This window comes from uncultured Aliiroseovarius sp. (assembly GCF_947497285.1).
Lineage (GTDB): Bacteria > Pseudomonadota > Alphaproteobacteria > Rhodobacterales > Rhodobacteraceae > Aliiroseovarius.
In genome coordinates this window covers 168,914-225,366 of sequence record NZ_CANMFT010000002.1, presented here as the reverse complement: position 1 = coordinate 225,366, position 56,453 = coordinate 168,914, and the positions used below count along the sequence as shown (strand labels likewise).

At 60.1% G+C, this 56,453-nt stretch carries 58 protein-coding genes (1 of these 58 cut by a window edge); 26 read left to right on the top strand and 32 right to left on the bottom strand.

Going from position 1 to position 56,453, the window contains the following annotated elements:
- Window positions 1-60: 60 nt before the first annotated feature.
- On the bottom strand, window positions 61-489 hold the full coding sequence (locus Q0864_RS04570; RefSeq protein WP_248363348.1) for a heme-binding protein: 429 nt from the start codon (window positions 487-489) through the stop codon (window positions 61-63).
- A 23-nt stretch (window positions 490-512) separates the two neighbouring features.
- A complete protein-coding gene (locus Q0864_RS04565) occupies window positions 513-2,636 on the bottom strand; it encodes a malate synthase G (RefSeq protein ID WP_298566567.1) in 2,124 nt (707 codons plus the stop codon).
- A 199-nt stretch (window positions 2,637-2,835) separates the two neighbouring features.
- Between Q0864_RS04565 and pepN the strand changes: the two genes are divergently transcribed.
- Window positions 2,836-5,388 carry an aminopeptidase N gene (pepN, locus tag Q0864_RS04560; protein WP_298566566.1) on the top strand — a complete coding sequence of 851 codons (2,553 nt, stop codon included), beginning with the start codon at window positions 2,836-2,838 and terminating at the stop codon, window positions 5,386-5,388.
- Window positions 5,389-5,453: 65 nt separating this feature from the next.
- Here the strand turns inward: pepN and Q0864_RS04555 are convergent, their stop codons facing one another.
- Window positions 5,454-6,050, bottom strand: a complete 597-nt coding sequence (locus Q0864_RS04555) for a transglycosylase SLT domain-containing protein (RefSeq protein ID WP_298566564.1) — start codon at window positions 6,048-6,050, stop codon at window positions 5,454-5,456.
- 334 nt (window positions 6,051-6,384) lie between these two features.
- Between Q0864_RS04555 and gatB the strand changes: the two genes are divergently transcribed.
- Entirely contained in the window at window positions 6,385-7,899 is a 1,515-nt protein-coding gene (gene gatB / locus Q0864_RS04550) for an Asp-tRNA(Asn)/Glu-tRNA(Gln) amidotransferase subunit GatB (protein WP_298566563.1), read from the top strand.
- A gap of 132 nt (window positions 7,900-8,031) precedes the next feature.
- Complete coding sequence (locus Q0864_RS04545) at window positions 8,032-8,427, top strand: DUF4177 domain-containing protein (RefSeq protein WP_298566562.1); 396 nt, start codon at window positions 8,032-8,034, stop codon at window positions 8,425-8,427.
- Window positions 8,428-8,440: 13 nt separating this feature from the next.
- Here the strand turns inward: Q0864_RS04545 and Q0864_RS04540 are convergent, their stop codons facing one another.
- Window positions 8,441-8,698 carry a BolA family protein gene (locus Q0864_RS04540; RefSeq protein ID WP_298566561.1) on the bottom strand — a complete coding sequence of 86 codons (258 nt, stop codon included), beginning with the start codon at window positions 8,696-8,698 and terminating at the stop codon, window positions 8,441-8,443.
- A 74-nt stretch (window positions 8,699-8,772) separates the two neighbouring features.
- Here Q0864_RS04540 and Q0864_RS04535 point away from each other — a divergent pair, with 74 nt between their 5' ends.
- From Q0864_RS04535 to Q0864_RS04515, 5 genes are all read left to right on the top strand, one after another.
- The gene (locus Q0864_RS04535) at window positions 8,773-9,402 is read left to right on the top strand and encodes a DnaJ domain-containing protein (RefSeq protein WP_298566559.1); all 630 of its coding nucleotides are present in this window, start codon (window positions 8,773-8,775) and stop codon (window positions 9,400-9,402) included.
- Between the two features lie 216 nt (window positions 9,403-9,618).
- On the top strand, window positions 9,619-10,605 hold the full coding sequence (gene cobS / locus Q0864_RS04530; RefSeq protein WP_298566558.1) for a cobaltochelatase subunit CobS: 987 nt from the start codon (window positions 9,619-9,621) through the stop codon (window positions 10,603-10,605).
- A gap of 133 nt (window positions 10,606-10,738) precedes the next feature.
- Window positions 10,739-12,613 (top strand): cobaltochelatase subunit CobT, encoded by a 1,875-nt coding sequence (gene cobT, locus Q0864_RS04525; protein WP_298566557.1) that lies wholly within the window; start codon window positions 10,739-10,741, stop codon window positions 12,611-12,613.
- A 97-nt stretch (window positions 12,614-12,710) separates the two neighbouring features.
- On the top strand, window positions 12,711-14,510 hold the full coding sequence (locus Q0864_RS04520; protein ID WP_298566555.1) for an aminopeptidase P family protein: 1,800 nt from the start codon (window positions 12,711-12,713) through the stop codon (window positions 14,508-14,510).
- 66 nt (window positions 14,511-14,576) lie between these two features.
- The gene (locus tag Q0864_RS04515) at window positions 14,577-14,918 is read left to right on the top strand and encodes a DUF427 domain-containing protein (protein ID WP_298566554.1); all 342 of its coding nucleotides are present in this window, start codon (window positions 14,577-14,579) and stop codon (window positions 14,916-14,918) included.
- Between the two features lie 4 nt (window positions 14,919-14,922).
- Here the strand turns inward: Q0864_RS04515 and Q0864_RS04510 are convergent, their stop codons facing one another.
- Window positions 14,923-16,062 carry an anhydro-N-acetylmuramic acid kinase gene (locus Q0864_RS04510; RefSeq protein ID WP_298566788.1) on the bottom strand — a complete coding sequence of 380 codons (1,140 nt, stop codon included), beginning with the start codon at window positions 16,060-16,062 and terminating at the stop codon, window positions 14,923-14,925.
- A 79-nt stretch (window positions 16,063-16,141) separates the two neighbouring features.
- Between Q0864_RS04510 and tyrS the strand changes: the two genes are divergently transcribed.
- From tyrS to trpE, 4 genes are all read left to right on the top strand, one after another.
- Window positions 16,142-17,395 carry a tyrosine--tRNA ligase gene (gene tyrS / locus Q0864_RS04505; RefSeq protein WP_298566552.1) on the top strand — a complete coding sequence of 418 codons (1,254 nt, stop codon included), beginning with the start codon at window positions 16,142-16,144 and terminating at the stop codon, window positions 17,393-17,395.
- A 119-nt stretch (window positions 17,396-17,514) separates the two neighbouring features.
- On the top strand, window positions 17,515-18,696 hold the full coding sequence (locus Q0864_RS04500; protein WP_298566550.1) for an aminotransferase: 1,182 nt from the start codon (window positions 17,515-17,517) through the stop codon (window positions 18,694-18,696).
- 99 nt (window positions 18,697-18,795) lie between these two features.
- On the top strand, window positions 18,796-20,637 hold the full coding sequence (locus Q0864_RS04495; RefSeq protein WP_298566548.1) for a SurA N-terminal domain-containing protein: 1,842 nt from the start codon (window positions 18,796-18,798) through the stop codon (window positions 20,635-20,637).
- Between the two features lie 35 nt (window positions 20,638-20,672).
- The gene (gene trpE / locus Q0864_RS04490) at window positions 20,673-22,181 is read left to right on the top strand and encodes an anthranilate synthase component I (protein ID WP_298566546.1); all 1,509 of its coding nucleotides are present in this window, start codon (window positions 20,673-20,675) and stop codon (window positions 22,179-22,181) included.
- Between the two features lie 69 nt (window positions 22,182-22,250).
- On the opposite strand, the gene Q0864_RS04485 is transcribed toward trpE, so the two are convergent.
- The 3 genes from Q0864_RS04485 to Q0864_RS04475 all read right to left on the bottom strand — a co-directional run bounded on the left by Q0864_RS04485 (window position 22,251) and on the right by Q0864_RS04475 (window position 24,451).
- Window positions 22,251-23,225, bottom strand: a complete 975-nt coding sequence (locus tag Q0864_RS04485) for a DUF3179 domain-containing protein (RefSeq protein WP_298566545.1) — start codon at window positions 23,223-23,225, stop codon at window positions 22,251-22,253.
- Window positions 23,226-23,322: 97 nt separating this feature from the next.
- Window positions 23,323-23,958 carry a peptidylprolyl isomerase gene (locus tag Q0864_RS04480; protein ID WP_298566543.1) on the bottom strand — a complete coding sequence of 212 codons (636 nt, stop codon included), beginning with the start codon at window positions 23,956-23,958 and terminating at the stop codon, window positions 23,323-23,325.
- On the bottom strand, window positions 23,951-24,451 hold the full coding sequence (locus Q0864_RS04475) for a peptidylprolyl isomerase (protein ID WP_298566541.1): 501 nt from the start codon (window positions 24,449-24,451) through the stop codon (window positions 23,951-23,953). Before Q0864_RS04475 ends, Q0864_RS04480 begins: the two co-directional genes overlap by 8 nt.
- Window positions 24,452-24,613: 162 nt before the next feature.
- On the opposite strand from Q0864_RS04475, the gene Q0864_RS04470 reads away from it, so the two are divergent.
- The 10 genes from Q0864_RS04470 (at window position 24,614) to Q0864_RS04425 (ending at window position 33,608) form a co-directional block, all read left to right on the top strand.
- Window positions 24,614-25,804, top strand: a complete 1,191-nt coding sequence (locus Q0864_RS04470) for a phosphoglycerate kinase (RefSeq protein WP_298566539.1) — start codon at window positions 24,614-24,616, stop codon at window positions 25,802-25,804.
- A gap of 174 nt (window positions 25,805-25,978) precedes the next feature.
- On the top strand, window positions 25,979-26,104 hold the full coding sequence (locus tag Q0864_RS04465) for a hypothetical protein (RefSeq protein WP_298566537.1): 126 nt from the start codon (window positions 25,979-25,981) through the stop codon (window positions 26,102-26,104).
- On the top strand, window positions 26,101-26,271 hold the full coding sequence (locus tag Q0864_RS04460) for a hemin uptake protein HemP (protein ID WP_248363384.1): 171 nt from the start codon (window positions 26,101-26,103) through the stop codon (window positions 26,269-26,271). The genes Q0864_RS04465 and Q0864_RS04460 overlap by 4 nt, the downstream gene beginning before the upstream one ends.
- Before the next feature lie 224 nt (window positions 26,272-26,495).
- Window positions 26,496-27,389, top strand: a complete 894-nt coding sequence (locus tag Q0864_RS04455) for a fructose bisphosphate aldolase (protein ID WP_298566535.1) — start codon at window positions 26,496-26,498, stop codon at window positions 27,387-27,389.
- Between the two features lie 198 nt (window positions 27,390-27,587).
- Window positions 27,588-28,820, top strand: coding sequence for a Hint domain-containing protein (locus tag Q0864_RS04450; protein WP_298566533.1), 1,233 nt, complete (start codon window positions 27,588-27,590; stop codon window positions 28,818-28,820).
- A gap of 200 nt (window positions 28,821-29,020) precedes the next feature.
- Window positions 29,021-29,323, top strand: coding sequence for a septum formation initiator family protein (locus tag Q0864_RS04445; protein WP_298566531.1), 303 nt, complete (start codon window positions 29,021-29,023; stop codon window positions 29,321-29,323).
- A gap of 170 nt (window positions 29,324-29,493) precedes the next feature.
- Window positions 29,494-30,483, top strand: coding sequence for a pyruvate dehydrogenase (acetyl-transferring) E1 component subunit alpha (gene pdhA, locus Q0864_RS04440; RefSeq protein ID WP_298566529.1), 990 nt, complete (start codon window positions 29,494-29,496; stop codon window positions 30,481-30,483).
- Window positions 30,484-30,506: 23 nt separating this feature from the next.
- Window positions 30,507-31,871: a pyruvate dehydrogenase complex E1 component subunit beta gene (locus tag Q0864_RS04435; RefSeq protein WP_298566527.1), complete on the top strand. Its 1,365-nt coding sequence runs from the start codon at window positions 30,507-30,509 to the stop codon at window positions 31,869-31,871.
- 12 nt (window positions 31,872-31,883) lie between these two features.
- Complete coding sequence (locus tag Q0864_RS04430) at window positions 31,884-33,173, top strand: pyruvate dehydrogenase complex dihydrolipoamide acetyltransferase (RefSeq protein WP_298566525.1); 1,290 nt, start codon at window positions 31,884-31,886, stop codon at window positions 33,171-33,173.
- Window positions 33,174-33,272: 99 nt separating this feature from the next.
- A complete protein-coding gene (locus Q0864_RS04425) occupies window positions 33,273-33,608 on the top strand; it encodes a carboxymuconolactone decarboxylase family protein (RefSeq protein WP_298566523.1) in 336 nt (111 codons plus the stop codon).
- 256 nt (window positions 33,609-33,864) lie between these two features.
- On the opposite strand, the gene cysE is transcribed toward Q0864_RS04425, so the two are convergent.
- The gene (cysE, locus tag Q0864_RS04420; RefSeq protein WP_298566522.1) at window positions 33,865-34,668 is read right to left on the bottom strand and encodes a serine O-acetyltransferase; all 804 of its coding nucleotides are present in this window, start codon (window positions 34,666-34,668) and stop codon (window positions 33,865-33,867) included.
- Between the two features lie 85 nt (window positions 34,669-34,753).
- On the opposite strand from cysE, the gene Q0864_RS04415 reads away from it, so the two are divergent.
- Entirely contained in the window at window positions 34,754-35,092 is a 339-nt protein-coding gene (locus Q0864_RS04415; RefSeq protein WP_298566521.1) for a TraR/DksA C4-type zinc finger protein, read from the top strand.
- Here the strand turns inward: Q0864_RS04415 and Q0864_RS04410 are convergent.
- The 23 genes from Q0864_RS04410 to Q0864_RS04300 form a co-directional block, all read right to left on the bottom strand.
- Window positions 35,073-35,384: a hypothetical protein gene (locus Q0864_RS04410; protein WP_298566520.1), complete on the bottom strand. Its 312-nt coding sequence runs from the start codon at window positions 35,382-35,384 to the stop codon at window positions 35,073-35,075. The two genes, Q0864_RS04415 and Q0864_RS04410, sit on opposite strands and share 20 nt — an antisense overlap.
- A 2-nt stretch (window positions 35,385-35,386) precedes the next feature.
- Entirely contained in the window at window positions 35,387-39,304 is a 3,918-nt protein-coding gene (locus Q0864_RS04405; RefSeq protein ID WP_298566518.1) for a glycoside hydrolase/phage tail family protein, read from the bottom strand.
- Window positions 39,304-39,750 (bottom strand): NlpC/P60 family protein, encoded by a 447-nt coding sequence (locus tag Q0864_RS04400; protein ID WP_298566516.1) that lies wholly within the window; start codon window positions 39,748-39,750, stop codon window positions 39,304-39,306. Before Q0864_RS04400 ends, Q0864_RS04405 begins: the two co-directional genes overlap by 1 nt.
- 1 nt (window position 39,751) lies before the next feature.
- A complete protein-coding gene (locus Q0864_RS04395) occupies window positions 39,752-40,711 on the bottom strand; it encodes a DUF2163 domain-containing protein (protein ID WP_298566514.1) in 960 nt (319 codons plus the stop codon).
- Entirely contained in the window at window positions 40,711-41,343 is a 633-nt protein-coding gene (locus Q0864_RS04390) for a DUF2460 domain-containing protein (RefSeq protein ID WP_298566512.1), read from the bottom strand. The genes Q0864_RS04395 and Q0864_RS04390 overlap by 1 nt, the downstream gene beginning before the upstream one ends.
- Window positions 41,344-41,377: 34 nt before the next feature.
- Complete coding sequence (locus tag Q0864_RS04385; RefSeq protein ID WP_298566511.1) at window positions 41,378-42,043, bottom strand: phage tail tape measure protein; 666 nt, start codon at window positions 42,041-42,043, stop codon at window positions 41,378-41,380.
- Window positions 42,043-42,261, bottom strand: a complete 219-nt coding sequence (locus tag Q0864_RS04380; RefSeq protein ID WP_298566510.1) for a phage tail assembly chaperone — start codon at window positions 42,259-42,261, stop codon at window positions 42,043-42,045. The genes Q0864_RS04385 and Q0864_RS04380 overlap by 1 nt, the downstream gene beginning before the upstream one ends.
- A complete protein-coding gene (locus Q0864_RS04375; RefSeq protein ID WP_298566508.1) occupies window positions 42,258-42,602 on the bottom strand; it encodes a gene transfer agent family protein in 345 nt (114 codons plus the stop codon). Before Q0864_RS04375 ends, Q0864_RS04380 begins: the two co-directional genes overlap by 4 nt.
- 2 nt (window positions 42,603-42,604) lie before the next feature.
- Window positions 42,605-43,018, bottom strand: a complete 414-nt coding sequence (locus Q0864_RS04370) for a phage major tail protein, TP901-1 family (protein ID WP_298566506.1) — start codon at window positions 43,016-43,018, stop codon at window positions 42,605-42,607.
- Between the two features lie 28 nt (window positions 43,019-43,046).
- Window positions 43,047-43,457: a DUF3168 domain-containing protein gene (locus Q0864_RS04365; RefSeq protein ID WP_298566504.1), complete on the bottom strand. Its 411-nt coding sequence runs from the start codon at window positions 43,455-43,457 to the stop codon at window positions 43,047-43,049.
- Window positions 43,454-43,792, bottom strand: a complete 339-nt coding sequence (locus Q0864_RS04360; protein ID WP_298566503.1) for a head-tail adaptor protein — start codon at window positions 43,790-43,792, stop codon at window positions 43,454-43,456. The genes Q0864_RS04365 and Q0864_RS04360 overlap by 4 nt, the downstream gene beginning before the upstream one ends.
- Complete coding sequence (locus Q0864_RS04355) at window positions 43,789-44,400, bottom strand: head-tail connector protein (RefSeq protein WP_298566501.1); 612 nt, start codon at window positions 44,398-44,400, stop codon at window positions 43,789-43,791. Before Q0864_RS04355 ends, Q0864_RS04360 begins: the two co-directional genes overlap by 4 nt.
- A 169-nt stretch (window positions 44,401-44,569) precedes the next feature.
- Complete coding sequence (locus Q0864_RS04350) at window positions 44,570-45,682, bottom strand: phage major capsid protein (RefSeq protein WP_248363833.1); 1,113 nt, start codon at window positions 45,680-45,682, stop codon at window positions 44,570-44,572.
- 151 nt (window positions 45,683-45,833) lie between these two features.
- Window positions 45,834-46,403, bottom strand: coding sequence for an HK97 family phage prohead protease (locus Q0864_RS04345; RefSeq protein ID WP_248363430.1), 570 nt, complete (start codon window positions 46,401-46,403; stop codon window positions 45,834-45,836).
- A 16-nt stretch (window positions 46,404-46,419) separates the two neighbouring features.
- Window positions 46,420-47,613, bottom strand: a complete 1,194-nt coding sequence (locus Q0864_RS04340) for a phage portal protein (protein WP_248363432.1) — start codon at window positions 47,611-47,613, stop codon at window positions 46,420-46,422.
- A 196-nt stretch (window positions 47,614-47,809) separates the two neighbouring features.
- Entirely contained in the window at window positions 47,810-49,159 is a 1,350-nt protein-coding gene (locus Q0864_RS04335) for a terminase family protein (RefSeq protein WP_298566498.1), read from the bottom strand.
- Window positions 49,086-49,436, bottom strand: coding sequence for a permease (locus Q0864_RS04330; RefSeq protein ID WP_298566496.1), 351 nt, complete (start codon window positions 49,434-49,436; stop codon window positions 49,086-49,088). The genes Q0864_RS04335 and Q0864_RS04330 overlap by 74 nt, the downstream gene beginning before the upstream one ends.
- A gap of 182 nt (window positions 49,437-49,618) precedes the next feature.
- Entirely contained in the window at window positions 49,619-50,779 is a 1,161-nt protein-coding gene (gene mltG / locus Q0864_RS04325) for an endolytic transglycosylase MltG (protein WP_298566494.1), read from the bottom strand.
- Window positions 50,779-52,041: a beta-ketoacyl-ACP synthase II gene (fabF, locus tag Q0864_RS04320; protein WP_298566492.1), complete on the bottom strand. Its 1,263-nt coding sequence runs from the start codon at window positions 52,039-52,041 to the stop codon at window positions 50,779-50,781. Before fabF ends, mltG begins: the two co-directional genes overlap by 1 nt.
- A gap of 211 nt (window positions 52,042-52,252) precedes the next feature.
- Entirely contained in the window at window positions 52,253-52,486 is a 234-nt protein-coding gene (locus Q0864_RS04315; RefSeq protein WP_248363444.1) for an acyl carrier protein, read from the bottom strand.
- Between the two features lie 213 nt (window positions 52,487-52,699).
- Complete coding sequence (gene fabG / locus Q0864_RS04310; RefSeq protein WP_298566487.1) at window positions 52,700-53,437, bottom strand: 3-oxoacyl-[acyl-carrier-protein] reductase; 738 nt, start codon at window positions 53,435-53,437, stop codon at window positions 52,700-52,702.
- 31 nt (window positions 53,438-53,468) lie between these two features.
- Window positions 53,469-54,410, bottom strand: coding sequence for an ACP S-malonyltransferase (gene fabD / locus Q0864_RS04305; RefSeq protein ID WP_298566485.1), 942 nt, complete (start codon window positions 54,408-54,410; stop codon window positions 53,469-53,471).
- Window positions 54,411-54,560: 150 nt separating this feature from the next.
- Window positions 54,561-55,211 (bottom strand): hypothetical protein, encoded by a 651-nt coding sequence (locus Q0864_RS04300; RefSeq protein WP_298566483.1) that lies wholly within the window; start codon window positions 55,209-55,211, stop codon window positions 54,561-54,563.
- A 338-nt stretch (window positions 55,212-55,549) separates the two neighbouring features.
- Here Q0864_RS04300 and rpsF point away from each other — a divergent pair, with 338 nt between their 5' ends.
- The 3 genes in view from rpsF to rplI are tightly spaced (at most 19 nt apart) and all read left to right on the top strand, a layout consistent with a single transcriptional unit that may run on beyond the window.
- Window positions 55,550-55,906: a 30S ribosomal protein S6 gene (rpsF, locus tag Q0864_RS04295; RefSeq protein WP_298566481.1), complete on the top strand. Its 357-nt coding sequence runs from the start codon at window positions 55,550-55,552 to the stop codon at window positions 55,904-55,906.
- A 19-nt stretch (window positions 55,907-55,925) separates the two neighbouring features.
- On the top strand, window positions 55,926-56,153 hold the full coding sequence (gene rpsR / locus Q0864_RS04290; protein ID WP_068246410.1) for a 30S ribosomal protein S18: 228 nt from the start codon (window positions 55,926-55,928) through the stop codon (window positions 56,151-56,153).
- 12 nt (window positions 56,154-56,165) lie between these two features.
- Window positions 56,166-56,453 carry the beginning of a 50S ribosomal protein L9 gene (rplI, locus tag Q0864_RS04285; RefSeq protein WP_298566475.1) on the top strand. It continues 342 nt past the right edge of the window, so 288 of the gene's 630 nt are visible here — the first part of the coding sequence; its start codon is at window positions 56,166-56,168; its stop codon lies off the right edge, out of view.

Here is a 56,453-nt window from a genome sequence, read left to right as displayed (position 1 = left end):
AGCGTTCGATTGCAAGAGGATAGAGGATGTCCGTCCGCGCGGCAATGCGGTGTGCGCACCCTACCCTTCAGGCACAAGCCCCACTGCGCGAATGCCAGCTTCGCCTGCCGCAAGGTCGTTTTCCGACGTGTCGCCAGAGACGCCAAGCCCCCCCACAACATCGCCCTTCTCATTGCGCACAAGGAACCCGCCAGGCACCGGCACGAGCTTGCCGCCATAGGCCACATTGGCGGCTGCGATGAAATAGGCCTGTGCTTCGGCGCGATCACGCTGCGCGGTCCCACCAATGCCCAGCATCACCGATCCATAAGCCTTGCCGCGTGCCAAATCGAACCGACCAGCGGGTGCTCCGTCAGAGCGCTCAAAGGCAATCAGGTGCCCGCCCGCATCAACGACCGCAACGGACAGGGGCTTCATTTTTGCCTTCGCAGCGTGGTTCAGCGTTTCGCGGATCATGACGCGCGCGGCGTCCAGTGAAATCTTTTCCATTTCTCTTCTCCTCCTCGGTTCGCTTAACCCGCACACTGCGCCTTTTTGGCCAGTCGATGCGCATGAAGCATGGGTTCAGTATAGCCGGACGGTTGTTCGCGACCATTGAACACCAGTTCACAGGCCGCTTTGTAGGCTTCGCCGTCAAACCCCGGCGCCATCGGTTCATAAGCCGGGTCGTCCGCGTTCTGAGCATCCACCTTCACGGCCATGGCGCGCATGGCGTCCATCACCTCGTCTTTGGACACGACGCCGTGGTGCAGCCAGTTGGCCAGCGCCTGGCTGGAAATCCGGCAGGTCGCGCGGTCCTCCATCAGCCCCACATCGTGGATGTCCGGCACTTTTGAACAGCCGACACCCGCATCGACCCAGCGGACCACGTAGCCAAGGATGCCTTGGGCGTTGTTTTCCACGTCGTCGCGGATCTCGGCGTCTGACCAGTTGGCGCCGTGCGCGACCGGAATGGTCAGAAGATCATCCAGCGAGCCCCGCGGCCCCTTGGCTGCAATCTCGTCCTGACGGGACAGCACATCGACGCGGTGGTAGTGGGTGGCGTGCAGGGTCGCGGCGGTCGGGCTTGGCACCCAAGCCGTGTTTGCGCCCGCTTCGGGATGGGCGATTTTTTCGGCCAGCATGTCTGCCATCCGGTCTGGAATTGCCCACATGCCCTTGCCGATCTGGGCGCGGCCACGCAGACCGCAGGCCAAACCGATATCGACGTTGCGATCCTCATAGGCGCTGATCCAGGCGGCGTCTTTCATATCGCCCTTGCGCACCATCGGCCCGGCTTCCATCGAGGTATGAATCTCGTCGCCCGTGCGATCAAGGAAGCCCGTGTTGATGAAGGCTACGCGGTGCTTGGCGGCGCGGATACATTCCTTGAGGTTCGCGCTGGTGCGCCGTTCCTCGTCCATGATGCCCAGCTTGACGGTGTATTGCGGCAGGCCCAGCATGGCTTCCACGCGGGTGAAAATCTCGTCGGCAAAAGCAACCTCTTCGGGCCCGTGCATCTTTGGTTTCACCACATAGATCGACCCTTTGACCGAGTTGCCATCCTCGCGCATCAGGTCGTGCATACCGATCAGGGTCGTGACCACGGCGTCCATGATGCCTTCGGGCACTTCGTGTCCGTCTTTGTCCAAAATAGCAGGGTTGGTCATCAGGTGGCCGACATTGCGCACCAGCATCAAGACGCGGCCCTTATGGGTCATCGGCGTGCCATCGGGCGCGGTATAGTGAATGTCACCCGACAGTTTGCGGGTGATGGTCTTGTCGCCCTTCGTGACCTCTTCGGTCAGCGAGCGGTCCATCAGGCCCAGCCAGTTGGAGTAGGCCAGCACCTTGTCCTCGGCGTCCACGGCGGCCACGCTGTCTTCGCAATCCATGATCGCGGACATGGCGCTTTCCAGACGGATATCCGAGATGCCCGCGCGGTCCTGTTTGCCCACGGGCGTCTGGGCATCAAAGCGAAGTTCGATCATCAAGCCGTTGTTTTTTAGATAAATTCGCCCTTCAGCAAAACCCGCAAATTGAGCCGGATCAGCCAGTTTGGGTGTCAAGGCGCCATCAGTAACCGATACGGTTTCGACATCCGCCCAGCTGCCGTCCGCCAGCGGCACCGCTTCATCCAGAAAGGCGCGTCCCCACGCGATCGCGCGCGCGCCGTGTTCCGGGTCATAGCCGCCGGGCTTGGGCGTGGCACCAAGCGCATCGGTGCCATACAGCGCATCATACAGGCTGCCCCACCGCGCATTGGCGGCGTTCAGAGCAAAACGAGCGTTCATGATCGGAACCACCAGTTGCGGCCCCGGAACGTCCGCAATCTCGGGGTCCACATTCGCGGTTTCGATCTGGAAATCGGGGCCTTCGGGGACCAGATAGCCAATGTCGTTCAGAAAGGCGCGATAGGCCACGGCGTCATGCGGCTGACCTGCCCGCGCCTTGTGCCAGTCATCAATCTTGCGTTGAAGGTCGTCACGTTTGGCCAAAAGCGCGCGGTTCTTGGGGCCGAGTTCGTGGACGATATCCGCAAACCCACGCCAGAAATCGTCGTATTTCAACGCGGTTCTGGCCAGGGCCCGCGTTTCCAGAAACCGTGCCAGTTCCCGGTGAACTGACAGGCCTTTGCGCTCGATATAGTCACTCATGGTAATCCCTTTGGCCGGCTCGACTTTTATTTGGCGCTAGAGTTTCCTATGCGAAACCAAACCGCAACCCCAATTTCGATGCAAAACCCTTTGGAAAAACCGAATAATCACATCTGATGTCCCAGTAACTTGATGCCAGGCGCGCGCGGGTCTAAGCAGGAGCCACCCGCCAGAGGGTGTGACCGTGAAAGGATCTGACATGACCGACACCAGCCCGCAGCCCATTTTCCTTGCCGATTACACGCCGCCCAACTGGTTGATCGAAGAGGTTTCGCTGACCTTCGTGCTGCATCCGACGGCAACGCGCGTGCGGTCCTCTATTCGGTTCACGCCGAACCCAGACGCCAAATCGAGTGATTTTTTCCTGCACGGAGAGCATCTTACGTTGATCCGTGCGGCGATCGACGGGTCAGACGTGTCGCCAGAACTGGTCGATGGCGGGCTGGAAGCAGACGTGCCCGATCACGCCTTCACATGGGAGGCAGAGGTCGAGATCAGCCCCGAAACCAACACCGCGTTGGAAGGGCTTTATATGTCCAATGGCATGTATTGCACTCAATGCGAGGCCGAAGGTTTTCGCCGGATCACCTTCTATCCCGACCGCCCCGACGTGATGGCCCCATTCAAGGTGCGCATCGAAGGGGACATGCCGGTGCTTCTGTCCAACGGCAACCCCACCGGGTCAGGCGACGGTTGGGCCGAATGGCATGACCCGTGGCCCAAGCCCGCCTATCTGTTCGCTTTGGTGGCCGGTGAGCTGATCGCCCGCGAAGACAGTTTCACCACCATGTCGGGCAAAGAGGTGGACCTGAAACTGTGGGTGCGCCCCGGCGACGAAGGAAAAACGGCGTTTGGGATGGAGGCGCTGAAGGCCTCGATGAAATGGGACGAAGAGGTTTACGGGCGTGAGTATGATCTGGACATTTTCCAGATCGTCGCGGTGTCCGATTTCAACATGGGGGCGATGGAAAACAAGGGGTTGAACATCTTCAACACGTCCGCCGTGCTGGCCAGCCCCGAAACATCCACGGACGCGAATTTTGAACGGATCGAGGCGATCATCGCGCATGAGTATTTCCACAACTGGACGGGCAACCGGATCACCTGCCGCGACTGGTTCCAACTGTCGCTGAAAGAGGGTTTGACCGTGTTCCGCGACCAGCAATTCTCGGGCGATATGCGGTCCAAAGCGGTGTGCCGGATCAACGATGTGTCTGCCCTGCGCGGTCGCCAGTTCCGCGAAGACAACGGCCCATTGGCGCACCAGGTGCAGCCTGACAGCTTCGTCGAGATCAACAATTTCTACACCGCGACCATCTATGAAAAAGGCGCCGAGCTGATCGGGATGATGAAAACGCTGGTCGGCGAAGAGGAATATTGTAAGGCGTTGGACCTCTATTTCACCCGCCATGATGGCGAGGCTGCGACCATCGAAGATTGGGTGCGCGTGTTCGAAGACAGCACAGGCCGCGATCTGACCCAGTTCCGCCGCTGGTACAAACAGGCCGGGACACCCCGAGTGAAGGTGGCGGATGACTTCAAGGATGGCACCTATACGCTTCATTTTGAACAAGAAACACCGCCCACACCGGGGCAGGACGAAAAGTTGCCGCAGCATATCCCAATCGCCGTTGGCTTGATTGGCCCCAACGGGGACGAGGTGGTCGGCACGCAAGTTCTGGAGATGACCGAGGCCAAGCAGAGTTTTTCGTTCGACGGTCTGGGTGCAAAACCTACGCCGTCGATCCTACGCCACTTCTCGGCGCCAGTGATCTTGCAGCGTGATAGCACGCCGCAGGAGCGTGCCTTCCTGCTGGCCCATGACACCGACCCGTTCAACAAGTGGGAAGCCGGGCGCACGCTGGCCAAAGAGGTGCTTGTGGCGCTGATTACCGGCGAAGACGGGCCATTGGACGCATATCTTGACGCGATTGCGGTGATGTTGCGCGACGACAGCCTTGACCCGGCCTTCCGCGCGCTGACGCTGGGGCTGCCAAGTCAGGATGATCTGGCGCAGACGTTGTTTGATGCCGGTGTCACACCTGACCCGCAGAAGATTTACAACGCGCAGCAAACGCTGTGGCAGGCCATGGCGGAGCATGTGCATAACCTCCTGCCCCGCATGATGGCCGAAATGGACGTGACCGAGCCGTATGCGCCGAACGCAGAACAAGCCGGCAAGCGTGCCCTTGGCCTTGGCCTGTTGAACCTGCTGAACCGTCTGGACGGCGGGGCCGCGGCGCAGGCGCTTTATGACCGGGCGGACAACATGAGCTTGCTGCTGGGGGCGTTGGGGTATCTGCTGCAAGTCCAGAAGGGCGAAGCGGCGCTTGCTGATTTCCGCAGCCGCTTTGAAAATGACGAACTGGTCATGGACAAATGGTTCGCGATGCAAGTCGCCCATGCGACGCCTGAGACAGCGGCGGATGTGACAGAGCGGCTGACCAAGGACCCCGCGTTCAACTGGAAGAACCCCAACCGCTTCCGCGCCTTGTTCGGCGCACTGGTCACGAACCACGCGGGGTTCCACCATGCGTCGGGGAAAGCCTATGCGCTGACGGCAGACTGGTTGATCAGGCTTGATCCGGTGAACCCGCAGACCACAGCACGGATGACAACCGCGTTTGAGACCTGGCGGCGCTATGATGCCGATCGTCAAGGCATAATGACCTCGGTACTAAAGCGCATTCTTGCGACCGAGGGGCTAAGCCGCGACAGTCAGGAAATGGTCGGGCGAATGCTGGGCGACTGATGATCGCACAAACAAAGGGCGGGTCCAGATGGCCCGCCCTTTTTCTGTCTGAATGTAACTGCTGATCAGCTGACCGCGCAGTAGCTCTGATCCTTGATCCATTCCCGCATCCCATTGCGTTTACGCTCGGAATGGAACGGGCCCCAATCGGCTGCAACGCCGCGCATGCCCTTCGATACGACATTGTCGCGCGGCACGGTGACCGCCATGATGCGCACGGCGCAGCTCAGGTTCAGTTCGCCCTTTTTCAGGGCCGCGCCGGATTGCGCCTCGCAGCCATAGCCGCGCGCAGTGGCTGGCAGGATTTGCACAAGCCCATACCACTTGCCACCCCCGCCCACGACGGTCGGGCGCCATGTGCTTTCATAATAGGACAGCGTGGACAAAAGCCCGGTCCAGAACGCGTTGCGCCCAACTTGGTCCTGGCTCTCATAGCCGGGGCACCATGTGTCGATGTCGGCAGGCACGGTTTGCGACAAGACAGCCCCGTGGGTTTCCAGCGCCTTCATGGTCGCGTCTGTCCAAGCCGAGGCTTGCGGCTTTTCATCCCACTTCATCGTCAACATCGGCGTGCGCACCCCGCGCGTGCCGAAAATGTCGTTTGCTTGTGCGGCTGGTGCCATTATCAGCGCGGCCAACAAGCCCAATATCATTCGTTTCATGGAGCCCCCACTCAGGTCCGTTCACGTCTCATTCGTCTCAGCGCAGGTGCATAACGGGGGGCACTTGCATTAAGCAACCGCCCCATTGCGGCAGCGCAGCAATTGGCAGATTTTCGCTGATATGCCATGTTTGCAAGGCGGGTATGCATCGCCGCTTTCTACTTTAGCCTGATTTTTCCGCCTCCCGCCGCACCGCAGCATAGCCATAGGTTGAATTCACCCTCCACCGCCATGCCGTCCTGAACATCGTGTGCGCTGCACGCTTGCGCCTCTTGCCCCTGTGCTTTCCCTGTCTTAGAACGCGACAGGATTGTGAAACACGGGAAACGCGCACATGCTGGATCACCTCGCCTATGAAACCCCCGCACCGAAAGTCATCGCCGGGGCCAAGGACGATTGGGAACTGGTTATCGGGATGGAAATCCACGCGCAGGTCAGCTCGAACGCCAAGCTGTTTTCGGGCGCATCGACCACGTTTGGGGCCGAACCCAATTCGAACGTCGCCTTCGTGGATGCCGCCATGCCCGGCATGTTGCCCGTCATCAACGAATACTGCGTCGAACAAGCCGTGCGCACCGGGTTGGGTTTGAAGGCCGAGATCAACTTGTTTTCCGCCTTTGACCGCAAGAACTATTTCTACCCGGACCTGCCGCAGGGCTATCAGATCAGCCAGCTTTATCACCCCATCGTGGGCGAAGGCGAAGTGATCGTGGATATGGGCCCCGGCGTGGCCCGCAAGGTTCGCATCGAACGCATCCACCTTGAACAGGATGCAGGGAAGTCGGTGCACGACATGGACCCCAACATGTCCTTCGTGGACCTGAACCGGACCGGTGTCGCGCTGATGGAGATCGTCAGCCGCCCCGACATTCGCGGCCCGGAAGAAGCCGCCGCCTTTGTCACCAAGCTGCGCCAGATCCTGCGCTATCTGGGCACTTGTGACGGCAACATGCAAAGCGGCAGCATGCGCGCGGACGTCAACGTCTCGGTCTGTCGTCCGGGTCAGTATGAAAAATACATGGAGACGCAGGATTTCGGCCATCTTGGCACGCGGTGCGAGATCAAGAACATGAACTCGATGCGCTTCATACAAGCCGCGATTGATTATGAGGCCCGCCGGCAGATCGCCATTTTGGAAGACGGGGGCGAGATCACGCAGGAAACGCGCCTGTATGACGCCGACAAGAACGAAACCCGGTCGATGCGGTCCAAGGAAGAAGCGCATGACTATCGCTATTTCCCCTGCCCCGACTTGCTGCCGTTGGAGATTGAACAGAGCTGGGTCGATGATATCGCCAAAACCCTGCCCGAACTGCCGGACGAGAAAAAGGCGCGTTTCGTGACCGAATTCGGCCTGTCCGAATATGACGCGGGCGTTCTGACCGCTGGCGTGCGCAACGCCGCGTTTTTCGAAGCCGTCGCCGAAGGCCGTGACGGCAAGCTGGCGGCGAACTGGGTCATTAACGAGCTGTTCGGACGCCTGAAGAAGGAAGATCACTCGATCTCGGAAAGCCCCGTTAGCCCGGCGCAACTAGGTGGGATCATCGAACTGATCAGCAAGGGCGACATTTCGGGTAAGATCGCGAAAGACCTGTTCGAAATTATCTATACCGAAGGCGGCGACCCGGCCAAGATCGTAGAAGATCGCGGCATGAAGCAGGTGACGGATACAGGCGCGATCGAGGCCGCGGTGGACGCGGTCATCGCCGCCAACCCCGCCCAGGTTGAAAAGGCCAAGGAAAACCCGAAACTGGTTGGGTTCTTCGTCGGGCAGGTCATGAAAGCCACCGGCGGCAAGGCCAATCCGAAAGCGGTGAACGAGATTGTGAGCGCAAAGCTGGGACTCTAGAAAACTGACCATCCGAGGGGAAACACGCCCCTCAGGCGGCCCTCAGGCGGATTTCCGCAAGCCAATCAATCTTCTTGGACAGGACGTGCGTCGATCGTTTAGGCTGCGCCAGTCGTTTTAAGGAAACAATCCATGACGCTATACGAATATGAGGTGGTCCCGGCCCCTCGCAAGGGGAAGAAAGCCAAGGGCATCAAGGGCTCAGATGGACGCTTTGCCCACGCAATGACCGAGCTTTTGAACGATATGGCCACCGAAGGCTGGGAATACCAACGCACCGACACCCTGCCCAGCGAAGAACGTTCAGGCTTTACCGGACGCACCACGGTCTATCAAAACCTGTTGGTGTTCCGCCGCCCTTTGGCGGATGTCGAAGACGTGGCAGCAGTCGCGTCGCCAAAAATCGACAGCATTCCGACCGTTGAAGAGCCTGCGCAAGAGCGCCAGAACGCCCCGCGACTGCCATCGGCCGAGGACGCAAACGCCGTCGGCGATCACGCGCCGGCGGTGGACCGTCAAAAAGCGTGACGCGGTCCAGTCGTCACGCCGCGATGTCCAATGCCAGCGCATGTATTTGCCCCACCAGCGCCGTCCCCAGTGCAGCATGCACGGCGCGGTGCCGTGCGACACGCGACATCTTGCCGAAGACAGGCGCCCGGATCACGACGCGGAAATGACTTTCTCCGCCGTCCTGATACCCGGCATGCCCCCTGTGGCTTTCACTTTCGTCAATCACTTCAAGGTGTTGCGGCGAAAAGGCCGCCTGAAGCTTTTCATGTATTTGCGCGGCTCGGGTCATTTCTTCGCCATTCCCTCTTCTATACCTAGGAAAATGCAGTAAACTCTCTGGTCCGAGTCGAAAAGGGTATTCCCATGTCCAGAAATGATCCATTTGGTTTTGATATTTCAGTCTCTGCGGCCAAAAAGAAGAACCCACGCGGCAAGCGCGGCATGTCCGGCGAGTTCGAGACCTCGACCCGTGTGTGCGAACATGGTGGCTGTCAGGAGGCTGGCAAATACCGCGCGCCGCGGTCGCCTGATCACTTGGATGAATTCAAGTGGTTTTGCAAAGATCACGTGCGCGAATATAACCTGAAGTGGAACTTCTTCGACGGATCAAGCGAGGACGAGATCCACGAACAGTTTGACAAGGACCGTGTGTGGGAACGCGAAACAAAACCGTTCGGGGCCAACAAGGATGAACAACGCGCCTGGGCGCGATTGGGCGTGGATGACCCCCATCAGGTGCTGGGCGAAAACGCCACACGCAACCCCGGCAAGTCAATCACCGGCACACGGAAACTGCCCCCGACCGAACGGCGCGCGATCGACATTCTGGAAGCCAAGGATCATTGGAACAAAGCCGAGATCCGCAAGGCCTATAAGAAGCTGATCAAGGTGCTGCACCCCGACATGAACGGCGGCGACCGGTCACAGGAAGAGCAGCTGCAAGAGGTTGTCTGGGCATGGGATCAAATCAAGGAAAGCCGCAGCTTTAGATAAGCTTGGGGTATTTTTCACGGAAATGGGCGGTCTTTGGGCCGCCTTTTTCAATGCGACTGCACACATGTCTTTGCGCGGGGGTCAGACAAACCTTGGGCGACCACTTGCGCCACCTTGTCCCAGCGTCACAAATCTCGTCCCCTTCCCCTTGCACCCCCTTCGCACATCAGGCATCAAAGTCGGGTTGCGACGCGCGAGGCAGAAGGAACTACGCAGATGGCTGACGGCACACAGGATATGAACGCAAAACCCACCGAAGAGATTTCGGTCCGCGAGGTTTTCGGCATCGACAGCGATATGCATGTCAAAGGCTTTGCCGACCGCATGGATCGTGTGCCCGAGATCGACCCGACCTACAAGTTTGATCCCGACACGACACTGGCGATCCTTGCAGGCTTTAGCCACAATCGCCGCGTGATGATCCAGGGCTATCACGGCACGGGCAAATCGACCCATATCGAACAGGTTGCCGCCCGTTTGAACTGGCCCGCCGTGCGAGTGAACCTTGACAGCCACATCAGCCGGATCGACCTGATCGGCAAGGATGCGATCAAGTTGAAAGACGGGATGCAGGTCACCGAATTTCAGGAAGGCATCCTGCCATGGGCGCTGCGCAACCCGACCGCGATTGTGTTCGACGAATACGACGCAGGCCGCGCCGACGTTATGTTCGTCATCCAGCGCGTGCTAGAGCATGACGGCAAGCTGACCCTGCTGGACCAGAACGAGGTGATCACCCCACACCCCTCCTTCCGCCTGTTTGCCACCGCAAACACCGTGGGTCTGGGCGACACGACCGGGTTGTATCACGGCGTGCAACAGATCAACCAAGCACAGATGGACCGTTGGTCACTGGTCGCCACGCTGAACTATCTGTCTCATGACGCCGAGACCAACATCGTGCTGGCGAAGAACCCGCTTTTGAACACCGAGAAAGGTCGCAAGACCGTAGCCCAGATGGTCACCGTCGCCGACCTGACCCGCACCGCGTTCATGAACGGCGATCTGTCCACCGTGATGAGCCCGCGCACCGTGATCAACTGGGCGCAAAACGCGCATATCTTCCGCTCGGTCGGTTATGCCTTCCGGCTGTCCTTCCTGAACAAATGCGACGAGCTGGAACGCCAGACGGTGGCCGAGTTCTATCAACGTTGTTTTGACGAGGAACTGCCGGAGAGCGCGGTGAGCATGAGCTTGGGGTGACACCAAGAAGCCCGATATCGCCATGCACCGCCCGGGCGCCAGACCGGGCAGCGCCGACCCGCCCCCATGGGGCGGCGCTTTCGCACCACCCCGCGGGTCTTTGCAGCCCTAAGCGCAACAAAGCAGCAACCAAATGAACAAACCCTCCGACAACCCTGCTGATCCGTTCAAGAAAGCGCTGGCTGAGGCGACGAAGACGCTTGCCGATGAGCCGGAACTGTCGGTCAGCTTCACGGTGGACCCGTCGGGGGTGACGAAGGACGCGATGCGTCTGCCACAGGTCACGCGACGCATGACGCGGGATGAGGTGTTGTTGGCGCGCGGCACGGCGGACGCCTATGCGATGAAGCTGCGCTACCACAACGAGGCAACCCACGCGAAATACGCCCCCGCCAGTGGCATGGCGCGCGAAATCTATGAAGCGATGGAAACCGCCCGTTGCGAGGTGGTCGGCGCGCGCGACATGCCGGGCACCGCTGGCAACATCGACGCCAAGATCGAAAGCGACGCGATGCGCGCGGGGTTTGACCAGATCACCACCGCCGCCGACGCCCCTTTGGCCACCGCCGCCGGCTATCTGATGCGCCATCTGGCGACGGGCCGCGACATGCCCCCCGCCGCCGCCAATGTGATGAACCTATGGCGTGATTTCATCGAAGGTCAGGCGGGCGACCATCTGGACAATCTGGGCGACAAGCTCGCTGACCAGCAGGAATTTGCCCGCTTCACGCGCCAGATCATCGAAGATTTGGGCTATGGCGACCAGTTGGGCGACGACCCGGACAATTCCGAGGATGACAGCGACGAAGACGCTGCCCCCGATGACGATCAATCCGATGATCAACAAGATGAACAAGCGGCCGACGATCAGGACGAAACCGAAGCCGACCCCGAACGCGCGCAAGACGAACAGATGGACCCGTCTGAGGCTCAGGTGACGCTTGACGACATGGCTGACGACGAGATGAGCGACGAGGCAGAGATGCCCGACGCAGACGCTCCGCTTGATCCACCTGCGCCGCCCCCCGCGTCCGATGCCGATCCGAATTACCTTGTCTATAACAGCGACCATGACGAAGAGATCATGGCCGAGGACTTGGCCGAACCGGCCGAATTGGAACGCCTGCGCGCCTATCTGGACCAACAGCTTGAGCCCTTGAAGGGCGCCGTCAGTCGTCTGGCGAACAAGTTGCAGCGCCGCCTGCAAGCACAGCAAAACCGCTCGTGGCTGTTTGATCTGGAAGAGGGCATTCTGGATGCGGGACGTCTGGCCCGCGTGGTCGCCAACCCGACGACCCCCCTGTCGTTCAAGCAGGAAAAAGACACCGAGTTCCGCGACACCGTGGTCACGCTGCTTCTGGACAATTCCGGGTCCATGCGTGGTCGCCCGATTTCCATCGCCGCGATCTGTGCCGACGTTCTGGCCCGCACGCTGGAACGCTGTCAGGTCAAGGTCGAGGTGCTGGGTTTCACCACCCGCGCCTGGAAAGGCGGGCTTGCGCGCGAAAAATGGCTGGCAGAAGGCCGCCCGCAACAGCCCGGCCGTCTGAACGACCTGCGCCACATCATCTATAAGAAGGCCGATGCCCCCATGCGGCGCACGCGCGACAATCTGGGCCTGATGATGAAAGAAGGGCTGTTGAAAGAAAACATCGACGGCGAGGCGCTGGAATGGGCGCATCGTCGGATCGTGGCCCGGCCCGAACAGCGCAAAATCCTGATGGTGATTTCCGACGGGGCGCCGGTTGACGATTCAACTTTGTCCGTTAACCCTGCGAATTATCTGGAAAAACACCTGCGCGACGTGATCGAAATGGTCGAGAAACGCAAGCAGGTTGAACTTCTGGCGATTGGTATCGGCCATGATGTGACCCGCTATTACGACCGTGCGGTCACCATCACGGATGTGGAACAACTGGCGGGTGCAATGACCGAACAGTTGGCGTCACTGTTTGATTCCGACCCTCGCGCGCGGGCGCGTCTGTTGGGGATCAAGAAGGTCAGCTGACCCCCCTTTTCACGGCTGGCGTTTCACGGCATGGTGCGCGCGATTGCACCTGCGCGCCCGGCAAACCGTCCCCATCCTGACAAATCGGAGACCCTCCATGTTCCAGACCTTTGACAGCACCGCCGACCCATCGCGTGGCCCGGTCCGGTTGGACCGTTTGCGCCGCGCTCTGTCGATGAAGGGTCTGGACGGGTTCATCGTGCCCCGCGCCGACGCCCATCAAGGCGAATATGTCGCCGACTGCGATGCGCGTTTGGCGTGGCTGACAGGCTTCACCGGGTCGGCCGGGTTCTGTATCGCCTTGAAGGATCACGCGGGCATCTTCGTCGATGGACGTTATCGCACACAAGTGCGCGTGCAGGCTGACATGGATGCGTTCACCCCGGTTCACTGGCCCGAAACCCTGCCCGGACCTTGGTTGAAGGAAACGCTGGACGGGCAGTCGGCGAAGATCGGGTTTGACCCGTGGCTGCACACCAAAGGCGAGATTGAGACGCTTGAGAAGGCGCTTGAGGGCACCAAGCTCACGCTTATCGCGACCGACAATCTGGTGGATCAGATCTGGGAAGATCGCCCCCCTGCCCCCAATGGTAAGATCATCGAGCAACCCGTTGAATTTGCAGGGCAATCCAGCGCAGCGAAGCGGTCGGAACTGGCGGACGGCTTGATGGCCGACGGCCAAAAATCCTGCATCATCACGCTGTCTGACAGCATCGCATGGATGCTGAACATTCGCGGCGACGACCTACCGCGTATTCCTGTCGTGCAAGGCTTCGCGATCCTGTCTGACGATGGCTCGGTCGCGTTCTTCACCACCGAAGGTCGCACGGTCGAGGCCCAGCTTGACAAGGACGTGACGCTGCACCCGATCAAGGATTTCGCAAGCCACCTGAAAACGCTCGACGGACCGGTTCGGGTCGACAAGGCGACCGCGCCGCTTGCCGTTTCACAGGTTCTCGACAAGGCCAGTATCCAGATCGACTGGGCCGATGACCCCGCGATCCTGCCCAAGGCGCAGAAAAACCCGACCGAATTGAAGGGCGCGCGCGAGGCGCATCTGCGCGACGCCGCCGCCATGGTCGAGTTTTTGACCTGGTATGACGCTGCCGATAAAGCCGCCCTGAGCGAGATTGATCTGGTCACCCGGCTGGAGGAAACCCGCCGGGCGTCAAATGCTCTGTTGGATATCTCGTTTGAGACCATCGCAGGTGCTGGCCCCAACGGCGCGATCATGCATTACCGCGTGACCAATGACACAAACCGCACGCTTGCCCCCGGCAATCTGGTCGTGCTGGACAGCGGCGGGCAGTATCGCGACGGGACCACGGACATCACGCGCACCTTGCGGGTCGGTGATGTTGGAGACGAAGAAAAGCGCTGTTATACCCGTGTCTTGCAAGGCATGATTGCGTTGTCGCGCGTCTATTTCCCCAAGGGGCGGACAGGGCGCGATCTGGACCCGATCGCGCGCTATCCGCTGTTTGCCGCGCATCAGGATTTCAACCACGGCACCGGGCACGGCGTCGGTGCGTATCTGTCAGTGCATGAGGGACCGCAGCGGTTCAACGCGATCTCGGATGTCGAACTTCTGCCCGGCATGATCCTGTCGAACGAGCCGGGCTATTACCGCGAAGGCGCGTTCGGCATTCGGCTTGAAAACCTTGTTGTCGTAGAAGAGGCCACCTGCCCGATCGGTGGTGATGCGGACCGCAACATGCTGTCGTTCGAGACTCTGACCTACGTGCCGGTCGACACCAGTCTGGTGATTGCGGACATGTTGTCGGGCGAAGAACGTGCTTGGCTGAATGACTACCACGCGACCTGCGTGGAAAAGCTGGCGCCGCGCCTCAGTGACGCTGCGTCGCACTGGCTGGCCACGGCATGTGCGCCAATTTAGCGCGCGCATTTTCTGATGGGTCTGATATGGTCCCGCAAGTTTTCACCGACAGACTGAGGCTACATCATGAGCGATCAAATCAAGATCCGCCCCGCCGAGGGCAAATGGACCATTCGCGCCGGCGGTGCCGTTCTGGGCGAAAGCCTGAACGCCTTGTCGGTGGTCGAAGGCGACAACCCCGCCGTGATCTATTTTCCCAAAGACGATGTGGCGATGGCCTTTCTTGACAAGAGCGAGACGGTGACGACCTGCCCTTACCGCGGCGAAGCGCGCCATTACTCGATCCAGACGAAATCGACCGTGATCGAAGATGCGGGCTGGATTTTCGATGCCCCGGTCGAAGATCTGTCGGCCTTGAAAGACCACATCGCATTCTATGCCGATAAGGCAACGGTTGAATGCACCTGAACGCTTAGTCGTGCGCGCCTGTCGAAATCACACCGCCCCCGACAGCCGCGGCGACACCTGTTGTCGTCGGTGACGAGGTTGGCAGGCCGCGCGCAACACGCACCGCCAGATAGCCAAAAGCCTGCGCCTCTAGCATATCGCCATTCAGTCCCGTGTCGTCGATATCCTCAACGGGCACCGACAGACGGTTGCGAAGCTCGGCCATGATCGCGCCGTTGTGGCGCCCGCCCCCGGTGACCAGAACACGCGACGGTGGGGTCGGGCAATGCTCTAACCCGCGCGCGACTGCCGCGGCGGCACATGCGGCCAAGGTGCGCGCGGCGTCAGCGTTGGACAGCTGTGCCACACGGCGCGCCAGCTCTGCAAACTGATCGCGGTCCAGCGATTTCGGCGGCATCCGGTGGAAATAGGCATGGTCCAGAAACGCCTCGACCTGGGGTTCGTCTGCGGCACCTGACAGCGCAAGCGCGCCCCTTTCGTCCTGCGCGCAGCCCAGCCGCGCCTGCATCAGGTCATTGATCGGCGCGTTTGCAGGACCGGTGTCAAAGGCAAGGCAGGCGTTGGCGGCCTCGGGTGCGTCCACGCGCGGGTCGACCCATGTCAGGTTCCCCACACCGCCCAGATTGAGGAACGCCAAGGGCGCGTCGGCCTTGATGAACCGCGCGCAGGCGTGGTGAAAGAAAGGCGCAAGCGGAGCGCCTTCGCCGCCCAGTTCAACATCCGAGCTGCGGAAATCCCAAACCACGGGAAGGCCCAGCACCTCGGCCAGCACCTGCCCGTCTCCTGCCTGATGGGTTCGGCCGCCGCGTGGGTCATGTGCGAACGTCTGCCCGTGAAACCCCAACAACGCTGGAGCGGGGTCGCCGCGCATGAGCCGGGCTGCAAGGGTTGCGTGGGTCGTCTCGACAATCTCGGCGGCGGGTTCGACTTCGGGGTCGCCGGGCCAATGGCCCAAGGCGCGCGACAGGACCTGCCGTTGCACGTCGGAATAGGGAATGAACCCGTGCGGCCCAAAGGCGTGGATCGCATGACCATCGGTTTGCACCAACGCGCCATCAACCCCGTCCAGTGACGTGCCCGACATCATGCCAAGCGCCCAAATTGGCGCGCGGCCCAACTGTTCCTTCAACGCAACGTTCGACATGGTCCGCAACACGCCCTTTTCCTTTGTCCGCCCCCCGTCTATACGGAAAGCCACAATTCACAGGATGGACCGAAAAACGATGACCTACCACCCGAAATCCGACTTCATGCGTGTGATGATCGAGCGCGGCTTTCTGGCCGACTGCACGGATTATCAGGCGTTGGATGACGCGTTGGTTGCGGGGGTAGTGCCCGCTTATATCGGGTATGACGCGACGGCTCAGTCGCTGCATGTGGGGCATCTGATGAACATCATGGTGCTGCGTTGGCTGCAAAACTGCGGCCACAAGCCGATCACCCTGATGGGCGGTGGCACCACCAAGGTGGGTGATCCGTCTTTCCGATCAGACGAACGCCCCCTTTTGGGGCCGGAACAGATCGACGCCAATATCGCGGCGATGCAGCAGGTGTTCGAAAAATTCCTGCGCTACGGCGACGGCGAGACCGATGCGATCATGCTTAATAATGCCGAGTGGCTGGACGAGCTGAATTACCTCGATTTCCTGCGAGATATCGGGCGGCATTTCTCGGTCAACCGGATGCTCAGTTTTGAAAGCGTGAAGTCGCGGCTGGACCGGGAACAGAGCCTGAGCTTTCTCGAATTCAACTACATGATCCTGCAAGCCTATGATTTTCTTGAGCTGAACCGCCGTTATGGCTGTCTTCTGCAGATGGGCGGCTCGGACCAGTGGGGCAACATCGTGAACGGGATCGACCTTACGCGCCGGGTGCTGGATCAAGAGATCTACGGCATGACGACGCCACTGTTGACCACGTCGGACGGGCGCAAGATGGGCAAATCGCAAGGCGGCGCGGTCTGGCTGAATGGCGACATGCTCAGCCCCTATGAGTTCTGGCAATTCTGGCGCAACACGACCGACGCAGACACCGGGAAGTTTCTGAAAATCTTCACCGAGCTACCGGTCGAGGAATGCGACCGACTGGGCGCGCTGGAAGGGTCCGAGATCAACGCCGCAAAGATCATTCTGGCCAATGAAGTGACGACCCTGCTGCATGGGGCCGCCGCTGCCAAAGCCGCCGAAGACACCGCCCGCGAGGTGTTTGAGAAGGGGGGCATGGGCGATGACCTGCCCACCGTCGCGTTGACCGCAACCGAGCTTGGCGACGGAATATCGATCATTCAGTTGTTCGTGAAAACCGGCTTGGCCAAATCTGGGAAAGACGCAAAGCGATTGATTGCCGAGAATGGCGCCAAGGTGAACGACACCGCGCTGGCAGATGCCGGGCGCATGGTGTCAGCCGATGATCTGGGGCAACCGATGAAACTGTCCGCGGGAAAGAAGCGCCATGCGCTGGTGGTTTTGCAGGGCTGACCCCGTCAGACATGGTTCAGGAAAAGGCGCCCGCTCGTGGCGCCTTCTTCATTCCCGGCACAGATTGCGACCGGTGACGCCGATTGCTACCCTTTTCATATCCAACCTATGAGGCCGCCATGTTCCCGCTCAACCCCAACCTTCACGCCACGGTCCCGCCACCGGTGATGGAGGCACGGCGCTGGATCGCAGGGAAAAGCTTTTCCCCAGAGCGGCCCCTGATCAACGTCAGCCAAGCCGCGCCGGTCGATCCCCCGCCCGACGCGATGCGCCACGCCATGGCCGAGGCGGTGCTGCGCCAGCCGGAAACGCATCTTTATGGCCCCGTGTTGGGTCTGCCTGCCCTGCGCTCGGAACTGGCGTCCAACATCACCCGGCGCTACGCCGGGGTGGTCACAGCAGACAACATCGCCATCACATCGGGCTGCAATCAGGCCTTTTGCGCCGCAATCGCCACTTTGGCGGCACCGGGGGATGAGGTCATCCTTCCAACGCCATGGTATTTCAACCATAAAATGTGGCTTGATATGTGCGGCGTCAACGCGGTCGCGCTGCCGACGGGGGTCGATCTATTGCCCGACCCGGAGGCTGCCAAAGCACTGATCACACCGCGCACGCGAGCAATTACATTGGTCACTCCGAACAATCCCGCAGGCGTCGAATACCCGCCCGATCTGATCGCGGCCTTCCGTGATCTGGCACGCGCCCATAAGATCGCGCTGATCATCGACGAGACCTATCGCGATTTCCATTCAAGCGCCGCGCCACCTCATTCACTGTCTGACGATCCGGACTGGGACGACACGGTGATCCATCTTTACAGCTTCTCCAAGTCTTACCGCCTGACCGGGCACCGGGTCGGCGCACTTGTCACGTCGCCCGCGCGTCTGGCGCAGGTCGAGAAGTTTTTGGACACGGTCACGATTTGCCCCGCCCAACTGGGCCAACACGCCGCCCTATGGGGTTTGCGCAATCTGGACCAATGGCTGGCAGGGGAACGTGTCGAGGTTCTGACCCGCGCGGCGGCCCTGCGCGCGGGTTTTGTCCCCTTGGCGGCCAATGGCTGGCATCTGCGCGGCTGCGGGGCCTATTTCGCCTATCTCGAACACCCGTTCGACATGCCATCGGACAGGCTTGCGCAAACCCTGGTCGACCAATGCGCCATCCTTGCCCTGCCCGGCACGATGTTCACGCCCTCAGGGGACGCGACCGGCGCACGCCAGTTGCGCGTTGCCTTCGCCAATATCGACACCGACACAATTGCGACCGTGTTGGGCCGCCTGACGACCTTCACCCCCTAACAGCCGCTCGCCTTTTAATGGACGATGCGAAGACATATTGGCATTCCGGCCGGGCTCACCTAAAACCCTTTGGAACAGGTGGAAAAAAGGAAGACGCGCATGGCAACCGGCAAGACCTCTCGCACATTGGGGTGGATTTTGATGGGTCTGGTGATGGTCGGGCTGGTGGGCTTCGGCTCGACCAATTTCGGCGGCTCTGTCGGGTCCATTGCAACCGTCGGGGATACCGAGGTTGACGCAAGCCGCTATGCGCGCGAATTGCAATCTGAAATGAATGCGTTTCAGGCCGAAACCGGCACGCGTGTGACGATGGAAATGGCGCGCAATTTTGGCTTGGATCAACAGGTGCTGTCGCGCGTGATCGCGACTGCCGCTCTGGAAGACGAGAGCCGTCGGCTGGGCATTTCGGTTGGCGACAAGAACCTGCGCGACCGGATCGTCGACATCCCTGCGTTTCAAGGTGTCGATGGAAAGTTTGACCGCGAAGGCTACACTTTCGCGCTGGAACAATCTGGCCTGACCGCCTCGGAGTTCGAGAAAAGCCTGCGTGACGAGGTGAGCCGCCAAATCCTGCAGGCTGCCGTGGCCAATGGCATTGCGACCCAACCGGTCTTTGTGGACACGCTTTATGCCTATGCCCGCGAAGCCCGCGATTTCACATGGGCGGCGATGGGAACAGATCGCCTGAGCACCCCGGTCCCTGCGCCTTCAGAGGCGGACCTGACGGGGTATTACGAGGCGCATCCTGCCGACTTCACTCTGCCCGAAACAAAAGTGATCACCTATGCGTGGCTCAACCCCGAAGACGTGATCCCGTCGATCAATGTCGACGACGCCCAGATCCGTGCGCTGTATGACGAACGCGCCTCGGAATATCAGGTGCCAGAGCGGCGTATGGTGGAACGTCTTGTATTTGCAAGTGAAACCGAGGCCCAAGCCGCTGCGGACGCCATTGCGGCTGGCGAAAAGAGCTTTGAAGACCTGGTTGCGGCGCGCGACCTGCAACTGTCTGACATCGACCTTGGCGATTTGTCCCAATCCGAACTGGGAGCCGCGGGCGCGCCCGTGTTTGCGCTGACCGAACCCGGTGTCACCGGCCCGCATGACAGCGACATTGGCCCTGCCCTTTACCGGATGAATGCCATTCTCGCGGCTCGCGAAACCAGTTTTGAAGATGTCCGCGACGACCTGCATGGTGAACTGGCCGCAGATGCCGCCCGCCGCCAAATCAGCGACATGGTGGCCGAGCTTGATGACCAGATGGCCGGCGGCGCAACCTTGGAAGAGATCGCCCAAAGTCACAATATGCGGCTGGATACGATCAACTGGACAGCAGGCGACAGCGACGGCATCGCCGCCTATGACGCCTTTCGCGACGCCGCACAGGCCGTCACCGTCGACGATTTCCCAGAAATCACTCTGATGACCGACGGCGGTGTCTTTGCGCTGCGGCTGGACGAGCTTCAGGAACCGCGCCTGCAAGACCAGACTGAAGTGTCTGACGCAGTGACCGCCGGGTGGACCGCAGAAAAGCGCATGAGCCTTCTGGCAGATCAGGCCCGCGCCCTGATACCCAAGCTGGAAGGGGGCGAAAGCCTATCTTCGCTGGGCTTGACCGAGGTCGTGGAGCAGGATCAGGAACGCGAGGCCTTCATCGAAGGCACCCCGCCGACCTTCATGACCGAGGTCTTCAGCATGGACGTCGGTGAATGGCGCGTTATCGAAAGCGCTGACACTGTGATCTTGGTGCGCTTGGATGCCATACAGCCTGCCGATCAGGACAGCGAGGAAGCGACCTCCGTCAAGGCCAATTTCGCCGCCGGCACCGCGCAGGAAATCGCGCTGGATGTCGAAGCCGCCTTCTCACGTGCCATTCAGACCCGCGCGGGGATCGAACTGAACCGCGCCGTTATCAACGCTGTGAACGCGCAGTTCCAGTAACCCGCAGCCACGCGACCGACCGGAAAGGACACCCAATGGCTCTGACACCCTCGTTCGAGGATTTCGAAGCCGGTTGGAATGCCGGAAAGAACCAGGTGGTCTATACCCGTCTGGCGGCCGATCTGGACACGCCGGTCAGCCTGATGCTGAAGCTGACCGAAGCACGGCGCGACAGCTTCATGCTGGAAAGCGTCACGGGCGGTGAAGTGCGCGGGCGCTATTCGATCGTCGGCATGAAACCTGACCTGATCTGGGATTGCCGGGGCAATCACGCGCGGATCAACCGACAGGCACGATTTGATGCCGACGCGTTTGAAGACATGCCCGGCCATCCGCTTGATGCATTGCGCGCAGTGCTGGCGGAAAGCCGCATCGACCTGCCCGCTGACCTGCCTGCCGCGTCTTCCGGATTGTTCGGCTATCTGGGCTATGACATGATCCGGCTGGTCGAACACCTTCCCGATGTGAACCCTGACCCTCTGGGTCTGCCCGATGCAATGATGATGCGCCCCTCAGTGGTGGCCGTGCTGGACGGGGTAAAAGGCGATGTCACACTGGTGTCGCCGGCCTTTGTGGACAGCGGTCTGTCGGCCAAGGCGGCCTATGCGCAGGCTGCCGAACGGGTGATGGATGCCTTGCGTGACCTGGACCGGGCCGCCCCCGGCGAGACCCGCGATCTGGGCGAAGCGTGCGAACTTGGCCCGTTGGTTTCAAATTTCAAGAAACCTGACTATCTGGCGGCGGTCGAAAAGGCCAAGGACTACATCCGCGCCGGGGATATTTTTCAGGTGGTGCCCAGCCAGCGCTGGACGCAGAACTTTCCCCTGCCCCCGTTTGCGCTTTATCGCAGTCTGCGCCGCACAAACCCATCGCCGTTCATGTTCTATTTCAACTTCGGCGGCTTTCAGGTCGTGGGTGCCTCGCCCGAGATCCTAGTGCGCGTCTTTGACCGCGAAGTGACGATCCGCCCGATCGCCGGCACCCGCCCGCGCGGGGCTACGCCCGAAGAAGACAAGGCCTATGAGGCCGATTTGATGGCTGACCAGAAAGAGCTGGCAGAACACCTGATGCTTTTGGATCTGGGACGCAACGACGTGGGACGGGTGGCCAAGATCGGCACCGTGCGCCCGACCGAGGAATTCATCGTCGAGCGCTACAGCCATGTGATGCACATCGTCTCGAACGTTGTGGGGGAATTAAGCGATGATCAGGACGCCCTCTCTGCCTTTTTTGCGGGGATGCCAGCGGGCACGGTTTCGGGTGCGCCGAAAGTTCGCGCGATGGAGATCATCGACGAACTGGAGCCGGAAAAACGCGGCGTATATGGCGGCGGCGTGGGGTATTTCAGTGCAGGCGGCGATATGGACATGTGTATCGCCCTGCGCACGGCCGTCGTGAAAGATGAAAAGCTGTATATTCAGGCAGGTGGCGGCGTTGTCTATGACAGCGACCCGCAGGCGGAATATGAAGAAACGGTGAACAAATCCAAGGCGATCCGGCGCGCGGCAGAGGATGCCGCGATGTTTACGCGCCGGGGCAACTAGCGGCTTTTCCACCCGGCCAGCGACCTTTTCTTCCGGTTACCTCTGCCGCGCGCCCATGGGCGTAGCAACCTAGCTGCCCAGCATCCAAGTGCCGTCTGGCCAAAAGGCATGAAACGCGAAGGCAAACAGCACATCATGCGCCACGTTTTGCCCGTTTGCGTCATGCACCCGGATCGTGCCCACGTCACGCCCCTTCGAGATGCGCGTCGTGTCCAAAGCCGAAGCCTGTCCCGCGGTCCAACTGATTACCACCCCGGCTTCGCTGATCTTGCCCTCTTTCGACAGGCGCGCGACGGGCCACGCCCGGTCGCCTACACGCACCACGCGCGCCAGTGCAGGAACGCCATGCGGCGGGTTTTCTCCTGTGAAGAACGGGTATGGTCGGTCACGACTGTCATACCCAGCATAGGGGTTTTGACCGTAGGGCCGGCCTGTGCCGGGTTGCTCCATGACCTGCCCATCTGGGTTACGGCGGGCGAATTCGGCCCAGCTTTCCATCCAGGCGGGCAGCTGATCGAGCTGGGTGCCACTGTAGGTGCCAACGATCCCTTCACCGATTGCTTGTTGCCACCAGCTTTCCGTTTCGCGGTCATACATGACCATATCGGAGTTTCTGAGCTTGCCCGTCACGCCGAAGGAAAGCGTTTTCCCCGCGACCCTGCGGTCAAACACCATGCCTGAATTGCATAGCGGACAGAAGGTCACGGCCACCGGTGTGTCACCGACCTGATCATTGACGATCTCGTGCCATGTCAGATACCGCAGGGGATAGGCGCGCGGCACTTCGCCCGACATCTCAAGCGTGATGACCGGTTCGCGCGGTGCCAGCCTTGCTTCGTCCTTCACCGGAAGGAACGCGGGGTCTGACAATGCGGGGATGCCATCGCGGCCGGGACCACCGGACAGGATTTCGGCCCAGTTCTCAACCGTGGTTTGGGCGAAGTCGGTCTTTGGAAACTCGTTTTGCCAAAAGCGCGGCTCGGCGCGCAAATCCTGCGCCCATAGCCCTGTTGCGATGGCCAGCAAGGTCAGGATGATACGCATGGGGCCTCTCCTTTCAGCCGTGTCAGAGATATTCTGACAGAGAAAGAAGAGGCCCCATAGCCCCCCTCACGGGGGTTTGAGCAAACGTGCGCGCGCTTTAGTCCAGAACGCGCACCGATGTCATCACGTCCGGCGTGCCGATCACGGCGCCATTGGGTCCTTCGCCACGTTTGATCGCCTGAACCACATCGAAGCCGTCTGTCACATGCCCGACAACGGTGTATTGACCGTTCAGGTTGGGACTGGGGGCGAACATGATGAAGAACTGGCTGTTGGCCGAGTTTGGATTTTGCGAGCGCGCCATACCGACAACGCCTGCAACAAACGGTTCCTGCGAGAACTCGGCTGGCAGGTCCGGATAGCTCGATCCACCCATGCCCGCGCGGCCACCATTGCCGTCAGCCTTGCCAAATTCCACGTCGCCCGTTTGCGCCATGAAGCCTTCGATCACGCGGTGAAACACCACGTTGTCATACGCGCCATCCTTGGCAAGCTGCACAATACGCTCCGCATGTTGCGGGGCCAGATCAGGGCGCAACGTGATGACGATGCGGCCTTCCGCCTCGCCTGCGACGCTGATTTCGATCTTCGGTGCGTCACCAAGCGCCACTGTGTCCACCTCGGGCGGTGTCGAGGGCAAGAACGTATAGATCGCATACCCGACGACAATTGCCACACCGGCCAGAAAGGCGGCCAGAAAGGTCCTCTTTTCACGGCGTGTGCGTTCAGTCATCAGCAGCCACCTTGACCGAGATCATCACATCAGGCTCCGCTGGCGGCTCGCCACGGGTGATGGCGTCGACATGCTCCATCCCCGACGTCACACGCCCATAAACGGTGTATTGGCCGTTGAGGAAATGGTTGTCCTTGAAGTTGATGAAAAACTGGCTGTTGGCCGAATTTGGATCCGCCGAACGTGCCGCCCCCAAAGTGCCACGGTCATGCGGCAGCTTTGAAAATTCGGCCGGAAGGTTCGGCAGCGACGACCCACCCGTGCCCGCGTGGCGCAGGGTCATCGGGTCTTTGCCGTTGGCCACGTCGCCGGTCTGCGCCATGAAACCATCAATCACGCGGTGAAAGACAACGCCATCATAGTCGCCCGCGCGCGCCAGTTCTTTCATCCGCTCGCTGTGTTTGGGGGCCACATCGGGCAGCAGTTCGATCACCACTGTGCCGCCTTTAAGCTCCATCAGGATGGTGTTTTCGGGATCTTTGTAATCGGCCATTTGGGCCTCCTGTTTGTCTATCGGTGACTTGGGTCAATCGCCCGCCAACTTATGCGCGCTTTGGGCAAGATGAAAGAGGTCACAGGCGCATTTTCGCCCCCAAACCCGTTGACCCCGGCCCCCTTTTAATGTGCAACTGCCCCGTAGCAGATGGAGAGACAGATGGCCTGGAAAACACTTGATGATTTGGATCTAGACGGCATGGTTGTGCTGACGCGCGTGGATATCAACGTGCCGGTCGAAAATGGCCAAGTGACGGATGACACCCGCATTCAGCGCATTCTGCCCACCATCCGCGACATTTTGGACGCCGGCGGAAAGCCGGTTCTGCTTGCGCATTTTGGCCGCCCCAAAGGGCAGCGTGTGCCGGACATGTCGCTGTCCGTCGTGCGCCCGGCACTGGAAGCCGCGTTGGGATGCCCGGTAAAATTCGCCGAGGATTGCATCGGCGGACCCGCCAAGAAAGCGGTTGCCGGATTGGAAAAAGGCGATGTGCTGCTGCTGGAAAACACCCGGTTTCACGAAGGTGAAACGAAGAACGATGGCGGGTTCGCGGCCTCGTTGGCGGCGTTAGGCAATGTTTACTGTAATGACGCGTTTTCGGCCGCCCACCGTGCCCATGCGTCCACGGCTGGGCTGGCGCATTTGTTGCCCGCCTGTGCAGGTCGTTTGATGCAAGCCGAACTGTCTGCTCTGGAAGCCGCCCTTGGCGACCCTGAACGCCCGGTTGTGGCGGTTGTTGGCGGGGCAAAGGTCTCGACCAAGCTCGACCTGTTGGGCAATCTGGTCAAACGGGTTGATCATTTGGTGATCGGCGGCGGTATGGCCAACACGTTTCTTGCCGCCCGGGGCATCGAAATCGGCACGTCGCTGGCAGAACACGATATGGCCGATACAGCCCGCGAAATTCTTGAAAAAGCCGACGCGGCAGGGTGCGAAATCATCCTGCCCAGCGATGTGGTCGTGGCGCGCGAATTCGCGGCGGGCGCTGCGCATGAAACCGTTGCGGTCGATGCCTGCCCTGCAGACGCCATGATCCTTGATGCTGGTCCCGAAACCGTGGCGCGCATCACCGCGGTTTTCGAGACCGCCCGGACGCTGATCTGGAACGGTCCCTTGGGCGCATTCGAGATTGAACCCTTCGACGCAGCCACAAACGCCGCCGCGAAGGCTGCGGCAGAGCTGTCTGCCGCGGGCAGGCTGACATCGGTTGCCGGTGGTGGTGACACGGTGGCCGCCCTGAACAAAGCAGATGCCGCGAAAGACTTCACATATATTTCGACGGCGGGCGGGGCTTTCCTTGAATGGATGGAAGGGAAGGAATTGCCGGGGGTTGCGGCCCTGGGCGACTGACCGACCACTCATCGAACCAATGGAACCCGTGCCCTGAAAAGGCGCGGGTTTTTTTTGGGCAGTATCGGGTTGACAGTTACCTGAGTGTTTTAGTAGGAAATAAACGTCAGCCAGTCGCAATCGCGATCAGCCGGAGACCTCAGGGCAACCGCCCTTCCGTGCAGGAGCGCGACAATGACCGATCCGACCAAGGGTCCTTTTCTGGCCCGAACCGATTTGACACTCTCCCTCCCCATCCTGTCTGGCCTGCGATCACTGGCCACATGGATCGAGGCGTGCCTTGAAGGAGACCACACATGACCGCCCCTCTGACCAGCTCGGCCTTTGACGGTGCCAGCCAGACCACCCCGCCACAGCACGACGCGCTGGCGTTGACCGGATCGGGGCGCAAAGCCCAAATTGTGCTCAATGACATGGTCTACACACTGACCATCACGCGGGCCGGCAAGCTGATCTTGACGAAATAGCAAGACGGCGCAGCGCGTTTCAGCCCACGGTCCAACCATCCGTTGCGCGCCCACCAAAGCACCGGAAGCAAGACCCGGAGCAATCGACCCCGCGGCCCCCAATTTCGCCCGCGGGTGTGATCGGGGGCACATTTCAATCTGCGGCGTTAGCGCCAGCAGAATTGCAAGGGTTGGCACACTCCCTTAGAACAGTGGAAATTCACCCAGATCAAAACGGGACCGACATGCCAAACCAAGCACAAATGGAACAAATCAAAGCCGGCCAAGGCTTCATTGCAGCCCTTGACCAGTCGGGCGGTTCGACCCCGAAGGCCCTGCGCCTGTATGGCATCGAAGAAGATACCTATTCGGGCGACGCGGAAATGTATGACCTGATCCACGCCATGCGGTCACGCATCGCGCAGGCCCCTGCATTTACGGGCGAGAAAGTCATCGGCGCCATCTTGTTTGAAATGACCATGGACCGGACAATCGCTGGCAAACCGACGGCGACCTTCATGTGGGAAGATCGCGGTGTGGTGCCTTTCTTGAAGGTCGACAAGGGGCTGGAAGCAGAAGTGAATGGTGCCCAGCTGATGAAACCGATGCCCGATCTGGATGCGCTCTGTGACCGCGCCGTGAAGGCCGGCATTTTTGGCACCAAGATGCGATCCGTCATCAACGCGGCCAATGCCGATGGCATCAAAGCCAACGTGGCGCAACAGTTTGAAGTCGCAAAACAGATCATCGCCCATGGCTTGGTGCCGATCATCGAGCCTGAGATCAACATCTCGATCCCTGACAAGGCGGCCGCGGAAGACTTGCTTCTGGCCGAGTTGAAAGCGCATCTGGACGCGCTTGCGGAGGATCAGACGGTGATGCTGAAGCTGACGCTGCCCGAGACACCGAACCACTATAAGGCGCTGGTGGATCACCCACGCGTCGCCTCTGTCGTGGCATTGTCGGGTGGCTATTCCCGCGCTGAAGCAAACGCGCGTCTGGCGAAAAACGCCGGTGTCATCGCAAGCTTCTCGCGCGCTTTGACAGAAGGCTTGTCCGCGCAGCAATCGGACGACGAATTCAACGCCACCATCGCCGACACGATCGACAGCATCTATCAAGCCTCAATCGCGGGCTAATCTGGCAAACACCTAAAAAGCGCCCGTAGCCTTCGCTGCGGGCGCTTTTGTTTTGCCTGCCCTGTTCAGCTGATCGCATCGCGGCGTCACCGCCCTGTGCAGGTGCCTCGCGTCGGTTGAATTTTACCTTTCCCGTAAAACCCTGCATAATCATGAGACGTCGAGTACCAGTTCGCAACTCAATGAAAGGCCGATTGTATGGCCAGCACACTTCTGGGCGGCATCTCGATCAACGAAGTTCTTGTTGATCCCAATGGCGCCAACAATTTCGACACGGATGGCAGCGGTCGCGCCCGTGGCGGAGACGAATTCATTGAGCTGATCAACACCTCCAATGCCGCAATTGATATATCCGGATTGGAACTGTGGGATCAGGGCCGGGACAATTGGTTTACCTTCCCGCCCGGCACAGTCTTGCAACCTGGCGCTGTCGCGGTGGTCGTTCGCAACGTCCAGAACGGTGGCAGCCTGCCCAGTGTGTCCGGCGACAACCTTGCCTTCGACGCAGACTACGGCAGCGGGGTCTTCAACAATAACGGCGACAACATTGTCGTCTACGACCCCAACAATGATGAATACATTCAGGCGACCTATAACGGTGACACGGCAGACGACCCCGTCAACGGGTCTGGCTATTCAGGGTTCTCCAGCACCGCCACCCAATCGGGCGTTACCGAGGATTTCGGCAACGATCAGGACGGGTTTTCAATCCAGCGCACATCGGCGGGGTTCAACAATGGGCTAACGCCAACCCCCGGCACGGACATCGTTTGCTTCGCCTCGGGCACGGTGTTGCAAACCCCGCAGGGCTTCACCCCTATCGAACACTTGCGCACAGGCGATCTTGTGAACACGCTGGATCACGGGTGGCAGCCTATTCGCTGGATATTTGCCCGGCGTGTCACGCTGGCAGACTTGCGCGCCGACGAACGGCTTCACCCGATTGCCATCAGCACCCGGTTTCTGGGCTTGGCCGACCCGACCCCGCCGCTGCGCGTGTCTCGTCAGCACCGGATCATGATCTGCGGGGCCATTGCACAACGCATGTTCGGCGTGCCACAAATTTTGTCCGCCGCCAAAGATCTGCTTGGATCGGACGGCATTGAGGTCGAAGTCCCCAAGGCAGAGTTTTACTATTTCCACATCCTGCTGGACGACCATCAAATCCTGAATGCAAACGGCATCGCCGCCGAAAGCCTGTATCTTGGACCCGAGGCACTGACGGCGATGACACCAGGCGCGCGCGAGGAGTTGCGCATCCTTTGGCCCAGCACGGCAATCGCGCCTGTGGCCGTGCCCCAAACGCCATCCCGCCAACTGCACCACGGCGCGCGCGTCAGAACATTGGTCAAACGGCACATCAAGAACAACAGAGTTATCCCATCCGCCTTCGCCGGCAAGCAGGCGCACCCCCTTCAGCGCAGTCCTTGACCAAAGCGGCGACGGGTCGCGACGATCCTGCGGCATTCCCGCGTCATACGACCCAGATCGCGAACACCCGGCGAAGCTTCGCCTTTTTCTGGCAATCGATTCGTTTTGGGGATTCACAAGGCGAATCGCCTATGACATAGTGTCCTTGCACCGTTCACCAAGAAACGGGCAAGAGGCAGTACAGTACAGACAGGAAGCCTATGGGCGCACCTCGTGCACAAACTGGTTTTGGTGGAATAATCTACTTCGTCGTGATCGTTGGTCTCGGCCTGTATTTCACGTTTGCCAGTGTGCAGGGCGACTATGGTCTGTTCCGTCGTGTGCAGATCGAGGCTGAGACGCAAGCGCTCTTGAAAGAACGTGATGCGCTCTCGGCCGAGATTGCGGCGATGTCAAACCTGACCCATCGTCTGTCTGATGACTATCTGGATCTTGACCTGCTCGACACGCAGGCCCGAGAGGTTCTGGGCATGGCCCGCGCCGACGAAGTCATCCTGCGCTGATCCCCCTTCGCAACTGATCCTGGCAAGCCACGGGGCTTGCGCAATTTGCAATGCAGCTTTCGCTTGGGCGCATCAAGTTTTCATCGACCTGAAACGACAAAAACTGTATAAGCTAGTTTAACACTAAACTACCCCCGGAACACCAGCTGACGCCAAGAGGAGGACGCCATATGGCCACCCGGAAAAGCAACAAGAAATCAAACACATCCAAAGAAGAATTGCTCGAATTCTACAAAGAGATGTTGCTTATTCGACGATTCGAAGAGAAGTCCGGCCAGCTCTATGGCATGGGGCTGATCGGTGGCTTCTGCCACCTCTACATCGGACAGGAAGCTGTCGTGGTTGGACTGGAAGCCGCCGCGCAGGACGGTGACAAGCGAATAACGTCTTATCGCGATCACGGTCACATGCTGGCCTGCGGGATGGACCCGAAGGGCGTCATGGCCGAATTGACGGGCCGTGAAGGTGGGTATTCCAAAGGCAAAGGCGGCTCGATGCACATGTTCTCGAAAGAGAAGCATTTTTACGGCGGCCACGGCATTGTTGGCGCGCAGGTGCCAATTGGCACCGGATTGGCCTTCGCCGACAAATACCGCGAAAACAGCAACGTGACCTTCACCTATTTCGGGGATGGCGCAGCCAACCAAGGTCAAGTCTACGAAAGCTTCAACATGGCCTCACTGTGGCAGTTGCCCGTGATTTATGTGGTTGAGAACAACCAATATGCCATGGGCACTTCGATGCAGCGATCAAGCTCGACACCCGATATCTACAAACGCGGCGAGGCATTTGGCATCCCCGGCGAAGCGGTAGACGGCATGGACGTGCTGGCGGTGAAGGAAGCCGGTTTGCGCGCCACCGAACACTGCCGGGCCGGAAAGGGACCGTATATCCTTGAGATGAAGACCTATCGCTATCGCGGCCATTCGATGTCGGACCCGGCAAAGTATCGGACCCGCGAAGAGGTCCAGAAGGTGCGCGAAGAACGCGACGCGATCGAGCATGTCCGCGAACTGCTTTTGCAAGGCAAACACAGCTCCGAAGATGACCTGAAGGCCATCGACAAAGAGATCAAGGCAATCGTGAACGACGCCGCCGAATTCTCAAAAACCAGCCCCGAGCCCGCGCTTGAAGAGCTGTGGACCGATATCTACGCCTGATCCCGGACAGAGGAGACCACAAAATGGCTACTGAAGTATTGATGCCCGCCCTGTCCCCCACAATGGAAGAAGGGACTTTGGCGAAATGGCTTGTGAAAGAAGGCGACCAGGTTGCATCCGGCGACATCCTGGCTGAGATCGAAACCGACAAGGCAACGATGGAGTTCGAGGCCGTCGACGAAGGCACCATCGGCAAGATCCTTGTGGCAGAAGGCACGGAAGGCGTGAAAGTGAACACGCCCATCGCGATAATGATCGAAGAGGGCGAAAGCGCCGATGACATCGAAACGTCAGCCCCGGCATCTGACGCCCCTGCCCCTGCGCAAGCAGAGGCACCCGCCCGCGCCGCAGCACACCCCGTCACGCCCGTGATCCCAGCCGAAGCGGACATACCCGCCGGCACGGAAATGCGCTCAACGACCGTGCGCGAGGCCCTGCGCGACGCGATGGCCGAAGAAATGCGCCAAGACGACACGGTGTTCCTGATCGGCGAAGAGGTCGCAGAATATCAGGGCGCCTATAAGGTCAGTCAGGGCATGCTGGATGAATTTGGCGCCAAGCGGGTGATCGACACACCGATCACCGAACACGGCTTCACCGGTCTTGCCGCCGGGGCGGCCATGGCTGGCCTGAAGCCGATTGTCGAGTTCATGACTTTTAACTTCGCCATGCAGGCGATTGACCACATCATCAACACAGCCGCCAAGACGCGCTATATGTCGGGCGGCCAGATGTCCTGTCCCATCGTCTTTCGTGGCGCGAACGGTGCCGCCGCCCGTGTCGCCGCGCAACACAGCCAGGACTATGCGGCGTGGTATGCACAGATCCCGGGCCTGCATGTGGCAATGCCCTATTCGGCATCAGATGCAAAAGGGTTGCTGAAATCGGCTATTCGCGACCAGAACCCTGTCGTTTTCCTTGAGAACGAGCTTCTCTACGGGCAGGCCTTCGATGTGCCCGTGCTTGACGACTATACCGTCCCCTTCGGCAAGGCACGCATCTGGCGCGAGGGGGATGATGTGACCATCGTCAGCTTCGGCATCGGTATGAAATATGCGCTTGAGGCCGCGGACGCGCTGGCAAAGGACGGCATTTCGGCCGAGGTCATCGACCTGCGCAGCTTGCGCCCGCTTGACAGCCAGACCGTGATCCAATCGGTCATGAAGACCAACCGCTGCATCACGGTCGAAGAAGGTTGGCCCGTCGCGTCAATCGGCAACCATATCTCGGCGGTTTTGATGCAAGAAGCCTTTGATTATCTGGACGCACCGGTGATCAACCTGACGGGCAAAGACGTCCCCATGCCCTATGCCGCCAACCTTGAAAAGCTTGCGCTCGTGACAACGAAAGAGGTCATCGACGCCGCCAAAGCTGTGACCTATCGGTAAGGAGACACTGACATGGCAACCGAAATACTGATGCCCGCCCTGTCCCCGACGATGGAGGAAGGCACGCTGGCCAAATGGCTGGTCAAGGAAGGCGACGAGGTCGCGTCGGGCGATCTTCTGGCCGAAATCGAAACCGACAAGGCCACAATGGAGTTCGAAGCGGTCGATGAAGGGATCATCGGCAAGATCCTTGTGGCTGAAGGCACCGAGGGTGTGAAAGTGAACACCGCCATCGCGATCATCGTCGAGGACGGCGAAGAGGTCGGCGACGTGGCCGCCAGCGCACCCGCAGCGCCTGCTGCTGCCGAAGCCGAGGCCGCTCCCAAAGCGGTTGAGGCAGCGGCACCTGCCAGCGCCGCCCCTGCCCCGCAAGCCGCTGACGGCACACGTATTTTCGCCTCGCCTCTGGCGCGCCGGATCGCGGCGGATAAAGGTTTGGACCTTGCGCAGATCAAAGGCTCTGGCCCCAAGGGTCGGATTGTCAAAGCCGATGTGGAAGGCGCGACGGCAACCGCACCTAAAGCAGCACCTGCCGCCGCCGGTGCACCTGTTGTGGCGGCGCCTGGGCCTTCGGTCTCGTCCGACGCCATTGCTGCGATGTATGCGGGTCGCGCGTATGAAGAGGTCAAGCTGGACGGGATGCGCAAAATCATCGCCGCCCGTCTGACAGAGGCCAAACAGACCATCCCGCATTTCTATCTGCGCCGCGACATCCAACTGGATGCGCTGCTGGCCTTCCGGGGCCAGTTGAACAAGCAGCTTGAGGCACGCGGCGTGAAGCTGTCGGTGAATGATTTCATCATCAAGGCCTGCGCGATTGCGCTGCAACAGGTGCCCGACGCAAACGCCGTTTGGGCCGGTGATCGGGTTTTGAAGATGAAAGCCTCGGACGTGGCGGTTGCCGTCGCGATCGAAGGTGGTTTGTTCACACCGGTTCTGCAAGACGCAGAAATGCGGTCCTTGTCCAGCCTGTCGGCCCAAATGAAAGACCTGGCCACCCGCGCGCGTGACCGCAAGCTTGCGCCGCACGAGTATCAGGGCGGCAGCTTCGCCATTTCAAACCTTGGGATGTTCGGCATCGACAATTTCGACGCCGTGATCAACCCGCCGCATGGTGCGATCCTCGCGGTTGGCGCCGGTGTGAAAAAGCCCGTGGTCAACGCAGAGGGCGCGTTGGGTGTGGCAACGGTCATGTCGGTTACCCTGAGTGTTGATCACCGGGTCATTGACGGTGCACTGGGCGCAGAGCTTCTGACCGCGATCAAGGACAACCTTGAAAACCCGATGTCGATGCTGGCGTAACGTCACATTCGAAATGTGCAATCTATTGACATGGCTCAAGGCGGGCATTTCTGTCTTGAGCCATTTGCTTTTCCAACAACATAACTTTCGGAGAACACAATGGATTTCAAAGCCCTACTTGACGACACAAGCGCCAACACCGACAGCTTTCGCGCTGTTCAGCCCGAAGCTGCCAAAGGGTTCGTGACGATGCATCGCGCGGCGATGGGTGATGGAGTCCTGTCGACCAAGCAAAAAGAGCTTCAGTGCATCGCCATTGGCATCGCCAAACAGTGCAATGACTGCATCGGGTTTCACGTGCGGGCGGCGATCAAAGCAGGTGCCACACGCGAGGAAGTTGCGGAAACCGTGTCGGTGGCGATCATGATGGGTGGCGGCCCCGGCTATATGTATGGGTCGCGTGCGCTTCAGGCTTTCGACCAACTGTCCCAATAAACAGTCCACCAGACAAAACAAAAGGGCGGCGCAATCGCGTCGCCCTTCGTCATCTTGCGGGTGTATCACCCGGCTTTGGCGTGTCGGTTACCCGGCAACGGCGACAAGGAAAAGGGCTGAAAAGCCAACAACCGTCGCAAGCCAAATCTGTTTCATCTCGGATCTCCAATATTGGTTCCACGGCTCCGTATAGATGAAGTCGCCGAATTAAAACATTGATCTGAAGCAAGTTTGCGGTTTTCCGCCGACCCGAGGATTATTGTAGAAGCGTCTGGTCCATTTCAAGCGATGGACAATCGCACCCCGCTTCGCCAACAATGCGCGCAGGCACTCCCGCGACGGTCTTGTTGCACGGCACATCCTCCAACACGACAGACCCCGCGGCAATTCGTGAACAGGTGCCAATCTTGATATTTCCCAGCACCTTAGCGCCTGCACCGATCAGCACACCATCACCAATCTTGGGGTGGCGGTCTTCGTCTTCTTTGCCGGTCCCGCCAAGCGTCACGGAATGCAGCATCGACACGTTGTCGCCGACCACCGCCGTTTCGCCGATCACGATCGAATGGGCATGGTCAATCATGATGCCCTTGCCAATACGCGCACCGGGGTGGATGTCGATTCCATAGACCTCGGAGCAGCGCATCTGGATGAAATAGGACAGATCCTTTCGCCCTTTCTTCCACAAGTAATGGCCAAGCCGGTAGGCCTGCATCGCTTGGAAACCTTTGAAGAACAGGATCGGTTGCAACATGCGATGACAGGCCGGGTCACGTTCCAACACGGCCCGGATATCCGCACGCGCTGCATCAGCCAGCGCGGTGTTTTCAGCATAGGCTTCGTCCGCGATTTCGCGCAGCAACACCATGCTCATCTCGTTCGAGCTCAGCTTGGCTGCAAAACGATAAGACAGCGCCTTTTCCAGTGACCGGTGATGCAGCACACAGGCATGTATCAGACCGCCCAAAAGCGGTTCATCTGCCACGGCTTTGTGGGCTTCGTGTGAAATCCGATCCCAGACCGGGTCTATCTCGGTCACGATCGCGCGCGTTTCGGCCATACCTGTTCCTTTCGTTGAACGCTCTGCATACACCAGATAGGGTCGAAGTTCAAAATGCAAAGCCGTGATCGCCGAGATATCCAAAATGAATGACCCAACCAAAGAAGTCTTCCGTCTCAGGCTGTTGAAGGCTTTGGAAAAACTGGGCAAAGAGGACGCGCTTGGCGCGGAGGGTCAGCAGATCGTTCAATTGGATCAACAGGCTGTTGGCCGGCTCAGCCGGATGGACGCCCTGCAGAACCAAGCGATGGCCAAAGCAACGGCCGCGCGCCGCGCGACCCAGCGCCGGCGCCTTCACGCAGCCCTTGCGCGTCTAGAAGATGGCGAGTTCGGCTATTGCGACGATTGCGGTGACCCGATCCCGGCAGCCAGGCTTGACCTTGATCCCTGTGCCTGCAAATGCGTCAGTTGCGCGACCGGCTAAGCCGCGTTTTCCGATCGTGACGGGCCTTCAGTGCGGCAAAAACCGTTAGCATGCAGTCGACATAGTCGGGGTCGCTTTGCATTGGCTCGGCCCGGCGCGCCAGCGACATTGCCACGGCAGCAAGGCTCCCGTTGCCCCAGTTTGGGTGAGCATAACCCAGCGTCTTGCGATACCTGTCTGCCGCCTCGGCGCGATGCAGCATTTCAAGCATCGCGCCGGGTCGTTTTGCGACAGGCATCGCCAGCAGGGCACAGGCGGCCGCGGCAATGTCTCCGGGCAAGAGCGGCCGCACGGCTATAGCGCCACTGCCAGACGGGTGTATGGGCCCGGTCCGAACCGGTCAGACACCTGCGCCACCTCGATGGCATAGGACCCGCCAACAAGGTCCGCACTGCGCAACGAGGCGCCGTAGGTCCAGTGTGGACTTGCAACATCAAGTTGCCGTTTGATGGTCGGCCCATCCAGCACTCGCAACCGATAGGTTTCAGAGGTCTCTCCCAATGGCACATCACCGTCTTGCCAGCTGTCGCCATCCAACCGGGTGCGGCGGATCCAACTGATCGTGTGATCTCCGGCCACATCACGCACGGACAGGTGCACAGGCGCATAGGGCCTGAGGCCAATGCCTGCAAAAGCATGCACCTTGTGCAGGAAAGAAGGGTCTGACAACGGCCTGCGGGCCGGGCCGATCCGATAGTGGCGGTTCAACCCACGCGCGGATGAGGCAAGCTTGACCTGATCTTGATGCCCGCCCAGCAGCACAAAGATACTGCCGGCAGGCCACACTGATGGCGCAACGCCGTCGGAGCCTGCCTGTCCTCGAAGCCGAAGGGTCAGATCGTATGTGCGCTCATCGACCAAATCTGCGCCAGCGAACTGGAACACCTCCCAATTGTCGGGGCTTCCGTCACCAATCACGGCCACGTTCGCACCGTTCAGCATATCTTCGATCGAGGTGGCAAACAGCGTGCCATCGGTCAGCTTGACGCGCAACGCAGGGCCACGATCAATCAACCCTGAGGAGGCCTGCGTCATGTCGTTCAGCGTCACGCCAATAACCGACCTTTCCGTGATCGTGCGATTGATCGCATACCCGTTGTCCGTGACCGAGCTGTAAAGCGCCACCCGTCCCGGCCACGGGCGCGCCGTCACCGCAATGCGCGGCTGATGCGGCACCTCGTCCCCGGTCAGAAGCGGCAGATCCATAAACACCGGAAACACCGGAGCCGGAGGGATGTAGGGCTTGACCGCAGGCGCGGGTTCGACGCTATCAGAGGGCTGGAACAGCCCAGGTTCGACCCGCACGGCCCGGATGGACCGCACCCCCGCATCTTCGACATGATCCAGCCGAAACTGTTCCGTGCCCGCATCGGTCGTGATTTCGATGACATCCCCTGCCCCCTTGGCCAATTCTGACGGCGGCAGAGCGAAACTGGCGCGGTCCCGTGCAACACGAGCTTCTGACAACCAGCGTTCGGCGATGGATCTTGCTTCGACCCGTGTCAGGATCAGGGGAAACTCGGATACCGTCACCGTGCGATTGGCGGCGTCCGGAAACACTGCCTCGACCGAACGTATGTCATAGTCGCCTTCGCTTTCCACATAGTTCAGGCGCACGCGCCCTGCCAGTTCAGCCTCGGGATCGCGCACACGTTCAAGCGTGGTCTCACGATCCGGCGACAAGGCCATCTTGTCGGGGTCAATCACGAATTCAGACCGCCCGGTGCGGGACTTGAAAACCAACGTGCCTTCGCGTTCAGACGCCTCGAACCCGTAGGCCAGCATCAAGGGTTGAAGGGCTGCGCGGCCGCCACCTATCTGGTCTACCACATAGCCACGCACCAACCCGTAAAGACGACTTACATCGTAATTGCTGACACCAGAGCGATCACAGATCTCGGACACCACAGAGGCAAGCGACCGAGCCGACACCCGACCGTTCAACCAATGCCCACGACGATAGTTGGCACCATCGCTCCACAATCCCTTGCGGTTCGGGAATTGAGGGAAAGGACGCGTATCCCATGCCCAAACATGCGCGCGACCCATGTCGAGCATTTTCACTCCGCTTGCGTCATGCGTCGGGTTGTTTCCTGCATCGCCCCAATAATCGTACATCGCGCGCAGATATTGCGCTTGCATCAAGTCATCACGCCGCCCGTTCGAATACCGAGGCAGAGAACTTTCCGAGCTTTTGGGGTCAAGAAACTTGTTGGGCTGGTTGGTGCCCTTGTCGATCGCAGCACACCCCAGTTCAGTAAACCAGAACGGCTTGGAGCCTGGAAGCCAGTCGGTGGGCACAACGGCGCGCACCCCGCCCACACGGTTGTGGTGCGCCTGGAGCCACCAGTTGCGCAAATCTTTGTAGCGAAACACCCAAGGCTCGCCATGGGCGCCATCGGTGATCGGCGTGCGGATCTGCAGATCACGGGCTTGCGGCGTCTTGTAATACCAGTCGTAGCCTTCACCGCCCTCGATATTCGATTGCAGATAGGCAAGGTCATAGATCGCGCCGTGGTGGGCGTCCGCATGATTGAACCCGTCGCGCCAATCAGACAGCGGCATGTAATTGTCGATGCCGATGAAATCGATCTGCGGGTCTGCCCAGAGCGGATCGAGGTGGAAGAACACGTCGCCCGATCCATCCTGTGGGTGGTAGCCGAAATACTCGGACCAATCCGCCGCATAGGAGATCTTGGTCCCAGACCCAAGGATCGACCGCACATCTGCCGCCAGCGTGACAAGCTGGTCCACAACCGGAAAGCTGTTGTTTGGCCCACGGATCTGCGTCAGGCCGCGCAGTTCTGATCCAATCAGAAACGCATCCACGCCGCCTGCCGCGGCACACAGATGGGCGTAGTGCAGGATGAACCGACGATACGAAAACTCGGCTGGGCCGATGTAGTCAACACCATCAGCCGTGACCGCAAAGTCATTTGGCGCAGCATCTCCAAAGAAATCCGCAACCTGCTGGATCGCCGCAGCGGATCCGTCTGGCGAATTTGCGTGATGTGGTGCAAGCGATGTCGTGATCCGACCACGCCACGGCAATTCAGCTTGCCCGGCGCCACCTGACCATGGATCAGGCAGGGTATTCCCTTTCATCTGCTCCATCAGGATGAACGGATAGAACGTCGCCTTGCGACCATTCCTCGAGGCATGCGTAATCGCCTCTTTCACCGCTTGGTCAGAGGGCGTTCCGCCATAGATCGGGCGGTCATCGCTGTCCTTCGGCACCACCCCGGCCTGTGACCGGCCAAGCCCGGTCACGGTCCATGGCATGGACTTGCCATCCAACGCTTTTTGCTCGACCCGCGGGCGGATCTGACAGGCGCCACACCGCAGATCATCGCCAAACCACGACACAACGAGGGCCGTGTTCTTACAGTTGGGCATCTCTTGTCGCATCATCCGGTAGGACGTCTTGAAATCCGTCAGACCTGAGGGGCTGTTCATATTTGACCCCTCAGTCACACCCGGACCGTCACCATAATGCACCGGCGAGGTCGCCAAGGCATATTCACCTGTCCCCGGGATCAGGGCCACAGCGCGCGTGCCGCGCGCGACCTCATTGGGTTGATAGCGCTGTTCGGGGCGGAACACTTCGAAGCTGAACTGAGGCACGCGGTTGCCAAACTGGCCAAGCGGCAAGTCCTCGATCACCACGTAAGCGATGCCGCGATACGCAGGCGCTTTGCCTGTCCCCTTGACGGCTTCGATCTTCGGGTCTGGCCCCTGCGTCTCGGTTCCCCGGTAAACGCGCAAGGTCAGGTCTTCTGCTGCGACTTCGTTTCCATCCGCCCAAATGCGGCCCAGCCGCGTGATTTCGCCCTCGCACAGTGCAATCGCGAGGCTGATGGAATAGCTATAGGTCGTGACTTCCGGCTCGGGCGGCGACATGCCTTTCCCACCGCCACCCGTGGTCGCGGTGGTTTCCTTGAAGCGCGTGGACCAAATCACCTGTCCGCCCAGCCGGGCCCGCCCATAGACCATCGGGACGGTTGCCCCTTCTGAGGCACCGGTCAGTCGCAAACGATCGACCCTTCCGGTCTCGACCGGCTCTGACCCGGCACCGAGAATGCGGTTGTCAATCGCTTGACCAAGGGTCGCGCCGATTGCCTTGCCAATGACCACCGATGACAGGCCCAACACCCCGCCACCTATAGAGGCACCGGCCGCCGCGCCAACTGCAGAAAGTACGATCGTCGCCATCAGCTTGTCCTTTCAGGAAATGCGAAACATGCCACGACCCGGCGCGCCCAAGGGGTGGAAAGCGTGCTTTCAACGACCCCATGACCGCTATAGGCATGGATGAAGGAAGAAGAGGGATCCACTTGCGTCAGGATCCCAAGGTGTTTGGCAACAGCCCCACCGCGCATCCGAAAAAGGACAACATCGCCGGGATTTGCCTGTGACATGGGCTTTTCGATCAAGTGCGCACGCGCGTTGTCCCACAAGCTCTCCAGACCAGACGCTTCAGACCAGTCCTGCGTATAGGGTGGCACCTTTATTGGCTCTTCACCCAAGACGGCGCGCCAGACACCACGCACCAGTCCAAGGCAATCACTGCCTGCCCCCTTGCACGAGGCTTGATGCACATAGGGCGTGCCAAGCCACGCGCGCGCCTCGGCCACGATTGCAACTGCCAGATCGCTCATGTCACAACCCGCCCAAGGGGTTGAACGGGTTTTCATCGTCGCCGTTCAGCAGCGCATCCAAAACATCTGACGCTTCACGTTCGTCGCCACCGTCATTCTGTCTATGTCCAACCGGGTAAGACATCAGCCAGTCTTCGCCTGGAACATCAGGAAACCCGCGGAAATTCAGAAAGTTGTTGAACTTGACGCGACACGTTCGCGGAAGCCTGTCGCACCCCGCTTCAAGTCGCACCATGTCACCGGGCTCCATTTTGGCACGCAGCGCTTCCCAAAGCTCGATCGTGCGCAGGCCGTCTGTGCCTTTTCGGTCATTCTTGATGAGCCCGGTCAGATCCTTCGCCTCGCCACTCAACACGATGAAACGGCCACGTTCAAACCAGCGGTTCGGATAGAGTTCCAAACCCGCGCATTGGAACGTGGTTTCAGCGACGTTTTCGCCCACTGCCAGTTCCACGGAATAGCCTGTCTGGGACAGGTTGAAGCGACACATCCCATCGCCAAGAACGGCGGCACAAGGCAATTGATAAGCCCGCCCTTGGGGCTGGTTCAGCGCTTCGGTCAGGCCGTTCAGCTCGGCACGGAAACCACCTGCTTCACGAGCCAGTTCACCCACTGTGCCGCGAAACCTAAGGTGGCGCTGGTTGGTCTCGGACCAATTCACAAGCCAGGCTTCGACCTCGGCCCCATCATAGCGCCCGGCGCGAATATCCTTTTCGGAAATCGATGCGTCATTGAGCACCCCCAACGCCTCGGTATTGTCGGTGGACAAGCCGGTGGTCTGGCTGAGCGCGCGTGCGGTCATGCCTGTGTCAGCCCGAAAGACAACGCCATCGAAGTCGATGTCCTGATCATGGTCGGTAAACCCAAGCACAATCCCATCGCGGCGTGTCACTTTCCAGCAGCGCGCGACTGTGGTCACGCCTTCGCCCAGGTGAGCCTCGAATTCAGGGGAAATCGACATCAGACCCGCACCTCCACCACCGGCACATTGGGCGCATCGCCTGCCTGAAAAGAGGCAACTGACGTGTGCACGCGATCCGTATCGAACCGAACCGGCACGTCGAACTCGTAGCCAGCCGTTACCTCTGCCCCAGTTTCAGGGGCTGTCACGAACGTGACAAGGCCTGTGTCATGATCGACTGTAAAGTCGGTGCCTTCAGTCAGGGGATCCCCCTTCAGACCGACCATTACCGTTCCAGCCACGGGCTTGCGAATAGGCCGGGCATAACTGTTGGCCCCCGAGCGATAGGTTTTGGTCAGCTGAAACTCAGTCGTATTCCCATCACCCCAGGCGATGATCTGGTCGGTATAGGCTGGCGGTTGCGAGGGCAGCCCGCTTTTGTAATCCGACCAGTCCTTCCAGCGAAACCCATGCAACTGCCCGCGCCGCGCCTCGAAGAATGAGATCAGCGTCTCGACATCGTCCAGGCTGCGCATGCCAATCCCGGCATCATAGCGGCGTCGCGAATGCTCCCACGGCGAGTTGCGTTCTTCGAACCCGTTGGCAAGCGTCACCACTTCGGTGCGCCGTTCGGGTCCACCCACGGACCCAAAGCTCAGATTGGCCGGAAACCGGACTTCGTGAAATGACATGGGTGAACCCTCCTTGGCTCGTCAGATTGGATGCTTAGCGATGACGCTGCCCACGCGAGAGCGCGCGCGACATCTGGGCTGCGATCTGGCTATGAGATCGCCGGAACCCTTCGACATCCGGGGTCGAGATATTCATGGTTATGTTGACGGGCCGCCCGGCACCGCCCCCCGCCTGCACACCAAGCCGACCATCAGCCCCGCGCGACAGTGGCATGATCGCCTCTGGACCCGCTTCGCCCATCAGCCCGGTCGCTCCGCGCATGGGGAAAGTTGTCGGGCTGGACACCACGCCGCCTTTGGCAAATGGCAGCACCCGGCCTTGTGCAAACGCACCGCCGTTCTCGAATGGCAAAACCGCATTGGTCATCGCGCCAACCGCCTGTCCCAAAAGGCCGCCGAAATGGTCGGTGACGGGCCGGATTGCCGCGCCATAGGCCGCGTCGCTCATTGACTTCGCGACCACACTCAGCGCATCCGACAGCTTCATGCCATCAAACACCAACCCGTCGAACGCCTTGCGTAATCCCGACGAAATGCCTGATGACAACGTGTTCACATCACTGCTCAAGTCCGAGATGGTCGAATGCATCCCCTTGAGTTCGAAAACAAACCCAGCCGTCATCGCCTGTGCACCGCCAAGGGCGGTCTCCAAGGCGTCGACCTGTTCGTCAAAGCTGTCGATACTGTCCAGTCCAGCCATCACGTTTCTCCTGTTTGCACGTCACGCCCTTCGTCGGGAAAAGCCTGTGCGAGTTCTTCCAATCGCGTGCGTAAACAAGCGGTTGGTTTGCCATCTAACCCGGCCATCACAGCCAGCTCGATCGGGGTCAGCGCCCAAAGCTCAGTTGGACGAAGCCCCAGCTTTCCAAGGCCAAGCCGCATCAGACCGGGCCAATCGATCGCGACGGGGGTGCTCACCCCGTGGTCTCATCTGTTGTTCCATCGCCACCAGACAGCGCGAATGCACGGGTCAGAAGCTGACCCGCCGCTTGCGCTGCGGCCACGGGGCCACCCTGGATTTCGGCGGATAGCAGATCGCTGGCGCGCCCCTGCCATCCACCACCGCGCAACCCGGCCACAATCAAAGCCAGCACATCACGGCTGGAAAACGCACCGCGTTCGAACCGTTCGACAAGACTTAGGATCGTGTCCTCGCCCAGTTGATCCTCAAGTTCTGCCAATGCGCCCAAGGTCAGCTTCATCACACGGGGTGTGCCGTCGATTACAAGGCGCACCTCGCCGGTCCAAGGGTTTGCCATGATCAAAGTGCCGTAAAGCTGAGTTCACCTGCCGAGGCCATCGACAGCTCATACGTCGCCTCGCCATTATGCGATCCCGCATACTCGATCGAGGTGATCATGAACGGGCCTTCGACCACACCAAAATCAGGCACGATCACCTGAAAATTTGGCACTTCATTGTCGAAGAAGATCTGTCGCGCCCGCTCGTCGGTTGTGGCGTCCTTGAACACCCCCGACCCCGAGATTGAGGCCGACTTCACGCCGGCGCCACCCAGAAGCTCGCGCCATCCGCCGGTGCTTTCCAAGCTGGTGACATCTACGCTTTCCGCGTTGAAGTTCAGGCGCGTGGCCCGAAGGCCCGCAATGGTTTCGAACACGCCTGTGTCGGTCATGTCGAGCTTGATCAAAAGGTCCTTGCCGTTTTGGGCAGCCATGGGAACTCTCCGTGTTGTGAAAAAGGAATTAGCTGTCTTGCACGCGGGCGCGGAAGAACAAGTCGATCCGGCGCACATCTGCCGCTTCGACCCGTCGCGCGCGGGCGCGGTGAAAGTTCAAGTAGACAAGGTGACCACGCGCCAGAACCAAGGTCGCATCGACCAAGGCGTCGCTTACCGCCGCGGCTACCTCTTTGGCGCTTTGAAACCCTGCAGCATCTGTGACCACGCTGACCGTGATTTCGTGCATGGCACCATGCCCGGTCATGTCAGACCGTTCGCGCACGTCCTCAGGACCAAGGCTCACATAGGTGCCGGTGATGATCCCCGCTGGCACGGCATCGTAGATCGCGCCACTGACCAGTGTGGAAAGAGCGCTGTCTGCGGTCAGACGTTGATAGACCGCCTGTTGCAGAGCAGCTGATACGCCATAGCTCATGCCGAGATCTCCTCTTGTGCGAAACACGTCAGGTAATGCGCGCCGGCATCCGCTTCGGTTACGGCAAGAATTCTGAAAACCCGCGCACCGGCGCGAAACCTCTGATCGGGTTTCGGGCGCGACGGCGCACCATCTGGTGCGGCGCGCACGGTGATGCGAAACCGGATCGACGACACCGTGGCGAACCCCGCCGCGCGTTCGCGACCTGTGCCCGGTTTGATCTCTGCCCAATGGTCCCCCAAGGGTTGCCAAACCTGGCTGAACCCACCTGCCCCATCGGGCAATCTAACAGGGTCTTCCAACGTCAGTCTGCGGTTCAGGATCGGAGCTTTCATCGCGCACCCCCACCACCAAACAGACGCACAATGCGGTATTTCTGGATCAACGCGTTGACCGCCGAAGGCAAATTGGCCTGCCCTACAGCAGCTGAAGCACTGTCCGAACGCTGTTCGTAGTAAGTCGCGGCCAGCATCATGACCGCTTGTGCAAGGTCAGCCGGGATATCGGTCCAAGCGGGGCCAAACCCTGCCTCGAACTCGATCACAACCTGTCCACCGACCGGAATGGCAGGCAGGCAGATACCGGTGGAAACCAATCGCGGGCGGTGCATGTCAGCTTCCAACGCATAGCGGCTGGTCGCGATCACCTCGGTTCCGCCCAGACGATCCTTGATCGACAGGCTGGCGATCTGAGAGACCGGGGCGACAGGCAGCGCCTGCGTGGCCAGGTCGCGCCACGCGGTCAGCGACCACGTGAAGCTGCGGGTAAGAAGGATCTTGCCAGTGCGCGCTTCAATGGCCGCCATGGCAGCCCTCAGGAAGCTTTCAAGCACCTGATCCTGCACGCCGTCATCGGCAAACCCGGTGCCAAGCCGCAGGTGGTCCTTGAATTGGGCAACCGGAAGGACCGCGCCCGGCACAGTGGTCTGCTCGACTAACATCATGGATCATCTCCGAAATTCGGGCCCCTCACGTCACGAGGATTAGGGTGGGCGCGCACCTTCCGCATTGCTCGGACGGAGGGGGAGCAGCTAGACAACACGGGGTGAGGTCGGCGCGCGCCCGGTCCCGCACCCGCCAAAAAGGCGCAGAGCGGGTCTCGGGTTCAGGCTCTTACGAGACCGAGAACTTCAGAAGCTTGATCGCAGCAAAATCGCTGATATCACCGCCAACGCGCTTGGTCGCATAGAACAGCACATGCGGCTTGGCCGAGAACGGGTCACGCAGGATACGCGTGTCAGGACGTTCCGCGATGGTGTAACCCGAGCCGAAGTCGCCAAAGGCGATTGGCGTGGCGTCGGTGCCGATATCCGGCATATCCTCGGCGATCAGCACCGGATAACCCAACAGACGCGCCGGTTCACCGGCAGCCAGACCGTCCGACCACAGGAAACGGCCATCCATGTCCTTCATCTTGCGCACCGAACCCGCAGTTTTCGAGTTCATCACGAAGCTCGCGCCCGCGCGGTATTCAGCGTCCAGCGCATAGACCAGATCAATGATCGCATCAGCCGGGTTCGAAGCGTCGAAGTCGCCCGAAGTGCCGGTCGCGATGTAACCCAGATTGCCCCAGGTCCAGCTGTCGTTGTCCACCGTGGTGTGGGTCAGGATGCCGGTCGGTTTGTCGATACCGTCGCCCGAGATGAACGACGCAGCTTCTGCACGGGCAAACTTGTCCGCAATCCGCGCTGCCAACCAGGTCTCGATCTCGAACGCGCTGTCGTCCAGCAGGCGCTGCGATGCTTTGGGGAGCGCCGACAGCTCGTGCAGGGGAATGGTGATGCGCTCAATCGACGGGGTGCCGGTCTCGACGGTCGATCCGGTTTCCGTGGCCCAACCCGAGCCCACATCCGAATGATCAACCAGCACGTCATATGATGTGGCTTCGACGTTGACCACGTTGGAGACAGCGCGCAGCGATGCGGTCGATTTCAGCACGCTTTGGATGGTCGCAGCCGTCTGCGGGTCGACCAGGTAGCCCCCATCGCCAGCAACGGCGGTCGACATGGCTTTGCCTTCCAGTTCCAGACCACGCAACGCGTCATCATCGCCAGAGCGCAGATAGGCCTCGAACGCTTTTTGATGCGGTGCTTCCAGATCGGCAGCAGCGGCAAGATGCGGACGAGCCGCGGTGATTTGAGATTTGCGATCCAGCATGGTCAGTCGCTCTTCCTGTTGTTGAAGTTTGGTTGAAATATCGTCGTGAAACGTGTTGATATCACTCATGAAACCAGCCAGCGCGGTCTTAACCTCGGCAGCCGGGGTCAAGCCCGCAACCGGGCCAGAATCCGGGCCTGTGGGCGCGGCCGACTGGCCCTGAGCTTTCGTCTCGTTCTTGCTCATCTATGGGTCCTTCTCAGGGGGTCAGATCGCTGGCTCAGGATTTTCGGGCCAGCATGTGGCGGGCTTCGGTGATCGAAGCCGCCAGTTCACGCAAAGTGGCATCAGCAGCAGGCGTATCGCCCTTTGCCCCCACTCGCGCCGTCGGAAGCATCGGGAAGGTGACAAGCGACACCTCCCAAAGCTCCAACTCGGTCAAAAGCCGTTGGCCCTTGTCGTTCTTGGTTGCCCGCTTGGTGCGATAACCGATCGACAGACCGTCAATCGCGCCGGCTTCAATCAGTGCGGCGGCTTCGCGCCCCTTGGCGACATCCGTCAGAATGCGCCCTTTGACGTAAAGCCCGCGCGCGTCCTCGCGCACTTCGTCCCACACGCCAATCGGCTGTGCCGGGTCGTGTTGCCACAGCATCTTCACGCCACGATCCGCCCCTTTCAGCGCGCGCAGGGATTTGCCGTAAGCACCGGGGGCCACGATGTCGCCTCCCGTGTCACATTGGTCAAAGAAGCTGGCATAGCCTTCGATCAGAATGCCCTCGTCCACTTCGGACGTGTCGCCCAGCTTGACGAATTTATGCTCAAGCCCCAGATCGGGCTGAAATTCACTCATGGCTTTTCCTCAATTGTTAAACGTCGTCAGAGGCGACAGGCGGCAGACCCAGAAGGCTGCGTTTTTCGGCATCGGACAGGAAACTGGCCTCGGCCACGCGGCGCCATTGCTGGTCACGCTCAGCGGACAGTGCGGGCACTTGGTCAAGGTCGGGCTTCAGCACCACGCTTTCACCGGTGAACCCCGCCAGCCAGTGGCCGACACTGGCCGCGACGCGCGACACCAAGGGCACCACGGTCAGGCGATAAAACGCCCGGCTGGCTTCCTGATAGTTCGCATAGGTCGCATCACCTGGAATGCCGATCAGCATCGGCGGTACCCCAAAGGCCTGCGCAATCTCGCGCGCGGCGGCTTCCTTGGTTTTCTGGAATTCCATATCCGAGGGGCTGAACCCCATCGGCTTCCAATCCAGACCGCCTTCCAACAACATCGGGCGTCCGGCATTGCGCGCGCCCACGTGGTGGCTTTCCATCTCGGACAGCAGCCGGTCATACTGGTCTGCGCTCAACTGCGCCTGCCCGTCCGCGCCCTTGTAGACGATAGCGCCCGACGGCCTTGCGGCGTTGTCCAGCAGTGCTTTCGACCACCGGCTCGCCGCATTGTGCACATCAATCGCCGTGGCGGCGGCTTGCAAAGGGGACAGCCCGTAATGATCATCCTGCGGGTGGAAGGCTTTGACGTGGCAGATCGGCGATGACCCCTCGCCTACATGAAAGCGGTGTTTGCGCGCACCAACCGTGTAGTCATATGCCACCGGCCAGCCATCCGCCCCCGGCACCAGGTTCATCCGGTCCGAACGCAGCACATGAAGTTCTGACACCGACCCGTCTTCGCTGGCCACCGCTTCGAAATAACCGTTCCCGGTCAACAGCAACTGCCCGAAGAAGGCTTCAAACAGTTCAGCACGGCCCTGTGCCGCATTCGGGCGGGCCAACAGGTCTAGAAGCGGATGAACCTCGAACCGCTGCGCATCGTCCTGAAGCACTAAGGGCAGCGCGGCGGCGGCCTCTGCGATCAGCTTGACCGACCGAAACCCGACCGGATTGGCCGCAAAGCCAGTCTTGGTCAGGCTGACCACATCGCGCGGGCTCCAGGCCACACGACCCGCACCGCCATAGGCGATGACCGGCCCGGTCGCGGACGCTTTGGTTTCGGTCGGCTGCGTGGCCATATGCGCTGCATCGCCACGCTTGAGAAAGTCGAATACCATCGGCTGGTGCTCCTCGCGTTCTGTCCAAGTCGGGGATGACCCCCGGCAAACCTCTCCCGCCCGGCGAAACGCGTGTCGCGCTACCGTTCGGTGAAAATTCTGTCTCGTTGATGTCAGGCGGGACCCGTGGGCTGGTTGGGCTCAGGACCCCGCCTTTCGATGTTTTGCACTCTGCCACCCGAGGTTAAAAAACTCTTTAACCCAGCGTGCGCACCTGCGGCCTGCGCCATTTGGCAACGGGCTCAATGATCAATTCATGCAGCGCCCAGACCAACGCATCAACACGGTCCGGGCTACCCTTGCCCTCGAAGCCCTGAATGGTCATGCGGCACATCTGGTCTTCCAGCGCAGACATCCCGCCCACATGGGCCACCCGCCCCTGTTCATAAAGCGCAGCGACAGGCTCGGCCCGCGCCGACTTGCCCCGCGTGGCGCGCACGGCGCGAAACGAAACGGTCGGGTCAATCTGTCGGATCACCGATTCCACCAGATCACCGCCTTGATTGACCTCGGCCACCAAACGGTCCGCCTTGTGGCGGCGCATGGCTTCCAGTGCTGCCTCCGCCCACTGAGATGGACTAGCGGCCGATACGCTCGCATCATCCAGCACAACGGCGCGCCAATCCCCCGGCGCGCCCTGCGCCACGACGCCTGCGACGATGATCCCACATTCATCCGACCCCTTGTGTCCCGTGACCGGCGGGTCAACCGCCACCACCACGCGATCAAAGGCTGGCAGGTCACCCGTGACGCGTGCCTTGTCCAGCCCGGCCATGGTCCACAACGCGCCCTCGGTGTCTTCTAACAGCACACCGTCCAACTCTTGCCGGCCCAGTCGCGTGTCCGCATATCGGCTGCGCACCTCCTCAAGGAAACTTTTCGCCAGATAGGCCCGGTTGGCTTCCGTCGGCGCTTGTGTCGTGACTGTCGAGGGGTTTTTCAGGATCGTCTTTAACACCCCAACATTGCGCGGTGTGGTGGTGACGCATTGCCGAGGATGGCTGCCAAGACGCAGCCCGAATTGGAGCATGTCCCACGTTTCTTCCGCTTTCTTCCACTTGGCGAGCTCATCGACCCATGCCGCATCAAACTGCGGACCCCGCAGGCTTTCAGGCTCATAGGCCGAAAACACCTGCGCCACCGCCCCATTGGGCCAGGCCAGCCGTCTCCGACCTGCCTGCCATTCCGGGCGGCGATCCGGCGGCGAACACGCCAGAATGCCGCTTTCGCCGAAGATCATCACCTCGCGCACTTGGTCAATGGTTTCGCCTACCAGCGCGACCCGGCGCGAACGGCCGGGATCAAGGGGGCCAGCCCCCTCAACCTCGGCGCGCACCCATTCGGACCCGGCGCGGGTTTTCCCCGCGCCACGCCCCCCCATGATGACCCATGTGCGCCAGTCGCCTTCCGGGGGCAATTGGTGATCCAGCGCCCAGAACTCGAACAGGTAAGGCAATGCCACCAAGGCACCATCACTCAGGCTGTTCAGAAACGCCGCCCGCTCCTCTTGCGTCGCGCAGGCAAGCCAATCGGCGCCCGATTTCATCCCGGGCCTGAGCAAGGTCGAGTGCGACCGCTCCGGCCCCGCCAAAGGCGTTGCTTCCACTTTGTTCAAGACGTTTCCTTTCCTCGAATACCGTTTGCATGGCACGGCGCACCTCGGCCACGGCTTTCGCCAAACCCGGTGTGGTTTCACAATTGGCCAGTTCCGCCGCGCTCAACTGACGGTCCAGCTCTTTCAAAACACGCAGAAAAAACGTGTCCGCGATCTTCAGATACTCGTCCGAAGCCGCGTCCTTCCCCAAGGGCGTGATCATTGTCATTTTTTTATTTGCCTCTCATGCTCGTCTCCGAACGAGCGACATGAAAAAACGGCCCCGGGCGGGTGCCCAAGGCCGTTACATTCACGTCTTCTAGCGTATCCCAGAACCTACGGGCGACCGTGCGTTCTGTCAAACTGACCCGCGGCAACAGCGTGCGGCAAGGTCATGTTTTATTTACCAAATCACTGGTTCGCACGCTCCGCTTCGATCTCGCGCCACTTGGCGACATTGCGGTTGTGTTCATCCAACGTTTCCGCAAATGCATGACCGCCCGTGCCATCGGCCACGAAGAAGATGTAGTCCGTCGAGTCTGGGTTCATCGCCGCCTCGATGGCCGCCTTGCCGGGATTGGCAATCGGTGTCGGCGGCAGGCCCTCAATCACATAGGTATTGTAAGGCGTCTCGCGACGAAGCTCGCTCTGGCGCAACCCTCGCCCCAACGCCCCTTGACCATTGGTCACGCCATAGATCACGGTCGGGTCGGTTTGCAGCCGCATCCCTTGGTTCAGACGGTTCACGAACACGCTTGCCACCTGCCGCCGTTCTTCGGCCACGCCGGTTTCCTTTTCGACGATAGACGCCATGATCAACGCTTCTTCCGGGCTGGCATAGGGCAGATCAGGCGCGCGCGCCTCCCAGGCAGCGGCAAGAATGCTGCTCTGGGCCGCCTGCATATTGGCCAGTAGCGTCGCGCGTTCGGCCCCCGGCTTAACCTCATAGCTGTCTGGCGCAAGGCTGCCTTCGGCTGGAATTTCGGTGACATCTCCGGCAAGAAAATCAGCTTTGTTCAGGCTGTCCACAATCTGCCAGCTGGTCACACCTTCCGCCAACGCGATGCGATAGCGCGTGTCGCTCTCGCCGCGCACCTCTGTATAGGTTTCGGGTGCAGCACCTTCCAGTTCAGCCGGCTTAAACTCAGCTGTGATTTCATATTCCTGTGTTGCCGGATCCAGTTCACGCACCTGCATGACCGCCGTCAGAACGCCGATCCGATACAGCACTTCAGTGCCACAGGTCGAGGCCCCACCGCGCGTAACAACATCCACGATATCCTGCATCGACGCGGCTTCGGGCACCAGGAAAGACCCGGCCTTCAACGCCGAGGTCTTGTCGGAATACTCAACCCCCAACCTGAAGATCGTGGCGCTGGATATCGCGCCCTGATCCGTCAGCTTATCTGCGACGCGAGAGAAGTTAGAGCCCTTCTCGACGCGCAGGCAAATGGCTTCTGCCAAAGGACCGGGACCGGTATACTGTTTCTTGCCCCATGCGATCACCCCGACCGCAACGATCATGATGACAACGAACAGGCTTAGCGCGTTCGAGGCGATATTACGCCACATCAGTCAGCGACCTTGCCCATGATCAGGCTGGCATTGGTGCCGCCAAAACCAAAGCTGTTGGACAGAACCGTGTTGATCACCCGCTTCTCAGCCTTGTTGGCGGCCAAACTCAGGCGCGGCTCAACGGCGGGGTTGTCCAGATTGATGGTCGGCGGTGCGATTTGGTCGCGAAGGGCGAGGATGCAGAAAATCGCCTCCACCGCGCCCGCAGCCCCCAACAGGTGACCGATTGAGCTTTTGGTCGAGCTCATCGTGGCCTTGTCCGCCGCGTCGCCCAACAGGCGTTCGACGGCGCTCAGTTCGATCGTGTCGGCCATGGTCGAGGTGCCATGCGCGTTGATATAGTCAATCGCCGACGGCTCAAGCCCCGCCTTGGCAAGGGCAGCCTGCATCGCACGGAACCCACCATCACCGTCCTCGGACGGGGCTGTGATGTGATAGGCGTCGCCTGACAGGCCATAACCCAGCACCTCGGCATAGATCTTGGCGCCGCGCGCCTTGGCATGTTCGTATTCTTCAAGCACGACAATACCAGCACCTTCGCCCATCACGAACCCGTCGCGGTCTTCGTCATAGGGGCGGCTTGCGGCTTGCGGATCGTCGGCGCGCTTGGTCGACAGCGCCTTGCAGGCGTTGAACCCGGCGATGCCAAGCTCACAAATCGCAGCCTCGGCTCCGCCTGCGATCATCACGTCCGCGTCGCCCGTCTGGATCAAACGCGAGGCGTCACCGATGGCATGGGCGCCCGTCGAACAGGCGGTAACAACTGCATGGTTCGGCCCCTTGAAGCCAAACTTGATCGACACCTGACCTGAAATCAGATTGATCAGCGATCCGGGTATGAAAAAGGGCGAAACCCGTCGGGGGCCGCGCTCGTTCAGAATAATCGAGGTCTCGGCAATGGTCGCCAGACCGCCAATGCCGGACCCGATCATCACGCCCGTGCGCAACCGGCTTTCTTCGTCTTCCGGCATCCAGCCAGCGTCTTTCACCGCCATCTCGGAAGCGGCCAGACCGTAAAGGATGAAGTCATCTACTTTACGGCGTTCTTTCGGCTCCATCCAATCATCGGGATTGAACGTGCCATCCGTTCCGTCCCCAAGCGGCACTTCGCACGCATATTTTGTTGTCACACGCGAGGCATCAAACTTGGTGATCGGACCAGCGCCCGATTGACCATCTAGAATACGCTTCCAAGTTTCTTCGACCCCACACGCAAGGGGAGAAACCATTCCAAGACCCGTAACGACCACTCGACGCATTTGTGCTGCCCTTTCTCAGGAAGTCTGAAATCCCACGCTTGATAGCGCGGTGAAGGGTTCAGGGGCAAGAGGCTTCACCCAAGACCTCTCAGGATCGGCGGCAAACGCCATCCGGCGGCAGCAGAAACTTGTCCACGTGCTGCAAATCCCTGAACGCAAAAGAAAACGGCGCCCCGAAGGACGCCGCGTTCCGACTTTTTCAACCGAGCGCTCAGACGGCTTCGGTGATGAATTTCACGGCGTCGCCGAAGGTCTGAATGGTTTCAGCAGCGTCGTCCGGGATCTCGATGCCGAACTCTTCTTCGAAAGCCATAACCAGCTCGACAGTATCCAGGCTGTCAGCGCCAAGGTCGTCGATGAACGAGGCCGATTCCGTAACCTTGTCCTCTTCAACACCCAGGTGCTCAACAACGATTTTCTTCACGCGATCTGCGACGTCGCTCATGATAAATCCTCACGTTTATTCAGGCACTTGGCCCTTCTTCGATAGACCCGGCTTGGGCCACTCAGTTTCCAGCGCGTTACGCCGAGCTCCCCGACCCGAAAGGGCTCTTTGGGGAAAAACATGCGCCGCCTATAGCACATCACATTCGATAGGCAAACGCTTTCGGAGGACAATAGATCATCAAGTCGATCATTGCCAATCCGGCCGTTCGGGTTAAAGCATCGCCATACCGCCGTTGACGTGGATCGTCGCGCCGGTCGTATATCCAGCTTGCGGCGATGCAAGATACAAAACGGCCGCCGCGATCTCTTCGGGGGTGCCCATGCGGGCGGCGGGAATTTGGGCGTTGATCTTGTCCTTTTGGTCATCCGTCAACTTGTCGGTCATCGCGGTGGCGATAAAACCGGGGGCAACGCAGTTGGCCGTGATCCCGCGGCTTGCAACCTCATAGGCGATGGATTTGGTCAATCCGACCATCCCAGCCTTGGAGGCCGCATAATTCACCTGCCCTGGATTGCCTGTCGCGCCCACGATCGAGCTGATGTTGATAATGCGGCCCCAGCGCGACTTCATCATGGGGCGCATCACGCCACGGCACAGGCGCATGGTCGAGGTCAGGTTTACGTTGATCACGCTGTCCCATTCCTCATCCGACATCCGCATGAAAATCTGGTCGCGCGTGATACCAGCGTTGTTCACCAGAATATCGACGGACCCCATCGCCTCAATGGCTTGTTTGGGCAGTGCATCGACGGCATCTGCGTCCGACAGGTTGCAGGGCAGAACATGCGCCCGCTCTCCCAACTCGGCCGCCAGGGCGTCCAGTGGGGCAACGCGAGTGCCCGACAGACCAACAGTGGCGCCTGCTTCATGCAGAGCCTTCGCGATCTCACCGCCAATACCCCCGGATGCACCTGTCACAAGTGCCGTTTTTCCTGTCAGATCAAACATCTGCTCTTCCTTCTTCTTGTAAACTCTGGCGTCAGCCGTTCAGGGACAGCGCTGCGGCTTTGACATCTTCAGGGCTGCCGACGGCAAGGGTTCCAACCTCTTTCGAGATGCGCCGAATCATGCCGGACAACGCCTTACCCGCGCCGATTTCCCAAATCTCGGTGACACCGTGCTCGGCCATCCACATCACGCTTTCACGCCAGCGCACCGACCCGGTGATCTGCTCGACCAACAGCGACCGGATCACAGTCGGGTCGGAAATCTCGGCGGCACGGACGTTGGCCACCAACGGCACCTTCGGGGTCTTCAGTTCGACCTGCGACAGCGCTTCGGCCATGGCTTCTGCGGCGGGCTGCATCAAGGCGCAGTGAAAAGGCGCACTGACTGGCAACAAGACCGCTCTGCGCGCACCTTTGGCCTTGGCAATCTCGACCGCGCGCTCGACCGCTTCTTTGTGGCCTGAAACGACCACTTGTGACGGGTCATTGTCATTGGCCGCCTGGCAGACCTGATCATGCGCCGCCTCAAGCGCTACAGCGGTCGCCGTTTCGAAGTCCAGCCCCAACAAGGCCGCCATCGCGCCGACGCCGACCGGCACGGCGTCCTGCATGGCTTTGCCACGCGCGCGCAACAGGCGCGCTGTGTCCGCTATTGAAAACGTGCCCGCCGCTGCCAGTGCCGAATACTCGCCCAAGGAATGGCCCGCGACATAGGATGCAGCGTCGATCGTCACCCCTTCTGCCTCCAACGCACGCATCGCAGCAAGCGAGGTTGCCATCAACGCAGGTTGGGCATTCTGTGTCAGTGTCAGGTCTTCCTGCGCACCTTCCCAGATTAGAGCCGACAGTTTTTCGCCAAGCGCGTCATCGACTTCGTCAAAAACGGCTTTTGCGGCTGGGTATGCATCTGCAAGGGCCTTGCCCATACCAATCGCTTGGGCGCCCTGCCCGGGGAATACGAATGCGCGGCTCATGGGCTCTCCTCTTGCCAAGAACGTTCCCCTTGGGAATAGCGCGCGGGGGGCTCTGGCGCAATCAGCTTTGGTGAGAACACAAAAGGCACGCAGCCGGATACCGGTGCGTGCCTGAATGCAGATTAATTCGTGTGTGCAGGCGTCGCCGTGTCAGGACGCCGAGACACGTGCCAGCGAAACTGAGCCTTCGCCGGACAACGACGGCCAGGCGGATTTGTTGCGCACGGTGCGGCGGGCCGTTGTCAGGTCTTGAACCAACCGGTTCTGGATCGGCTCCAGCACGTCTTCTTGGCCCGAGATAATCTCGAATGCGTCCATACCGCTGCCGATACGCGCATACAGCCCTGCTTTGCCTGTCGTGTCTGCGTCACGCAAGATCAGGACAGAACCGACTTCGCTGAAGGTCACTCGCGTGTCCAGGTTGAAGCGGCCCAACCGGTCAGACCGCCCGATCCGAATTTCACGATGGTTCAGGTCGATCTGCGCTTCAGGGCGGCTGGTGTCGCGACCAAACCAGAACAAAAGCCAGCCGAACACAAACAGAAGCCCCGTCATGCCAAGCTTCATCGACATCATAAGCGGATCAGCAAAGGTATTAGCGGAATAAGACCAGATGCCGGCAATCACCAACAACAGCACAAGCCCGACAAACCGTCCGATGGCCCGACCGAAGCGCGGCAGCCCTTCGTCAAAATCTGCGGTATGAAGCCGATAGCCCCAATGGGTGTGCACAAGCTCTGGCCCGGCGACGGGTTCGTCTTGGCGTGTTTGAAATTGACTGAACGTGTTGGAAAGCGACATCGGGCACCCTCGTCCTTGAGTATTGGCAACGTTTGATGGCGAAGTCTTTCCCACCACCAATATGGTTTATTGCTCGCACCGAACTGTGACGGGATTGCGGCAAGCGACTGGTCATTCAAGGGCATTGCGCGGATCAGCAACGTTTCATCGCCCCCCCCTTGCCTTCGCACAGCACCCGTTCGCCATTTGGCCATAACAGCCTTGCGCCACAAGGTCAGGCGTGTATAAGGCACCGTCCTTTCCGTAAGTAATGAACCGCGTGGCCTCTCGTGGGTGGGTAGCGGGAAGGCATAAGCACCCATCCTTTGAAGCGCGCTTACAATAGAACTGGAGTTCACATGCCGCACTACGAGCATGTCTTCATCTCGCGTCAGGATCTTTCCAACACGCAAGCTGAGAACCTCATCGAACATTTTGGCACCGTGCTGGGTGACAACGGCGGTAAAGTCGTTGACAGCGAGTATTGGGGCGTCAAAACGATGGCCTACAAGATCAACAAGAACCGCAAAGGCCACTATGCGTTCCTGCGCACCGATGCACCTGCACCGGCCGTTCAGGAAATGGAACGCCTGATGCGCCTGCATGACGATGTCATGCGTGTTCTGACCATCAAGGTTGACGACCACGCCGAAGGTCCGTCGGTCCAGATGCAAAAGCGTGACGAGCGGGCCGATCGCCGCCCTCGTGACCGCTAAGTTCGAAAGGATCTAAACCATGGCAGCTAAACCATTTTTCCGCCGTCGCAAAGTATGCCCGTTCTCGGGCGACAACGCGCCGAAGATCGATTATAAAGACACGCGCCTTCTGCAGCGTTACATCTCTGAGCGTGGCAAGATTGTCCCCTCACGGATCACTGCAGTGTCGGCCAAGAAGCAACGTGAACTGTCGCGCGCCATCAAACGCGCCCGCTTTCTCGCCCTGCTTCCCTACGCCGTGAAGTAAGGAGATCTGAACATGCAAGTTATCCTTCTGGAACGTGTGGCCAAGTTGGGGCAGATGGGCGACGTCGTCGACGTCAAGTCCGGCTTTGCTCGTAACTTCCTTCTGCCGCAAGGCAAGGCGCTTAGCGCGTCGCAAGCCAACATCGACAATTTCGAGGCTCAGAAAGCGCAACTTGAAGCGCGCAACCTGGAGACCAAGAAAGAAGCCGAAGCACTGGCCGCAAAACTCGACGGACAGCAGTTTGTCGTGATTCGCTCCGCCTCGGACGCTGGCGCGCTTTACGGTTCGGTCACCCCGCGT

Bases quoted from the DNA above. Each gene is read 5' to 3' on its own strand.
- Q0864_RS04570 (WP_248363348.1), bottom strand. From the start codon at position 489: ATGGAAAAGATTTCACTGGACGCCGCGCGCGTCATGATCCGCGAAACG.
- Q0864_RS04565 (WP_298566567.1), bottom strand. From the start codon at position 2,636: ATGAGTGACTATATCGAGCGCAAAGGCCTGTCAGTTCACCGGGAACTG.
- pepN (WP_298566566.1), top strand. From the start codon at position 2,836: ATGACCGACACCAGCCCGCAGCCCATTTTCCTTGCCGATTACACGCCG.
- Q0864_RS04555 (WP_298566564.1), bottom strand. From the start codon at position 6,050: ATGAAACGAATGATATTGGGCTTGTTGGCCGCGCTGATAATGGCACCA.
- gatB (WP_298566563.1), top strand. From the start codon at position 6,385: ATGCTGGATCACCTCGCCTATGAAACCCCCGCACCGAAAGTCATCGCC.
- Q0864_RS04545 (WP_298566562.1), top strand. From the start codon at position 8,032: ATGACGCTATACGAATATGAGGTGGTCCCGGCCCCTCGCAAGGGGAAG.
- Q0864_RS04540 (WP_298566561.1), bottom strand. From the start codon at position 8,698: ATGACCCGAGCCGCGCAAATACATGAAAAGCTTCAGGCGGCCTTTTCG.
- Q0864_RS04535 (WP_298566559.1), top strand. From the start codon at position 8,773: ATGTCCAGAAATGATCCATTTGGTTTTGATATTTCAGTCTCTGCGGCC.
- cobS (WP_298566558.1), top strand. From the start codon at position 9,619: ATGGCTGACGGCACACAGGATATGAACGCAAAACCCACCGAAGAGATT.
- cobT (WP_298566557.1), top strand. From the start codon at position 10,739: ATGAACAAACCCTCCGACAACCCTGCTGATCCGTTCAAGAAAGCGCTG.
- Q0864_RS04520 (WP_298566555.1), top strand. From the start codon at position 12,711: ATGTTCCAGACCTTTGACAGCACCGCCGACCCATCGCGTGGCCCGGTC.
- Q0864_RS04515 (WP_298566554.1), top strand. From the start codon at position 14,577: ATGAGCGATCAAATCAAGATCCGCCCCGCCGAGGGCAAATGGACCATT.
- Q0864_RS04510 (WP_298566788.1), bottom strand. From the start codon at position 16,062: ATGTCGAACGTTGCGTTGAAGGAACAGTTGGGCCGCGCGCCAATTTGG.
- tyrS (WP_298566552.1), top strand. From the start codon at position 16,142: ATGACCTACCACCCGAAATCCGACTTCATGCGTGTGATGATCGAGCGC.
- Q0864_RS04500 (WP_298566550.1), top strand. From the start codon at position 17,515: ATGTTCCCGCTCAACCCCAACCTTCACGCCACGGTCCCGCCACCGGTG.
- Q0864_RS04495 (WP_298566548.1), top strand. From the start codon at position 18,796: ATGGCAACCGGCAAGACCTCTCGCACATTGGGGTGGATTTTGATGGGT.
- trpE (WP_298566546.1), top strand. From the start codon at position 20,673: ATGGCTCTGACACCCTCGTTCGAGGATTTCGAAGCCGGTTGGAATGCC.
- Q0864_RS04485 (WP_298566545.1), bottom strand. From the start codon at position 23,225: ATGCGTATCATCCTGACCTTGCTGGCCATCGCAACAGGGCTATGGGCG.
- Q0864_RS04480 (WP_298566543.1), bottom strand. From the start codon at position 23,958: ATGACTGAACGCACACGCCGTGAAAAGAGGACCTTTCTGGCCGCCTTT.
- Q0864_RS04475 (WP_298566541.1), bottom strand. From the start codon at position 24,451: ATGGCCGATTACAAAGATCCCGAAAACACCATCCTGATGGAGCTTAAA.
- Q0864_RS04470 (WP_298566539.1), top strand. From the start codon at position 24,614: ATGGCCTGGAAAACACTTGATGATTTGGATCTAGACGGCATGGTTGTG.
- Q0864_RS04465 (WP_298566537.1), top strand. From the start codon at position 25,979: ATGACCGATCCGACCAAGGGTCCTTTTCTGGCCCGAACCGATTTGACA.
- Q0864_RS04460 (WP_248363384.1), top strand. From the start codon at position 26,101: ATGACCGCCCCTCTGACCAGCTCGGCCTTTGACGGTGCCAGCCAGACC.
- Q0864_RS04455 (WP_298566535.1), top strand. From the start codon at position 26,496: ATGCCAAACCAAGCACAAATGGAACAAATCAAAGCCGGCCAAGGCTTC.
- Q0864_RS04450 (WP_298566533.1), top strand. From the start codon at position 27,588: ATGGCCAGCACACTTCTGGGCGGCATCTCGATCAACGAAGTTCTTGTT.
- Q0864_RS04445 (WP_298566531.1), top strand. From the start codon at position 29,021: ATGGGCGCACCTCGTGCACAAACTGGTTTTGGTGGAATAATCTACTTC.
- pdhA (WP_298566529.1), top strand. From the start codon at position 29,494: ATGGCCACCCGGAAAAGCAACAAGAAATCAAACACATCCAAAGAAGAA.
- Q0864_RS04435 (WP_298566527.1), top strand. From the start codon at position 30,507: ATGGCTACTGAAGTATTGATGCCCGCCCTGTCCCCCACAATGGAAGAA.
- Q0864_RS04430 (WP_298566525.1), top strand. From the start codon at position 31,884: ATGGCAACCGAAATACTGATGCCCGCCCTGTCCCCGACGATGGAGGAA.
- Q0864_RS04425 (WP_298566523.1), top strand. From the start codon at position 33,273: ATGGATTTCAAAGCCCTACTTGACGACACAAGCGCCAACACCGACAGC.
- cysE (WP_298566522.1), bottom strand. From the start codon at position 34,668: ATGGCCGAAACGCGCGCGATCGTGACCGAGATAGACCCGGTCTGGGAT.
- Q0864_RS04415 (WP_298566521.1), top strand. From the start codon at position 34,754: ATGAATGACCCAACCAAAGAAGTCTTCCGTCTCAGGCTGTTGAAGGCT.
- Q0864_RS04405 (WP_298566518.1), bottom strand. From the start codon at position 39,304: ATGGCGACGATCGTACTTTCTGCAGTTGGCGCGGCGGCCGGTGCCTCT.
- Q0864_RS04400 (WP_298566516.1), bottom strand. From the start codon at position 39,750: ATGAGCGATCTGGCAGTTGCAATCGTGGCCGAGGCGCGCGCGTGGCTT.
- Q0864_RS04395 (WP_298566514.1), bottom strand. From the start codon at position 40,711: ATGTCGATTTCCCCTGAATTCGAGGCTCACCTGGGCGAAGGCGTGACC.
- Q0864_RS04390 (WP_298566512.1), bottom strand. From the start codon at position 41,343: ATGTCATTTCACGAAGTCCGGTTTCCGGCCAATCTGAGCTTTGGGTCC.
- Q0864_RS04385 (WP_298566511.1), bottom strand. From the start codon at position 42,043: ATGGCTGGACTGGACAGTATCGACAGCTTTGACGAACAGGTCGACGCC.
- Q0864_RS04375 (WP_298566508.1), bottom strand. From the start codon at position 42,602: ATGGCAAACCCTTGGACCGGCGAGGTGCGCCTTGTAATCGACGGCACA.
- Q0864_RS04370 (WP_298566506.1), bottom strand. From the start codon at position 43,018: ATGGCTGCCCAAAACGGCAAGGACCTTTTGATCAAGCTCGACATGACC.
- Q0864_RS04365 (WP_298566504.1), bottom strand. From the start codon at position 43,457: ATGAGCTATGGCGTATCAGCTGCTCTGCAACAGGCGGTCTATCAACGT.
- Q0864_RS04360 (WP_298566503.1), bottom strand. From the start codon at position 43,792: ATGAAAGCTCCGATCCTGAACCGCAGACTGACGTTGGAAGACCCTGTT.
- Q0864_RS04355 (WP_298566501.1), bottom strand. From the start codon at position 44,400: ATGATGTTAGTCGAGCAGACCACTGTGCCGGGCGCGGTCCTTCCGGTT.
- Q0864_RS04350 (WP_248363833.1), bottom strand. From the start codon at position 45,682: ATGAGTGATATCAACACGTTTCACGACGATATTTCAACCAAACTTCAA.
- Q0864_RS04345 (WP_248363430.1), bottom strand. From the start codon at position 46,403: ATGAGTGAATTTCAGCCCGATCTGGGGCTTGAGCATAAATTCGTCAAG.
- Q0864_RS04340 (WP_248363432.1), bottom strand. From the start codon at position 47,613: ATGGTATTCGACTTTCTCAAGCGTGGCGATGCAGCGCATATGGCCACG.
- Q0864_RS04335 (WP_298566498.1), bottom strand. From the start codon at position 49,159: ATGAAATCGGGCGCCGATTGGCTTGCCTGCGCGACGCAAGAGGAGCGG.
- Q0864_RS04330 (WP_298566496.1), bottom strand. From the start codon at position 49,436: ATGACAATGATCACGCCCTTGGGGAAGGACGCGGCTTCGGACGAGTAT.
- mltG (WP_298566494.1), bottom strand. From the start codon at position 50,779: ATGTGGCGTAATATCGCCTCGAACGCGCTAAGCCTGTTCGTTGTCATC.
- fabF (WP_298566492.1), bottom strand. From the start codon at position 52,041: ATGCGTCGAGTGGTCGTTACGGGTCTTGGAATGGTTTCTCCCCTTGCG.
- Q0864_RS04315 (WP_248363444.1), bottom strand. From the start codon at position 52,486: ATGAGCGACGTCGCAGATCGCGTGAAGAAAATCGTTGTTGAGCACCTG.
- fabG (WP_298566487.1), bottom strand. From the start codon at position 53,437: ATGTTTGATCTGACAGGAAAAACGGCACTTGTGACAGGTGCATCCGGG.
- fabD (WP_298566485.1), bottom strand. From the start codon at position 54,410: ATGAGCCGCGCATTCGTATTCCCCGGGCAGGGCGCCCAAGCGATTGGT.
- Q0864_RS04300 (WP_298566483.1), bottom strand. From the start codon at position 55,211: ATGTCGCTTTCCAACACGTTCAGTCAATTTCAAACACGCCAAGACGAA.
- rpsF (WP_298566481.1), top strand. From the start codon at position 55,550: ATGCCGCACTACGAGCATGTCTTCATCTCGCGTCAGGATCTTTCCAAC.
- rpsR (WP_068246410.1), top strand. From the start codon at position 55,926: ATGGCAGCTAAACCATTTTTCCGCCGTCGCAAAGTATGCCCGTTCTCG.